The organism is Vibrio sp. 2132-1, from assembly GCF_033344315.1.
In genome coordinates, this window is sequence record NZ_JAWPON010000016.1 from 1 (window position 1) to 57,671 (window position 57,671).

At 45.0% G+C, this 57,671-nt stretch carries 51 protein-coding genes and 1 pseudogene (1 of these 52 running past the window's edge); 22 read left to right on the forward strand and 30 right to left on the reverse strand.

The window, feature by feature from the left end; genetic code table 11:
- Positions 1–662: 662 nt before the first annotated feature.
- Positions 663–1,535 carry a Tim44 domain-containing protein gene (locus tag R8N47_RS17480; protein ID WP_005384268.1) on the reverse strand — a complete coding sequence of 291 codons (873 nt, stop codon included), beginning with the start codon at positions 1,533–1,535 and terminating at the stop codon, positions 663–665.
- Between the two features lie 392 nt (positions 1,536–1,927).
- Here R8N47_RS17480 and R8N47_RS17485 point away from each other — a divergent pair, with 392 nt between their 5' ends.
- The 3 genes from R8N47_RS17485 to R8N47_RS17495 all read left to right on the forward strand — a co-directional run bounded on the left by R8N47_RS17485 (position 1,928) and on the right by R8N47_RS17495 (position 5,450).
- On the forward strand, positions 1,928–2,518 hold the full coding sequence (locus R8N47_RS17485; RefSeq protein ID WP_005382308.1) for a TetR/AcrR family transcriptional regulator: 591 nt from the start codon (positions 1,928–1,930) through the stop codon (positions 2,516–2,518).
- 13 nt (positions 2,519–2,531) lie between these two features.
- Positions 2,532–4,406: an MFS transporter gene (locus R8N47_RS17490; protein WP_005384269.1), complete on the forward strand. Its 1,875-nt coding sequence runs from the start codon at positions 2,532–2,534 to the stop codon at positions 4,404–4,406.
- 114 nt (positions 4,407–4,520) lie between these two features.
- A complete protein-coding gene (locus tag R8N47_RS17495; protein ID WP_141135613.1) occupies positions 4,521–5,450 on the forward strand; it encodes a YeiH family protein in 930 nt (309 codons plus the stop codon).
- On the opposite strand, the gene R8N47_RS17500 is transcribed toward R8N47_RS17495, so the two are convergent.
- The 7 genes from R8N47_RS17500 to R8N47_RS17530 form a co-directional block, all read right to left on the reverse strand.
- On the reverse strand, positions 5,447–5,635 hold the full coding sequence (locus R8N47_RS17500; RefSeq protein WP_017634658.1) for a hypothetical protein: 189 nt from the start codon (positions 5,633–5,635) through the stop codon (positions 5,447–5,449). The two genes, R8N47_RS17495 and R8N47_RS17500, sit on opposite strands and share 4 nt — an antisense overlap.
- A 100-nt stretch (positions 5,636–5,735) precedes the next feature.
- Positions 5,736–7,163: an o-succinylbenzoate--CoA ligase gene (gene menE / locus R8N47_RS17505; RefSeq protein ID WP_064353727.1), complete on the reverse strand. Its 1,428-nt coding sequence runs from the start codon at positions 7,161–7,163 to the stop codon at positions 5,736–5,738.
- A complete protein-coding gene (menC, locus tag R8N47_RS17510) occupies positions 7,148–8,137 on the reverse strand; it encodes an o-succinylbenzoate synthase (protein ID WP_042524032.1) in 990 nt (329 codons plus the stop codon). Before menC ends, menE begins: the two co-directional genes overlap by 16 nt.
- Before the next feature lie 125 nt (positions 8,138–8,262).
- Positions 8,263–9,129, reverse strand: a complete 867-nt coding sequence (gene menB, locus R8N47_RS17515) for a 1,4-dihydroxy-2-naphthoyl-CoA synthase (protein ID WP_005382318.1) — start codon at positions 9,127–9,129, stop codon at positions 8,263–8,265.
- Positions 9,122–9,949: a 2-succinyl-6-hydroxy-2,4-cyclohexadiene-1-carboxylate synthase gene (gene menH / locus R8N47_RS17520; protein ID WP_042524030.1), complete on the reverse strand. Its 828-nt coding sequence runs from the start codon at positions 9,947–9,949 to the stop codon at positions 9,122–9,124. The genes menB and menH overlap by 8 nt, the downstream gene beginning before the upstream one ends.
- Positions 9,936–11,654, reverse strand: a complete 1,719-nt coding sequence (gene menD, locus R8N47_RS17525) for a 2-succinyl-5-enolpyruvyl-6-hydroxy-3-cyclohexene-1-carboxylic-acid synthase (protein ID WP_064353726.1) — start codon at positions 11,652–11,654, stop codon at positions 9,936–9,938. The genes menH and menD overlap by 14 nt, the downstream gene beginning before the upstream one ends.
- Positions 11,651–12,958, reverse strand: coding sequence for an isochorismate synthase MenF (locus tag R8N47_RS17530; RefSeq protein ID WP_064353725.1), 1,308 nt, complete (start codon positions 12,956–12,958; stop codon positions 11,651–11,653). The genes menD and R8N47_RS17530 overlap by 4 nt, the downstream gene beginning before the upstream one ends.
- 217 nt (positions 12,959–13,175) lie before the next feature.
- On the opposite strand from R8N47_RS17530, the gene R8N47_RS17535 reads away from it, so the two are divergent.
- The 3 genes from R8N47_RS17535 to R8N47_RS17545 all read left to right on the forward strand — a co-directional run bounded on the left by R8N47_RS17535 (position 13,176) and on the right by R8N47_RS17545 (position 16,403).
- Positions 13,176–14,390, forward strand: coding sequence for a pyridoxal phosphate-dependent aminotransferase (locus R8N47_RS17535; RefSeq protein ID WP_005384283.1), 1,215 nt, complete (start codon positions 13,176–13,178; stop codon positions 14,388–14,390).
- A gap of 90 nt (positions 14,391–14,480) precedes the next feature.
- Entirely contained in the window at positions 14,481–15,065 is a 585-nt protein-coding gene (gene yfbR, locus R8N47_RS17540) for a 5'-deoxynucleotidase (RefSeq protein ID WP_062730721.1), read from the forward strand.
- A gap of 15 nt (positions 15,066–15,080) precedes the next feature.
- Positions 15,081–16,403, forward strand: coding sequence for an anti-phage deoxyguanosine triphosphatase (locus R8N47_RS17545; RefSeq protein ID WP_064353724.1), 1,323 nt, complete (start codon positions 15,081–15,083; stop codon positions 16,401–16,403).
- A gap of 6 nt (positions 16,404–16,409) precedes the next feature.
- On the opposite strand, the gene R8N47_RS17550 is transcribed toward R8N47_RS17545, so the two are convergent.
- Complete coding sequence (locus R8N47_RS17550; protein WP_054575199.1) at positions 16,410–17,024, reverse strand: tRNA-uridine aminocarboxypropyltransferase; 615 nt, start codon at positions 17,022–17,024, stop codon at positions 16,410–16,412.
- A 3-nt stretch (positions 17,025–17,027) separates the two neighbouring features.
- On the opposite strand from R8N47_RS17550, the gene rrtA reads away from it, so the two are divergent.
- The gene (gene rrtA / locus R8N47_RS17555) at positions 17,028–17,579 is read left to right on the forward strand and encodes a rhombosortase (protein WP_005382331.1); all 552 of its coding nucleotides are present in this window, start codon (positions 17,028–17,030) and stop codon (positions 17,577–17,579) included.
- A gap of 97 nt (positions 17,580–17,676) precedes the next feature.
- Here rrtA and R8N47_RS17560 read toward each other — a convergent pair whose 3' ends face one another.
- The 8 genes and pseudogenes from R8N47_RS17560 to R8N47_RS17595 all read right to left on the reverse strand — a co-directional run bounded on the left by R8N47_RS17560 (position 17,677) and on the right by R8N47_RS17595 (position 27,101).
- Positions 17,677–17,961, reverse strand: coding sequence for a ComEA family DNA-binding protein (locus R8N47_RS17560; RefSeq protein ID WP_064353730.1), 285 nt, complete (start codon positions 17,959–17,961; stop codon positions 17,677–17,679).
- Positions 17,962–18,216: 255 nt separating this feature from the next.
- The gene (gene ppiD / locus R8N47_RS17565) at positions 18,217–20,076 is read right to left on the reverse strand and encodes a peptidylprolyl isomerase (RefSeq protein WP_005382334.1); all 1,860 of its coding nucleotides are present in this window, start codon (positions 20,074–20,076) and stop codon (positions 18,217–18,219) included.
- Positions 20,077–20,277: 201 nt separating this feature from the next.
- Complete coding sequence (locus tag R8N47_RS17570; protein ID WP_005382341.1) at positions 20,278–20,550, reverse strand: HU family DNA-binding protein; 273 nt, start codon at positions 20,548–20,550, stop codon at positions 20,278–20,280.
- Positions 20,551–20,741: 191 nt separating this feature from the next.
- Positions 20,742–23,093, reverse strand: coding sequence for an endopeptidase La (gene lon / locus R8N47_RS17575; RefSeq protein ID WP_005382343.1), 2,352 nt, complete (start codon positions 23,091–23,093; stop codon positions 20,742–20,744).
- Positions 23,094–23,223: 130 nt separating this feature from the next.
- Positions 23,224–24,504, reverse strand: coding sequence for an ATP-dependent protease ATP-binding subunit ClpX (gene clpX, locus R8N47_RS17580; protein ID WP_005382345.1), 1,281 nt, complete (start codon positions 24,502–24,504; stop codon positions 23,224–23,226).
- Positions 24,505–24,574: 70 nt separating this feature from the next.
- Positions 24,575–25,201: an ATP-dependent Clp endopeptidase proteolytic subunit ClpP gene (clpP, locus tag R8N47_RS17585; protein WP_005382347.1), complete on the reverse strand. Its 627-nt coding sequence runs from the start codon at positions 25,199–25,201 to the stop codon at positions 24,575–24,577.
- Between the two features lie 105 nt (positions 25,202–25,306).
- On the reverse strand, positions 25,307–26,614 hold the full coding sequence (gene tig, locus R8N47_RS17590; protein ID WP_005382251.1) for a trigger factor: 1,308 nt from the start codon (positions 26,612–26,614) through the stop codon (positions 25,307–25,309).
- 274 nt (positions 26,615–26,888) lie between these two features.
- Positions 26,889–27,101 (reverse strand): annotated as a pseudogene (locus tag R8N47_RS17595) (hypothetical protein).
- A 40-nt stretch (positions 27,102–27,141) separates the two neighbouring features.
- Here R8N47_RS17595 and R8N47_RS17600 point away from each other — a divergent pair.
- The 3 genes from R8N47_RS17600 (at position 27,142) to R8N47_RS17610 (ending at position 30,550) form a co-directional block, all read left to right on the forward strand.
- On the forward strand, positions 27,142–28,947 hold the full coding sequence (locus R8N47_RS17600; RefSeq protein WP_318070349.1) for a sensor histidine kinase: 1,806 nt from the start codon (positions 27,142–27,144) through the stop codon (positions 28,945–28,947).
- A 4-nt stretch (positions 28,948–28,951) separates the two neighbouring features.
- Positions 28,952–30,289 carry a sigma-54-dependent transcriptional regulator gene (locus R8N47_RS17605; RefSeq protein ID WP_005390512.1) on the forward strand — a complete coding sequence of 446 codons (1,338 nt, stop codon included), beginning with the start codon at positions 28,952–28,954 and terminating at the stop codon, positions 30,287–30,289.
- 78 nt (positions 30,290–30,367) lie between these two features.
- Complete coding sequence (locus tag R8N47_RS17610; RefSeq protein WP_041853050.1) at positions 30,368–30,550, forward strand: hypothetical protein; 183 nt, start codon at positions 30,368–30,370, stop codon at positions 30,548–30,550.
- Positions 30,551–30,592: 42 nt separating this feature from the next.
- On the opposite strand, the gene R8N47_RS17615 is transcribed toward R8N47_RS17610, so the two are convergent.
- The 13 genes from R8N47_RS17615 to R8N47_RS17675 form a co-directional block, all read right to left on the reverse strand.
- Positions 30,593–31,954, reverse strand: coding sequence for a TRAP transporter large permease (locus tag R8N47_RS17615; RefSeq protein ID WP_318070348.1), 1,362 nt, complete (start codon positions 31,952–31,954; stop codon positions 30,593–30,595).
- Positions 31,955–31,957: 3 nt separating this feature from the next.
- Positions 31,958–32,632, reverse strand: a complete 675-nt coding sequence (locus R8N47_RS17620; protein ID WP_318070347.1) for a TRAP transporter small permease — start codon at positions 32,630–32,632, stop codon at positions 31,958–31,960.
- A gap of 71 nt (positions 32,633–32,703) precedes the next feature.
- The gene (locus tag R8N47_RS17625) at positions 32,704–33,702 is read right to left on the reverse strand and encodes a TRAP transporter substrate-binding protein (RefSeq protein ID WP_213964238.1); all 999 of its coding nucleotides are present in this window, start codon (positions 33,700–33,702) and stop codon (positions 32,704–32,706) included.
- A gap of 212 nt (positions 33,703–33,914) precedes the next feature.
- On the reverse strand, positions 33,915–35,384 hold the full coding sequence (locus R8N47_RS17630; protein ID WP_206970935.1) for a protein adenylyltransferase SelO: 1,470 nt from the start codon (positions 35,382–35,384) through the stop codon (positions 33,915–33,917).
- Between the two features lie 176 nt (positions 35,385–35,560).
- The gene (locus tag R8N47_RS17635; RefSeq protein ID WP_262665599.1) at positions 35,561–36,373 is read right to left on the reverse strand and encodes a sugar transporter; all 813 of its coding nucleotides are present in this window, start codon (positions 36,371–36,373) and stop codon (positions 35,561–35,563) included.
- A gap of 172 nt (positions 36,374–36,545) precedes the next feature.
- Positions 36,546–39,530, reverse strand: coding sequence for a M6 family metalloprotease domain-containing protein (locus tag R8N47_RS17640; protein ID WP_318070346.1), 2,985 nt, complete (start codon positions 39,528–39,530; stop codon positions 36,546–36,548).
- A gap of 356 nt (positions 39,531–39,886) precedes the next feature.
- Positions 39,887–41,254, reverse strand: coding sequence for a TrkH family potassium uptake protein (locus R8N47_RS17645; protein WP_318070345.1), 1,368 nt, complete (start codon positions 41,252–41,254; stop codon positions 39,887–39,889).
- Positions 41,251–41,913 carry a potassium channel family protein gene (locus R8N47_RS17650; protein WP_005388291.1) on the reverse strand — a complete coding sequence of 221 codons (663 nt, stop codon included), beginning with the start codon at positions 41,911–41,913 and terminating at the stop codon, positions 41,251–41,253. The genes R8N47_RS17645 and R8N47_RS17650 overlap by 4 nt, the downstream gene beginning before the upstream one ends.
- A 249-nt stretch (positions 41,914–42,162) precedes the next feature.
- Positions 42,163–43,371 (reverse strand): DEAD/DEAH box helicase, encoded by a 1,209-nt coding sequence (locus R8N47_RS17655; protein WP_005382264.1) that lies wholly within the window; start codon positions 43,369–43,371, stop codon positions 42,163–42,165.
- A gap of 99 nt (positions 43,372–43,470) precedes the next feature.
- Entirely contained in the window at positions 43,471–44,211 is a 741-nt protein-coding gene (locus R8N47_RS17660; protein ID WP_318070344.1) for a transglycosylase SLT domain-containing protein, read from the reverse strand.
- 210 nt (positions 44,212–44,421) lie between these two features.
- Positions 44,422–45,666, reverse strand: a complete 1,245-nt coding sequence (locus tag R8N47_RS17665) for an NAD(P)/FAD-dependent oxidoreductase (protein ID WP_054865735.1) — start codon at positions 45,664–45,666, stop codon at positions 44,422–44,424.
- 7 nt (positions 45,667–45,673) lie between these two features.
- Positions 45,674–46,741, reverse strand: coding sequence for a class I SAM-dependent methyltransferase (locus R8N47_RS17670; protein WP_053307501.1), 1,068 nt, complete (start codon positions 46,739–46,741; stop codon positions 45,674–45,676).
- A 27-nt stretch (positions 46,742–46,768) separates the two neighbouring features.
- On the reverse strand, positions 46,769–47,167 hold the full coding sequence (locus tag R8N47_RS17675; RefSeq protein ID WP_005382272.1) for a hypothetical protein: 399 nt from the start codon (positions 47,165–47,167) through the stop codon (positions 46,769–46,771).
- A gap of 76 nt (positions 47,168–47,243) precedes the next feature.
- Here R8N47_RS17675 and R8N47_RS17680 point away from each other — a divergent pair, with 76 nt between their 5' ends.
- The 12 genes in view from R8N47_RS17680 to R8N47_RS17735 are tightly spaced (at most 15 nt apart) and all read left to right on the forward strand, a layout consistent with a single transcriptional unit that may run on beyond the window.
- A complete protein-coding gene (locus R8N47_RS17680; RefSeq protein ID WP_054865733.1) occupies positions 47,244–47,972 on the forward strand; it encodes a beta-ketoacyl synthase chain length factor in 729 nt (242 codons plus the stop codon).
- Complete coding sequence (locus R8N47_RS17685) at positions 47,969–48,736, forward strand: lysophospholipid acyltransferase family protein (protein WP_064353718.1); 768 nt, start codon at positions 47,969–47,971, stop codon at positions 48,734–48,736. The genes R8N47_RS17680 and R8N47_RS17685 overlap by 4 nt, the downstream gene beginning before the upstream one ends.
- Positions 48,737–48,749: 13 nt before the next feature.
- Positions 48,750–49,010, forward strand: coding sequence for a phosphopantetheine-binding protein (locus R8N47_RS17690; protein ID WP_005382278.1), 261 nt, complete (start codon positions 48,750–48,752; stop codon positions 49,008–49,010).
- Between the two features lie 15 nt (positions 49,011–49,025).
- Entirely contained in the window at positions 49,026–49,283 is a 258-nt protein-coding gene (locus R8N47_RS17695) for an acyl carrier protein (RefSeq protein WP_005382279.1), read from the forward strand.
- Positions 49,283–49,843, forward strand: a complete 561-nt coding sequence (locus R8N47_RS17700; protein ID WP_025766967.1) for a hypothetical protein — start codon at positions 49,283–49,285, stop codon at positions 49,841–49,843. Before R8N47_RS17695 ends, R8N47_RS17700 begins: the two co-directional genes overlap by 1 nt.
- A 4-nt stretch (positions 49,844–49,847) precedes the next feature.
- On the forward strand, positions 49,848–51,248 hold the full coding sequence (locus tag R8N47_RS17705; protein WP_042523999.1) for an AMP-binding protein: 1,401 nt from the start codon (positions 49,848–49,850) through the stop codon (positions 51,246–51,248).
- A 10-nt stretch (positions 51,249–51,258) separates the two neighbouring features.
- The gene (locus tag R8N47_RS17710) at positions 51,259–51,627 is read left to right on the forward strand and encodes a 3-hydroxyacyl-ACP dehydratase (protein ID WP_017634794.1); all 369 of its coding nucleotides are present in this window, start codon (positions 51,259–51,261) and stop codon (positions 51,625–51,627) included.
- Positions 51,620–53,326: a glycosyltransferase family 2 protein gene (locus tag R8N47_RS17715; RefSeq protein WP_064353717.1), complete on the forward strand. Its 1,707-nt coding sequence runs from the start codon at positions 51,620–51,622 to the stop codon at positions 53,324–53,326. Before R8N47_RS17710 ends, R8N47_RS17715 begins: the two co-directional genes overlap by 8 nt.
- Positions 53,310–54,863: an HAL/PAL/TAL family ammonia-lyase gene (locus tag R8N47_RS17720; protein ID WP_017448720.1), complete on the forward strand. Its 1,554-nt coding sequence runs from the start codon at positions 53,310–53,312 to the stop codon at positions 54,861–54,863. The genes R8N47_RS17715 and R8N47_RS17720 overlap by 17 nt, the downstream gene beginning before the upstream one ends.
- The gene (locus R8N47_RS17725; RefSeq protein ID WP_005388315.1) at positions 54,863–55,309 is read left to right on the forward strand and encodes an acyl-CoA thioesterase; all 447 of its coding nucleotides are present in this window, start codon (positions 54,863–54,865) and stop codon (positions 55,307–55,309) included. Before R8N47_RS17720 ends, R8N47_RS17725 begins: the two co-directional genes overlap by 1 nt.
- The gene (locus R8N47_RS17730; RefSeq protein WP_064353716.1) at positions 55,309–55,929 is read left to right on the forward strand and encodes a LolA family protein; all 621 of its coding nucleotides are present in this window, start codon (positions 55,309–55,311) and stop codon (positions 55,927–55,929) included. Before R8N47_RS17725 ends, R8N47_RS17730 begins: the two co-directional genes overlap by 1 nt.
- Positions 55,901–57,671: the 5' portion of an MMPL family transporter gene (locus tag R8N47_RS17735; protein ID WP_064353715.1), read on the forward strand. 572 nt of this gene lie beyond the right edge of the window; the window shows 1,771 of its 2,343 coding nt (coding positions 1–1,771); it begins with the start codon at positions 55,901–55,903; the stop codon falls past the right edge of the window. Before R8N47_RS17730 ends, R8N47_RS17735 begins: the two co-directional genes overlap by 29 nt.

Sequence of the window (57,671 nt, forward strand, 5' to 3'; positions counted from 1 at the left end):
GAGTGGCCAAAGGGAGCAGACTGTAAATCTGCCGGCACTGCCTTCGATGGTTCGAATCCGTCCCCCTCCACCATATTGAAGAAGCCAGCTCATTGAGTTGGCTTTTTTCGTTTCAGGATCTTGATAGCATAGTCCTACTACCACGAACCTTTCACTCCTCACCGAAACTCTGCTCGATTTAATACCTATCACAGTAAATAAGTGATCAGAAATAGCGTAGGGAAAATGCTTGAGAACAAGGCGCAATTTTTCGATAAGTAGTTATTCTGCAATCAAAAATTGCAACGCAGTTATCGAGTATTTTAACAAGCTAGAATGACCAGTTATTTACTACGATTGGTATAACCTATACTCAATCTCACTAAAGCAACCAACCCCATGTGAAGCTCCACAAACAAAAGGCTGAGGAGCAGATCTTTACCCTACAAACAATGTACTAGCTATTTTGATTTTGTTAGTTCGTATGGCCTTAATATGAATGTTCAATATAACTAGGAAAACACTTGAGGACTTACTAGAAAAAGTGGGTTCGCAAAATTACCAAACGGACTCAATTAGTGATGTTTGTATAAAAACACGTACAAGAAATATAAATGATAGATACAAAAAATCCCGCAGGGGATGCGGGATTTTTACTAGTGACTAAATTGGTTTAAAGGTGACTAGCCTTGAATACCAACGATTAACCATGGCGCATTAGGCGCAGTCAAGTCACGCTCTAGGTGCCAGATATCTTCGATTTCTTCTTCAACACCTTCTACTGTGTCACGGTAACGACCGCTAAACTGCAGACTAAGCTGTGCTTTATTTGCATCGTAATCAGCACGGACGATCTCCGCATCAACGTACATTACGTCAGTATGCTGCTCACCGTCGAGCTTCGCGCGCTCTGCTTTTAGGTCTTCAAACAAGCTTGGAGAAACATATTCTTCAATAGTTTCTAGCTGGTTGTGATTCCACGCACCTTGCAGGATTCGATAGTGTTCACGAGAACCATTAATGAACGCTGCTTGGTCAAAACCCGGTGGGTAGTTATGTGGTACGTCTGTTTGAGCGCCAAAACCACCAAAGCCACCATTATTTGTGTTTGGTTGTTGCTCAAAGTTTTGCATGTTTGGTTGCTCAAACTTAGATGCGTTGCCACCAAATGCAGGCTGTTGACGATGCTGGTTCATACTGCCCTGCTTCGCACCTAGCATACCGCGCATTAGTTTAAAGATGACAAAGGCAATCAAACCAATAATTAGGATATCCATAAACTGGATACCTTCAAAAGCACCGCCAAAGAATGCAGCAAGTAGACCACCAGCAAGAAGTCCGCCTAGCAGACCACCCATAAGGCCTTTCTTACTTGAAGACTTTGTCGTCTGATCTTTGCCGACCGTATTGGTGTTTTGTTGCTGTTGTTTCGGTGCTGGTGCGGTTTTGTAGCTCTTACCGAAAGACTTACTGCCACCAAACTTCTTCGCTTCCGCGATAGGCGTTACAGCAACGGTAAACATCAACAAAGCAACAATAGAAAATAAACGTTTCATCGTTATCCTTAAAGTTAGCTATCTAAGATAGTGCCCCATTTTCAAGACGAAACAATCGTTGTTTCAAACAGTAGCACGCCAAAGATGATTTTTAAGTCATCATACTCTGTATACCGATTGATGAAAATAGCTTATAGAAGCTGACATGTATCAGAATATTGCCAAAAATGCAGACTGCTCACACTGCTTACAATTCACCTGAAGGCGCTTGATCAATGTAAAAAAAGTATGGAATAAGTTCACTAATACTCCAGATTGTTTTACTTGAATTAGAATCAGTGACACAGCTCAGAATCCTACACCTTGAGGGCACTTGGACACATTGCCTTGTTGACGGTTAATAGGTAGCTGACTATCATATTGAACGATGTTCAATAAAGTAGTTTGAGAGTATGGCGCGCAGAAACGATCACACCCGAGAAGAGTTAGTGAATTTGACCTTAACAACGGTCAAAAACTTTTTAGATGAGAATTCTTACCACGAACTCAGTCTTCGTAAAATCGCTAACATGATTGGTTACGTGCCAAGCACATTGGTAAATGTTTTTGGTAATTATAATTTGTTGTTGCTTCATGTTGTCGCTCAAACTTTAGATGAGTTATCTCAAGAAGCACGCAAAGCGACTAATGACAGCAAAGACTCCCATCAAGCGCTTTTTGAACTCGCTTATTGCTACCACGATTTTGCTCAAAAACACCCATACCGTTGGCAGTTAGTGTTCGAACACAACATGAATGGAGCAGAACTTCCGGAATGGCATGCCAAACGTATCGATGGTATGACGGGAATGCTAGAGTCACTATTGGCTCAAATCGCACCACATCGTACTGAATCCGAAGTGATTCAAGCGAGTCGAGTCCTTTGGTCTGGCGTACATGGCATTACTTTACTCAGTGTTGATGATAAGTTTTTCTCTAGTGAACCGATTGATGGCAAAGAATTGATCAGTAATCTTCTTTCTAACTACCTCACGAACTGGTAACAAAGGATTATCCATGTCATCCGACAGACAGCCGTCGTTACTTACGCAGAGAAAGTTCCTGCCCTATTTCATTACTCAATTTTTTGGCGCTTTCAACGACAATATTTTTAAAAACGTTTTGCTGTTGTTTGTCGCATTCGCTGGCTCCAGTGCACTGCCTATTTCGAGCAATTTGTTCATCAACCTTGCGGCAGGCTTGTTCATTCTACCGTTCTTTCTGTTCTCTGCTTCCGCTGGCGTATTAGCCGACAAATATGAAAAGTCATGGTTTATTCGTAAGGTCAAACTATTTGAAATAGCCATCATGCTGTTAGGTGCCATCGGATTCATAACCGAAAGTTATGGTGTGCTTTTATTGCTACTGTTTTTAATGGGCACACAGTCAGCATTTTTTGGCCCAGTTAAATATGCCCTTTTGCCTCAAAAGTTAAATGCTAAAGAGTTAGTGCCCGGCAATGCTCTTGTTGAAGCTGGTACCTTTATCGCCATCCTTATTGGCACCTTAGGCGCTGGGATTATAGCCTCTGCAGACAACGCAAAATACCTCGCCGCATTTTGTGTCGTGATCTTCGCATTGTTAGGCTACTTGTCGAGCCGCTCAATCCCCTTTGCTGCAGCCAGCGCGCCCAATCTCTCTTTTCGTTGGCAACCATACAAGCAAACCAAACACACGCTCTCTATCGCCAAATCCGATCGAGTTGTTTTTCAATGCATAATGGCAATAAGCTGGTTTTGGTTTTTAGGCGCCGCATATCTAACACAATTTCCGAATTTCACTAAGATTTACCTAAATGGCACCGAGAGTGCGGTGTCTTTCTTGCTCGCTCTATTTTCCATTGGTATCGCGCTAGGGTCGCTACTTTGCAATTGGATCTCAAACCATCGTATCGAAGTCGGTATTGTGCCAATTGGTGCCTTTGGCATTACGGTATTTGGGTACCTAATGGCCACTTCCATTCCCAATGATCTACCTACTTTCCATAACTTTGTAGACTTCTTTAGATATGAGCCTTTTTGGCCATTATTTTTCTACCTATTGATGATTGGCGCTTCGGGCGGTTTGTTTATCGTGCCTCTTTACGCATTAATGCAGCATCGAGCAAAGGAAACCGAACGTGCTCAAGTCATCGCAGGGCTCAACATTTTTAACTCTCTGTTTATGGTCGGCAGCGCTGTCTTAGGTATTGTGTGCCTAAGTGTAATCAAGATGACAATTCCTCAGCTGTTTGCATTGTTAGCCATTTTAAATTTCTTAGTCGCCGCTTACATCTTTTTGCAAATTCCTATTTTTGTAGTTCGCTTTGTCATGTGGATGCTTACGCACACCATCTATCGAGTTAAGCATAAGAATCTACACAACCTACCCGAGCATGGTGGGGCATTGATTGTATGTAATCATGTAAGCTACATGGATGCATTGCTACTTAGTGCCGTATGCCCAAGGTTGATTCGTTTTGTCATGGAGGAAGATTACGCCAACCTACCTCCATTAAGGCGCTTTTTACGTCGAACTGGGGTAATTCCAATTTCAGCGAGTAACAGAAGCTCTATCAGACGTGCATTTAACGATGTGGAAGCTGCGCTAAGCGAAGGTCATATCGTCTGTATTTTCCCTGAAGGAAGATTAACTTCAGATGGTGAAATGAATGAATTCATGCGCGGTATTGATATCATTCTACGTCGTAGCCCAGTACCCGTCATACCTGTTGCACTTAAAGGCTTATGGGGAAGCTATTTCAGCCGCGCAAAAGGTCGCGCATGCTGTGGCTTACCGACTCGATTTTGGTCAAAGCTAGAAATTGAGGCAGGACAACCGGTGCCACCAAATGAAGCAACGGCAAAAACAATGTTCGATAAAGTGCATCAACTTAGAGGCGACTGGCGATAAATACACTTGAACACATGTTTAGGATAACTGAACATGTGTTCAAATCATTAAGGCAAACTGACCACACCCAGTGCGATATACTCTCCCTTTCATTCACAACAGCGAATAAAAACCTTGAATAGAAACTACCTCCTGTTTGGATTGGCGTTACTTTTTTGTCTAACCCCTCTGGCCTCCTCTCCCATTGCTCTAGTTATCGGTTTTCTACTCGCAAGTTTTGGTTTTGTGCCTTCCGAGCTGCCCATCGCTTCTTTTACTAAAAAGCTGCTGTCTTACTCGATTATTGGCTTAGGCTTTGGCATCAACTTTGAGCAAGCACTTGCAGTCACATCGGATGGTATCGGCCTGATCATCGCCACTATTACAGGCACACTGATCATGGGCACTCTCATTGCCAGGGTAATTAAATTGGAGCGAGTAACCGCTTACTTAATCTCATCAGGTACTGCAATTTGTGGTGGTAGCGCAATTGCTGCTGTGGCACCGGCGATTAAAGCGAAAGACGAGCAGATCGGATTAGCACTGGCAACGGTATTTGTCCTGAACTCCATTGCACTCTTTGTGTTTCCTGTGATTGGACATGCTTTAGGGCTAGATCAACACACGTTTGGCACATGGGCTGCGATTGCCATTCATGACACATCTTCTGTTGTCGGGGCTGCCTCGGCCTATGGGGAAGAAGCGCTAACTACGGCAACAACATTGAAACTCGCGCGCGCTTTATGGATCATTCCTGTTGCTTTGATCAGTACCGTCATCTTTTCACGAGGCCAAAAAGAGAATGGAAAGAAAAAACTAGCTATCCCTTATTTCATTTTTTGGTACTGTGCAGCTATCGCGTTTAGCGACTTCTTTCCTCAATTTGAAATAGTCTATCACGGCATTTTCATTGGAGCAAAGCAAGCGTTGGTTGTATGTCTGTTCTTGATAGGTTGCAGCATTTCAATTTCAAAACTAAAGTCAGCTGGAGCTAAGCCGCTGTTGTTTGGTGTGACTCTGTGGGTGTTAATTTCGACCACTTCTCTAAGTTGGTTACTGTTTTAGATATTGGTGGTCTGCTTATCGCGTTGAGGGGACGGTATTTCCCGTTTGCTATTTTTGTATATAACGACCAACGCAATAGCGATCAAAAATGCCGTTAGCTCTGCAAGAGAGCGGGCTAGCCCTTCACTACTTATCGCGATACCAATTTGTAGTGCTACTGCCGCAATTAAAACTAGCTTTGCCATCCTGAACCTTATGCATTTTCTCTCCACGAAGAAGCATAATTATGATTCAGAGTTATAAGGATACAAAATTCTCTTTATGACTAATACATAGCAAAATTGACTAATGCTGAAGTGATGACAGTAGCCACTCTTTCACGGCCTTACGTGAAATTTTGATCCCACCTTCTAGTAGAGTTAGTGGCATTACATGGTATTCCACTGGCCATTTAAACTTCTCTAACTTTGATTGCAAGTGCTGGTCATACTCCGACTTGCTGCGCAATCCATTGGTCTGAATCACAGCTACTGGTCTATGACCAAACTCCGCGTCTTCGACTGGAACCACTATACTCTGCACTACACCATCAATTTGGTTCAAAGCGGCTTCAATCTCTTCACAATGGATATTCTCACCACCAGAGATAAACTGATTGTCGGCACGGCCGATTATCTTTAATTCATCACCTTGCCACTCGCCAAGATCCTTGCTGTCAAACCAGCCTTTCTCATCCAGAAATGGGGTAACATGTCCTTGATGGAAATACCCTGCCGCTAATGTCTTACCGCCAATAAAAATGCGTTGGTCAACTAATTTTATCTTACGGTGCTTCAATACATGTCCAGCATTACTGGTGCAGTCAATTCTCTTTGCGGTAACGGTAGAGGCCGCCTCCGTCATCCCATAACCTAACCATGTCTCAATGCCTTGCCCTGTTGCTCGTAGTGCCAACTCGTGATCAACGTGGCTGCCGCCCAGTAGCACATGTGTCAATGACAAATGTGCATCATCATCCAATAACCGTTTGAGCTGAGTCGCAACCAAAGAAGCGTGTGATACGCCCTGAACATCATCAACAAGTTTCCCTGAACCGACTTTTAGTGTTGCTCCGACATATAGCCAACGATAGACAATCGCTAATCCAGAGACGTGATACAGCGGAAGCGATAACAGCCAAGCATCTTGCTGAGTGAAAATGAACTCCTGCAACAAGCCCTCTGCAGACGCAAGATGCTGTCGATGTGTATGAACCACAGCTTTAGGCTCCCCTGTAGAGCCAGAAGTAAATACTACTGAAGCGAGCCGGTCATGATGATAGCTATCTTCAGTCAACGAATCACTCTCTTGCTGTGATACTGCAGGCGGTGAAAGCAATGTTGCCTTGAGTTTTTGTATATCATGTTCAGAAAAGGTCGAAGCGCACTCCTGAGAAAACCAGATAAACCGAGTTTGATCAGGCCTGTAAAGTGTAGCAAGCTTACCCTGCAACTTATCTAGTGGTTGTTCCATGGTCAGCGCAGCGAGCGCACCCAACTGTTTGGAGGCAAGATAAAACAACAGTGTTTCTACTTGGTTCTTGCCAACCAAAGTCAGCACATCCCCCCGAGTTACACCCAAGTCATTCAAATAGTTAGTGTATTGGTCAATACGCTTCGAGAGTTGTTGCCAGTTTAATACTTCTGTTGATGTCTTGAGTGCAATAGAAAAAGGGCTCGTTTGAGCCCAATATTTCCATGGTGCCTTCGCAATATTGTCTACGCAGAATGCCACACAATCTCCTGGTCTTTTAGAGGAAGAACGGGAAGTTCACACTTAGGCCAGCCCTGCTCTAGCTGAGCTTTGAATAAGCCAATCGTATCCAAACCTGGAACTTCATCAGGCAGCTGCCATTGGGCAAAGCGCGCTAATTGAGTTAAACCGAGACTGGATTCAATACTCGAGCTAATCACTGCTTTCATCCCTAGTGACTTCGCTTTCTCTATCAGTGTAATACAAAAATCCACTGAACCAATGAGTGTGGGTTTGATGATGATCGTTTTCACTCCAGTTAGATCTTCAAGACGGAAATCTTCACGACGAACCGCATCTTGCAATGTTTCATCCCAAGCGATAGCAATACCAGTATTAATCGCAAAAGAGAGACTATCGCCAGGAGAGCGGCACGGCTCTTCTAGAAACGTGATTCGTTGACGCAGAGACGGAGCAATGTACTTAGCGAACTGCTGCGCTTTTTCTGGTGTCCAAGCGCGATTGGCATCGAGTCGAAGCGTTAATTGAGGGATTGATTCAAGAAAAAGGTTCACAAGCATGCCATCGCGAATTGGCTCATAAAGTCCAACTTTCACCTTAGCGACTTTCTCACCTTCCATTTCGTTCAGCTTTGGAATGAGCTCATCTGGGTCGCCAGTGCATAGTGGCGCTGTTTGGTATTTACCTTGTTGTGGTAAGCCACCAGCTAATTCAAGCTGTGCCATCGATAAACCAAACGCAACCGACGGGTACATCTTGGCATAATCCACATCCAACTCTGCTACCCAACGCTCCGCCTGTTCTTGTAGCTGAACACCCGCATCTTCGGTGCTCTCTAAGCTAAAACCAGGAAGAGGAGCGACTTCTCCAAGCCCTGTTTTACCATCTTCGGAAAGCGCAACAACATAACCAACACGTTCGGTTAGCTTGTTGTCACGTAGGATGACACCACTATCCATGGGCAAGCTATAACGATAAATTTTCGCTTCACGCATAATTCAAGTCCTATGTAATGCCGTATATTTGAGCGTTCTGACGAGCAATCCCACCAGCCTCCCAGAGGGCGAGGCGCTCAGGAAAAAAGGAACAGAGGAGCTAACACGCTCCTCATTTAGACGGATTATGGGTTGCGAGGGAATTTATCGAAGTCTGGGCGACGCTTCTCGTTAAAGGCATTACGACCTTCTTGGCCTTCATCAGTCATGTAGAACATCATCGTTGCGTTACCCGCTAGCTCTTGCAGACCCGCTTGACCATCACAATCTGCGTTTAATGCAGCTTTCAGGCAGCGCAATGCCATTGGGCTGTGCTGTAGTACTTCACGACACCAACGAACGGTTTCTTTCTCTAGATCCGCTAGTGGTACAACTGTGTTTACTAGGCCCATGTCTACCGCTTCTTGAGCATTGTAGAAACGACATAGGAACCAAATTTCGCGAGCTTTCTTTTGGCCTACGATACGAGCCATATAAGATGCGCCCCAACCGCCGTCAAATGAACCCACTTTAGGGCCTGTTTGACCAAATTGAGCGTTGTCAGCTGCAATTGTTAGATCACACATCATATGCAGTACATGACCACCGCCAACAGCCCAACCAGCTACCGATGCGATCACTGGTTTTGGACAAGTACGAATATCGCGTTGGAAGTCCAATACGTTGAGGTGATGTGTGCCTTGGTCGTCTTTATAGCCGCCGTAGTCGCCACGGATCTTCTGGTCGCCGCCAGAACAGAATGCGTCTTCACCTAGACCTGTCAGAATGATCACGCCAACACCAGAGTCGTAACGCGCATCTGCCAACGCATCAATCATCTCTTTTACCGTTTGAGGACGAAACGCGTTACGCACTTGAGGACGCGCAATGGTGATTTTCGCGATACCATCTTCAGACTTATGGTAATGAATGTCCTCGTATTTCTCGCCGCAATCTTTCCATTGAACCGGAGCGTAAAGTTCTTCTTCAGAAATGCCTACTGTTTTAGCCATGGTGATTCCCATTGTTCTCGTTACTCTCACCAAAGTGAGACTGAATTATTTGCTTGGTATGTATCGCAAACTGTTTGGGCTGCTCTTGATGGACGTTATGACCAGCGCCTTCAACTTGTCGATACGCCAACCCGCTACGTTGTGCCAGTTGGCTAAATTTTTGGTCTTTCTCACCACACAAGTAATACACTGGTATGTTCTGCTTTTGCAGTGAGGGCAACAAATATGCCTGTTTGGCTAACGATGTCGCCATCAACATATTCGCCACCGCTGAGCCAAGATTATCACTTCGCTTCGCAATGAATGTTTGTCTTTGCTCATGGTTTAGTGAAGAAAACACCGCTTGTTGGTACCAATCGTTCAAAACACGTTCAAGTGGTTCAGTTTTGAAACGCATTGCCCAGCGAGCATCATTCTCTAATCTCACCTGTTTCTCTGACTCAGTTTGAAGCCCGAAGTTTCCCCCTTCAATAATCGCGCCTGCAATATTGAGCTCTGGAAAGCATTGATGGGCAATACCATGCATCGCAATGCGGCCGCCCATAGAGTATCCAATCAAAATAAGTGGTTGTTGTGAGGGAAATAATAAAGATAGTGTGGAACCAAGAAGTTTGCAGCAATCATTTAAATCGCAGCAAAAAATAGATTGGCTGCGTCCGTGACCAGGAAGGTCAACCGTAACACGCTCATATTCGGGTAATGCATTTAAACACGCGAGCCAATCGGCACCGCTACCGAGTAAGCCATGCAAAAACACCAAAGTGGGCAACGTTCTACTTTGGTGTTTTTCTAATACAGGGAAACGTTCAAAGTAAAGCATTCAGACTCTTATTAAATGCCTTGAGTGTCTCAGCAGCTTGGGTAGATGGGGTTTGAACCTCGACCAGCAACGTTCCTTGGCGGTGACATAAATGCTCTTTTACAGATGATTGGAATTGCTCCAGTGTAGAAACATGCAAATACGCCAAACCAAACTGCTTTGCCGCGTGTTCAAACTGATAACCATGAGGCATTTGATAATATGTCGTCCTGCGCTCTGGTGGTACTGGCAACATATCAAAAATCGCACCGCCGTCATTATTAGTAACAACAAGTACCGCCGGCAGTTTATTGTGAGAAAATAGCGCCAGAGAATTGAGATCATAAAGTGCTGCTGTGTCACCAATATACACCAGTAACGGATTACCTCTTGCCCGTTGCACGCCTGATGCCGTAGCAAACAAACCGTCAATCCCTGACGCGCCTCGATTAGTGAAAACCTCTACACCATCCAATTTTCCGTACATATCAACAAGCCGAACAAACAAGCTATTACCCAAGAAAACATCTACGTTCTTTGTGCGCTCGTTGATGTCTGCTGCCAGCGCAATTTCGTCAACGGCAGACGCTGAATCAGATAGGAAGGCTTCTTCGATACGTTGATGAACTCGCTTAACGTCATTCGCTAACCTATCAGCCCACCCAGCAAATATTGACTTCTCAGAGCTAATGCGAGAAACCCACGTTTGAGGAGGCTCAACCCAGTGCATTTGCGCCAGATGATTTTGGTTATTCCGGTCCATACAAGGTGAGACATACCAATACTGAACGTCTTTATCTTGTTGACTCTGCGAAACTTGTTTATCAATCCAATGATTCAAACGTTTTGAGATAATTCGGCTACCAAATTGGATAATAAGTTCACAAGACTCAAGCTCGTTTACGAACTCGGGAAGTTGAAGCCATACATCGTAATGCGCCCAATCCGAACTGAGACCACTTTGCGGGTCTGCAAGTACCGGCCATCCCATTTTTTGTGCAAACGCCTGCGCCGACTGCGCTTGTTCAAGCGGTAAGCTGCCAATCACAACCAACCCTTTTTTGTCTGAGCAAGACGGGATGTTCGCCTGTGACAAATGGCTAAAACGCTGAGTATAAGTGCCGCTTCCTTTTCGCCATCCGGCGACCGAATCTAAGTAGGTTTGATAATCCGCTTTTGCGCCGTTGGAATACAAAGGCTCTGGAAATGCACAATTAATATGAACAGCACTACCCTGCAATTGCTGCGTAAACATCACTTCATCAACTGAAGTAAGCAACCAGTTAAGCGACGTTGCTAAATTTGGGCTTGGTAAATTCAAACTGGCCGAAACATGATGTGAAAAAATACCCAATTGATTTATCGCTTGGTTTGCACCACAGCCGACAAGTTCTACTGGACGATCTGCTGTCAGCAGCACCAGTTTTTCACCAGTAAGTTTGGCTTCGGCAACCGACGGTAATAGGTTCGCCACTGCCGTACCAGAGGTAACGATAATTGCCACTGGCTCCTGAGTAGCTTTCGCTAAACCAAGAGCCATAAAGCCCAGTCCACGCTCATCAAAATGAGTATGAATGGAAAAGTCGGACTGTTCTGCCGCTTCTAAAGTTAAAGGAGTAGAACGAGATCCGGGAGCGATACAAACATGCTTAACGCCAAATCGCTGAAGCTCAATCAATATGGTTTCTGACCAAACTCGATTGAGCACCGCTTGGTCATGACTCATGATGCGACTCCCAATGGCGGATGATCAGAAATCAGCGTAAGTAACGTCGACATTTTCTTATCAAGCTCTGCCCACTCATGTTCTGCCACAGAACCAGGCACTATCCCTGCGCCCGCAAACAGTTGTACTTGATCACCGAGCACAAGCGCGCTTCTGATTGCGACACAAAACTCTGCTCGTTCATGGCTTATATAACCCATTGACCCCGCGTACCAGCCGCGTGCAAAGGGCTCATTATCAAGAATAAACTGCATGGACTCTTGTCGGGGTAAGCCAGCAACCGCCGCTGTTGGCTGAAGCGCCGATAACAACTGAACACCATTTATCCCCGCTCTTAGACTAGCGTGAATATTTCGCTTAAGGTGCTGCACTTTTCGTAGTCTGACCAAACTCGGTTCAGCTTCCACTTCAACAATTTCAGAATGCGGTAATAGACGATCAATGATGTCGTCCACCACATACTGGTTTTCGTTGAGGTTCTTTTGGTCTTGGGATAACCAATTCGCCAACTCCATATCTTGAGTGGCATTGTCTCCCCGACCAATCGTACCTGCTAACGCTTCGGTATGTAGCTCATGCCCTACGCGAGAATACAAACGTTCTGGCGTAGACCCCATAAAACAGTGCTTACTGTCTAAGCTCAGCATGAAATGGAAGCTATGATGGTTATTTAAGTAACTTGCTTTAAGTAGCTGTGCAGCACTTAATGTGTTATCAAGCTGCACGGTAGAACGACGCGCTAAAACCACTTTCTTAAAATCATCATTCTCTATACCAGTCAGAACCTTATGAACTAACTCATTCCATTGAGGCTGACTTGGCGTGTGAACAATAGAGCGGATGTGAGACGAAATTGGAGCTAAGGCCGCGACCTCACAAACCAGTTTATTCAACCCAGCTAGAGTTCGCGCTTTGTCTTCTGAAATATTAACTGCGAGAGACCACTGTTGGTCAAAACGAATTAACTCAATTTGAGGCAAAAAGAAAAAAGAAGGCATACAGCGACGATTCTTCTCATGCTGTCCATCAAAAGAGCGCCCGCCCCAGACTCTTTGCCCTTCACCTAGAATGGTATAAGCAGGACCTGGCTCAACAAAAGCGTGCAATTGCCCTAGTGCAACGACCTCTTCACGTGTATCGCGGGACTGCCAATAAAACTTAGGGAAAAGTGGTTGTGCATCAAGCCAATCAATAAATGAGAAATTAGGTTTCTCGCTAAGGGGCTCGACCAGACGTGTTTGATTGCCTTCCGATTGCTGAACTCGCTCGATAATTCTCTTTACGGCTTGATGGAACTGTGACAAATCAACCTCGTTGTATGTGAGGATAAATGGTAACTGACGGCTACTCTAAGTTTAGACCCAAAGCAAATCAAGGTCGTATGCGATCTTTTGCGAAATCCTGTGATAGCAAGCGAGCAAAACTTAACCAGCAGACAGATTATTTACAGATATATATTCTAATAAAAAACAAATTATTGTATTTTAATAAAGAAATTAACGAATTTTTAGGAATTAAACAATGCAAAATATTGGGATGTCGTCAAAACTCGACAATGTCTGCTACGACATTAGGGGTCCTGTACTCAAACATGCTAAGCGCATGGAGGAAGAAGGGCATAAAATCCTAAAGCTAAACATTGGTAACCCTGCCCCATTTGGTTTTGACGCCCCTGATGAGATTTTAGTCGACGTGATTCGTAATCTGCCGACTTCTCAAGGCTATTGTGATTCCAAAGGTATTTACTCTGCTCGTAAAGCTGTGGTCCAACACTATCAGCGTAAAGGTATACGCTCGCTAGATGTCGAAGATGTGTATGTAGGTAACGGCGTGTCTGAGTTGATCGTAATGGCCATGCAAGCGCTATTAAACAATGGCGACGAAATGCTGATCCCAGCACCAGACTATCCGTTATGGACAGCTTCAGTTGCACTATCTGGTGGTAAGCCGGTTCATTATCTATGTGATGAAGAGGCTGACTGGTACCCAGACCTTGAAGACATCAAAAAGAAAATCACACCAAAGACACGTGGCATTGTTCTGATCAACCCGAACAACCCGACAGGTGCGGTATACAGCCGTGACTTCCTACTTGAAGTCATTGAGATAGCACGCCAGCACAAACTGATCATTTTCGCAGATGAGATCTACGACAAAGTGTTGTACGACGGTGCAACACATACCTCAGTCGCCACACTCACTGAAGACGTGCTAGTCATGACATTCAATGGCCTTTCAAAAGCCTACCGTGTTTGTGGTTTCCGTGGTGGCTGGATGTTCCTAACGGGGCCTAAACATCTGGCTCAAGGGTACGTGAATGGCTTGGAGCTGCTTTCATCGATGCGTTTATGTGCAAACGTACCAATGCAACATGCCATTCAAACCGCGTTAGGTGGGTACCAGAGTATCAATGAACTGATTTTACCTGGCGGACGCTTATTAGAGCAGCGCAACCGAGCGTATGAACTGATCAATCAAATTCCTGGTGTTTCTTGTGTCAAACCTAAGGGTGCGATGTACCTCTTCCCGAAAATCGACACTAAAATGTACAACATCAAGAACGATCAGCAGATGGTTTTAGATTTCTTAAAACAAGAGAAGGTCTTACTGGTGCAAGGTTCTGGTTTTAACTGGCCAAAACCAGACCACTTCCGCATCGTGACACTACCGCACGTTGAAGATCTAGAAATCGCCATTGGACGTTTTGAAAGATTCCTATCAACCTACAGCCAGTAATGAATCACTGGTAGTAATTAGTGCTGATCTCTCATATGCTTAGAGGAACTCCTAGTGAGTTCCTTTTTTACACCAGAAACGGAGAAAGCCATGAAAGAAAGCCATTTTTTCGCCCACCTGGCTCGAATGAAGCTGATCCAACGCTGGCCTTTAATGCGGTCCGTCTCACCAGAAAACGTTTCAGAGCATAGCTTACAAGTTGCTTTTGTCGCTCATGCCCTTGCCCTAATTAAAAACAAAAAGTTCGGCGGTAACCTTAATCCAGAGCGCATCGCGATTCTTGCCATGTACCATGACTCCAGTGAAGTATTAACGGGTGATCTTCCGACTCCAGTGAAGTATTACAACCCTGAAATTGCCAAAGAATATAAGAAGATAGAATCAGCAGCGGAGCAAAAATTACTCTCAATGTTACCGGAAGAGTTCCAAGATGATTTTGCTCCCTATCTTCTTTCTCACTCTGCACACGAAGAGGACGCAAAAATCGTTAAGCAAGCCGATTCCATCTGTGCCTATTTAAAATGTCTTGAAGAACTAAGCGCCGGTAACCATGAGTTCGCTCTGGCAAAAAAACGCTTAGACGTCACTTTGCAAGAACGCAAAACGCCTGAAATGGATTACTTTCTCAATACCTTTGCCCCAAGTTTCGAATTATCGTTAGATGAAATCAGTTAGCTTACGGAGATAATCGTGTCGTTTGAATTACACCCGCAATGGCAAGAGCGCCATGATGATGAGCATAAAATCCGTCGAGACGACCATCGGAGCCCGTACCAACGAGACCGAGCACGCATTCTTCACTCGGCTGCATTTCGACGCCTACAAGCAAAAACCCAAGTACACGGCAATAGCTTGGAAGACTTTCACCGCAGTCGGTTAACACACTCCTTAGAAGCGTCGCAACTCGGGACCGGTATCGTCGCCCAGTTAAAGAAAAAACAACCAGAGTTCCGTGAACTATTACCATCAGACAGCTTAATTGATTCATTATGTTTGGCTCACGACATCGGGCATCCTCCATACGGTCATGGGGGAGAAGTCGCTCTAAACTACGTAATGCGCGAACATGGCGGCTTCGAGGGGAACGCCCAAACCTTTCGTATCGTCACTAAGTTAGAGCCTTATACCGAGCATTTCGGAATGAATTTATCACGCCGCACGCTGTTTGGTTTGATTAAGTACCCTGCCCTCATTAGTCAAACACGCTCCGTCAAGTTGCCTCAACCAGCCAAGCATCAACGTAAACTAAAAGCAAAAGATTGGAGCCCAGCTAAAGGCATTTATGATTGTGATAAAGACTTATTTGATTGGGTAATTGCACCGCTTTCTGACAACGACAAGGCATTGCTTAGTCTGATGCGTTCAACGCCAGAATCGGAGTTTGAGCACAGTAAAACGCGTTTTAAATCAATCGACTGCTCAATCATGGAGCTAGCAGATGATATCGCCTACGGTGTTCATGATTTAGAAGATGCAATCGTACTTGGTATGGTGACACGTCAGCAATGGCAAGAAGGCGCAGCAAGTCAATTAGCGGACTGTGGCGACCCGTGGTTTGAAGCTCATATCGATTCCATCGGACAGATGCTATTTAGCGGTAAGCACCATGAGCGGAAAGATGCCATCGGTGGTATGGTTAACGCGCTACTGACCAGCATTTCAATCAAAACGGTGGATGAGCCGTTTAATAACCCTTTACTTTCTTGGAATGCGTGTTTAGAACCACAGATGGCACGTGCACTTGACGTACTCAAGCACTTTGTCAGCACCTTCGTTATCCAAGTCCCGCAGGTCCAGATCGTTGAGTATAAGGGTCAGCAAATTATTATGGATATTTTTGAAGCGTTAACAGCAGACCCAGAGCGCTTACTACCCGTTCATACAAAAGAGCTGTGGTGTCAGGCGAAGAGCGAAAGCAATAAGATGAGGGTCATCGCCGATTACATTTCTGCAATGACCGATGGTCACGCACAAAAGCTACACCGCCAACTTTTCTCTTCCATCGTTCTTTAGTAACACTCAACCTTTCAAATAATTCTTTTCAAAAACGCCCGGAGGCATCTGGGCGATTTGGAATTCGATCATATTTTCAAAGGCATGCATAAGCGGTGTAAAGTCTCGCTCGGGTTCAAGCAAGCGAAGCGAATGATAACCTGCCTCGACTGTCGATAAGCTATTCTCAGAGGGCGCCTTACGAATGGTGTAGTGCCCTTGTAGTTGCTTAGGCAACTGCACGGTTGGGAGTGGATGTAAGTTGCTTGAGAGTTGCCACATTTTGTACGCTTTTTTCCACGTACCATCGAGCAAAATCAAACGTATTTTCTTAGATACACTATGACTCGCTTGAGTGATTTCAGAAATGCATCGTGACCCTTCTGATGGGTAAAGAACAAAATGTTGATATGACTCATCCGCTAATAAGTGATTTAAGACATCATCACAAGAAAAGTCCTCTCCTATCAAACAAATACAGTTATCTAAACTCAAATTGAGAATCCGTGCCGTACCAAGCGGACGATGTTCTTCACTCGTGTGCTGAAGAATGATAAGTTCTACCTCGCTTGCCAGCGGTACAATCCATTGGCAAATACACGCTTTTTGCGATTTTCCACAACGAGAACAATAACGAGACATAGAGTGAACCTTTATACCTTGCTGAGTATTATCAGCGTGATCTGTTTGATACTTCAATTTGAACCAATGGCAAGCCTAACCGAGTGGCACAGCTACAATATACGCCATGGTGAATGGTGGCGAATCGTAACAGGAAATCTCACACATACCAACTTTGCGCACTTAGGAATGAACCTCGCCGGATTGTGGATCATTACTTTTATTTTTCGCCCAAGCACTCGTAACTTCCTTATCGTTTTTTCAATCTTATGTGCATGTGTTGGTGCGCTGAATTTGTTTACCAACATGTCGGTGTACGTGGGTTTATCCGGCGTATTACACGGATTGTTTGGATTTTGGGCGCTCAGAGAAGTCTTTGAAAGTAGAAGAAGCAGTGTGTTGTTAGTCGGAGGGCTAATCGCCAAAGTAGCATGGGAGCAGGTCTATGGCCCATCAAGCAGTACTGCTGAGCTTATCGGTGCAAACGTTGCTATTGATGCTCATATGTTTGGCGCACTCGGTGGGTTAGTAATGGCTTTACTGGAAAAAGGCCTTCGCCGTCGTTTATTCGGATAAAAATCCCGAACCACGAAAGAGGTGCTGGTTCGGGAAAGCAGTAATAGGGAAGCAGATATTGTTCTGAATTCAGACTCAATATCTGCAATACATCAAGCTACAGTAAAATGCGGTCTTCGTTTTTCTTAACTGTCGCTTCACCAATGCCTTTTACGCTCTTCAAATCTGCTGCCGTTTTAAAAGGGCCATGTTCCTCGCGGTAGTCCACTATACTCTGCGCTTTTTTCTCACCTATACCTTTCAACATGGTCGCAATTTCTTCAGCAGTGGCCGTGTTGATATTTACAGTAATTTCAATTCCTTCATATTTGTCAGTGGCTGAATCCGCAGCCATGCTAAAAGGTGCACAAACAAATAAGCACAATGTCAAAATCCATTTCATATTGAACATACAATCTCCAAAATAGTAGGCTAAAAACAGTCATCGAGAGCGAGTCACTATCAAGTTTGCAATGGAAAGCAATATGGTTATGCATTTAACAAACTGAGATGACCCGGAATTCACAACGGCCGCTATCACTTAAACGCGCACTAATTTAAGTAATGCCTATTGATGATTGAAGTTCATAAAGACAAAAATAAAACGGACCGCTTATGCGGTCCGTTTTATTCAACATACAAATTACACTAATTGTGCTTAGTTGCTCACAACAAAGTACTCAATGTCAGTATTTGCACGCAGTACGGCTAGTACAGATGATAAATCTTGCTGAGAAGATGCACGCTGCATTTGCATCGCAACTTGATCTTCTAACTCACTATCTAGCTCTGCGTTTACAGCATCAAGCTCGATGATAATGATGTTACCTTCAAGATCTTTAGACTGACCGTATACTGGTTTACCATCGACTGGTTTTGCCATCGCGAATACCGTTGTTGCTAACGGAGAACGACGATCTACTGTCTCTTGTTCACCAAAGGCAAGATTGTTTTCAGCAAGCACGTTCGTCTTACCTTCTTTCAATGCCGCAACGACTTGTGTTCCAAGTTCCATCGCTTCTTGCTCACCTTTAACACGAGATAGCTCTGCAACAACCTGATCTTTCACTTCTTCTAGTGGAAGAACTGTCTCGTCACGCGCATCTTCAACACGAACAACGATAATATGCTCAGGCGCAACTTCGATAGCTTCAGAGTTTAGGCCATCTTCTTTAACTTCAGGACTTAGGATAGCTTGCATTACCGCAGGGCTACGAAGCACTTCAGGTGCATCAACCTGAGAAATAAAGTCCGTTGTCTTCACTTCTTGGTTAACCGCTTGAGAAGCATCATACAATGAGTCTGGGTATTCAAACGCTACGCGCTCAAGCTCATTTTGCAACTCGTAGAATTGATCGATCGCTTGTTGGTCGACCATCTCTTGTTTGATTTCAGCAGCGACTTCTTCAAATGGCTTCGCCACAGAATCTTTTAGCTCTTCAAGCTTGATAATGTGATAGCCAAAGTCCGACTTTACTAGACCCGACGTATCGCCAGGATTCTTCAGTGCGAATGCCGCTTCTTCAAAAGCAGGGTCCATCACATCACGCTCAATCCAACCTAGGTCACCACCGTTTTCAGCGCTGCCAAAATCGTCAGATTTCTCTTGAGCAAGCGTCGCAAAATCTGCACCCGCGTTTAGCTCGTCTAGGATAGCTTGCGCTTTTGCTTCATCGTCCCCTTCTACAAGAATGTGAGCGACACGTCGTTGCTCTTCTGAAGAGTATTTGTTTAAGTGCTCGTCGTAGTACTTTTTCACCTCAGCATCAGAAACATTAACTTGTTCCTTTAGCGCTTCAGCTGACAGTTCGATGTAAGAGACTTTAACCTGCTCTGGGCGTGTAAAGTTGTCTGGGTTTGCTTTGTAGTACTCTTGAATTTCTTCGTCGGTCAATTCAATATTTTTCGCAAACTCCGCTAAGTCGATCTGAATCGTGCGAATATCACGAGTTTGAGTGAACAGCTTGCCTTCTGCTTGTACTTCACCCGGCAGAATAAATTCACTGTTTTGTAGCGCATTCAGCAGTTGCTCACGAACCAATTCACGACGCATGTACTCAGCAAAAGAGTCTGGCGAAAAGCCTGCACGACGCAAAGAAGCTTGATAGATCTCTTGATCAAACTGACCATTAGATTGGAACTGAGGCATGTCTAGAATCATGCTACGCACTTGAGTGTCGCTGATTCGCAGACCCAAAGCTTCAGCTTGTTGGTCAAGCAACACGTCATTGATCATTCGATCTAAAACGGATTTGCGGAAAGATTCAACATATGCAGGGTCAGCCAGCATTTGAGAGAAGTAGTCACCCAACTGAGCTTGCATACGGTTACGCTCATTTTGGTATGCCATCTCGAACTCACCACGAGGAATCTCAGTGTTACCGACTTTCGCTGCAGAGTTGTTGCTACCACCAACGATGTAGCTACCTACACCTGCAAATACGAAAGACAGGATGATAAGTCCAAGGATAATTTTGACCGCGATGCTATTCACGCCTTCGCGTAGTCGATCCATCATAATTTAACTGCTCTCCACAATTGAAGCCTACTGCTTCTATCTAATAGAAATAATGGCGCAATAATATCAGAAAAAGAAATGCGCATCAGTATGATGCGCATAATTTAAGAAAGTTCGGCTCGAAGTTTGTAAATTTTTGTTCGAAACTTATTGTTTGAGCAAAAGTTAAGCAAATGGCCGGTTACAGAAATAACGCCGTGATTAGTTACAAGCGTCTTTCAGTGCTTTACCAGCTTTGAAAGCTGGTACTTTTGCTTCTGCGATTTGGATTTCTTCACCAGTTTTTGGGTTACGACCAGTACGTGCAGCACGAGTACGAACGCTGAATGTACCAAAGCCAACTAGAGCGACTTGATCACCAGATTGAAGAGTTCCGCTTACTGCTTCGATGAATGCATCTAGAGCACGACCCGCTGACGCTTTAGAAATATCTGCATTTTCTGCGATTTGTTCTACTAACTGAGTTTTATTCACTGTAATTTCCCCTTTGTGTCATCTGTGATTATTTTTGTGATGACTTTCGTTCCATTGTTAAGAAAATATGCTCCACCCCTTATTCATCAAGGGCTGGCAGCTATCGAAACTAACTTAGCGCCCAAAAAAAACGCTGACAAGCCTTTTTGGGCTTATCAGCGTAAACTTTTACTTATTTTTGCTACACATCACTATTTTTGAGACTCAAACTCAACGCCCGTCGGGTCTCGCTCTAGTGCGACTTTCAGTACTTCATCAATCCACTGTACAGGGATAACTTCCAGATCCGCGATAACATTATCAGGAATCTCTTCCAAATCACGCTCGTTATCTTTTGGAATTAGCACTGTCTTAATGCCACCACGGTGTGCCGCAAGTAACTTCTCTTTTAGGCCGCCGATAGGTAGAACCTCACCACGCAGTGTGATTTCACCCGTCATCGCTACTTCTGCTTTCACAGGGTTGCCTGTTAGAGAAGAAACCAATGCTGTACACATTGCTGTACCCGCACTTGGGCCATCTTTTGGTGTCGCGCCTTCCGGGACGTGTACGTGAATATCTTTCTTCTCGTAGAAGTCAGTATTGATACCTAGCTTTTCTGCACGAGAGCGAACCACTGTCATTGCTGCTTGGATAGACTCTTGCATCACATCACCAAGAGAACCCGTTTGTGTCAGCTTACCTTTACCTGGCATTGATTGAGTTTCAATCGTTAATAGATCGCCACCCACTTCGGTCCAAGCTAGGCCAGTTACTTGACCAATTCGGTTACTTTCATCCGCTTTACCGTAATCGAAACGTTGAACACCTAAGTACTCTTTTAGGTTGTCCATCGTTACCGTTACTGACTTGATGTCCTTATCCAGCAAGATGTTCTTCACCGCTTTACGGCAGATCTTAGAAATCTCACGCTCTAAGTTACGGACACCCGCTTCACGCGTGTAGTAACGAATGATGCCAATAATCGCAGAATCTTCAATGACGATCTCATCCGCTTTCAAGCCATTACGCTTCACTTGTTTATCAACAAGGTGACGTTTTGCAATGTTCAGCTTCTCGTCTTCGGTGTAACCAGATAAACGAATAACTTCCATACGGTCTAACAATGGACCCGGGATGTTCATCGAGTTCGATGTCGCAACAAACATAACGTCAGAGAGATCGTAATCCACTTCTAGGTAGTGATCGTTGAACGAGTTATTCTGTTCAGGATCAAGTACTTCTAGTAGAGCCGATGCCGGATCACCACGCATATCGGAAGACATTTTGTCGATTTCGTCCAATAAGAACAGCGGGTTCTTCACACCAACCTTCGACATCTTCTGGATCAATTTGCCTGGTAATGAGCCGATATAAGTACGACGGTGACCACGAATTTCCGCTTCATCACGCACACCACCCAACGCCATACGAACATACTTACGGCCTGTAGCTGAAGCAATTGAACGACCAAGAGATGTTTTACCGACACCAGGAGGACCAACAAGACAAAGGATAGGACCTTTTAGCTTGTTGATACGGTTTTGAACCGCCAAGTATTCAAGGATACGTTCTTTGACGCGTTCTAGACCGTAGTGATCTTCATTAAGAACCTCTTCTGCTTTCGCTAAGTTTTTCTTAACTTTTGAGCGCTTAGCCCAAGGAACGCTGACCATCCAATCGATGTAGCTACGAACCACTGTTGCTTCAGCAGACATTGGAGACATCATCTTAAGCTTTTGCAGCTCTTGCTCTGTCTTTTCACGTGCCTCTTGAGGCATTTTTGATTCGTCAATCTTCTTCTGTAGCGTTTCGAACTCGTCTGGTGCGTCTTCCATCTCACCAAGTTCTTTCTGAATCGCTTTCATTTGCTCATTCAGATAGTACTCACGCTGAGATTTTTCCATTTGCTTTTTAACGCGACCACGAATTCGTTTTTCAACTTGCAGCAAGTCGATCTCTGATTCCATCTGGCCCATCAGGAATTCCAGACGCTCAGTGACGTCAACAATTTCAAGCACTTGCTGCTTATCCACCAACTTTAACGGCATATGAGCCGCAATGGTATCCGCTAAGCGTGCGGCTTCGTCGATACCATTAAGTGACGTTAGCACTTCTGGTGGAATCTTCTTGTTTAGCTTAATGAACCCTTCAAACTGATTAATCGCGCTGCGAACAATCACTTCTTGCTCACGCTCATCCAATTCTGGCGTAACAACAAATTCAGCTTCCGCTAGGAAAAAGTCACTCTCTTTAAAGTGATTGATTTTTGCTCGCTGCTGGCCTTCGACCAATACTTTTACTGTGCCATCCGGAAGCTTCAAGAGCTGGAGAATGGTGGCTACCGTACCTACGTCAAATAGGTCGTCAACCGTAGGCTCGTCAGTATCCGCTTGCTTTTGTGCCACAAGAAGAACTTGTTTGTTGGTTTCCATCGCCGTTTCTAGACAGCTAATCGATTTCTCACGACCAACAAACAATGGAATAACCATGTGTGGGTAGACCACTACGTCACGTAGAGGTAGTACCGGGATCTCGATACGCTCGGAACGTTCCAAGTTCATATAATTCTCTCTTCCGCTTTCACGTTTAACGTATTACTTAAGGCAGTATATGGGGGCTAATTGTTTGGATTCAATAAGAGAAATAAAAAAAGGAGGTAATTACTTACCTCCTTTTTCATTATGGCTGAATTTACTCTGCTCCAGCTGCCTGATTGTCTGCGTTACTGTAAATAAGCAGTGGCTCTGACTCGCCATTAATGACGGACTCATCAATCACGACTTTACTAACGTCTGTTGCAGATGGTAATTCGTACATGGTTTCAAGTAGCACGCCTTCAAGAATCGAGCGTAAGCCACGAGCACCTGTTTTACGCTCCATTGCTTTTTTCGCGATAGCGCGCAGCGCATCTTCACGGAATTCAAGTTCAGCGTTTTCTAGCTCAAACAATGCTGCATATTGCTTGGTCAGTGCGTTCTTCGGTTCACATAGGATCTGAATCAACGCTTCTTCATCAAGCTCAGTCAGTGTTGTTGTTACAGGTAGACGACCAATGAATTCTGGAATGAGGCCGTACTTCACTAAGTCTTCAGGTTCAACTTGAGTAAATAGCTCACCTACCGTCTTCGATTCATTCTTCGAACGAACTTCAGCACCAAAACCAATACCTGTACCTGTTGCAACACGCTGCTCAATCACTTTGTCTAAGCCAGCAAAAGCACCACCACAGATGAACAGGATCTTAGATGTGTCCACTTGTAGGAATTCTTGCTGAGGATGCTTACGACCACCTTGAGGTGGAACCGATGCAACCGTACCTTCGATAAGTTTTAGTAGCGCCTGCTGAACACCTTCACCAGATACGTCACGCGTAATAGATGGGTTTTCAGCTTTGCGTGAAATCTTATCAATTTCATCAATGTAAACGATGCCGCGTTCCGCTTTAGCTACATCGTAATCACATTTTTGCAGAAGCTTTTGGATGATGTTTTCAACGTCTTCACCTACGTAACCGGCTTCGGTTAGTGTCGTCGCGTCTGCCATTGTAAATGGCACATCCAAGAATCGAGCTAATGTCTCCGCAAGTAGTGTTTTACCACTACCTGTAGGACCAATTAGAAGGATGTTACTCTTACCAAGCTCCACACCTTCGCTCGTTGTATCACCATTGCGTAAACGCTTGTAGTGGTTATATACCGCAACTGCGAGCACTTTTTTCGCGTAATCTTGCCCGATCACATAGTCATCAAGGTGTTCACGGATCTGTTTTGGCGTTGGTAACGCTTCAGATTCTTTCTTAGGGAGAACATCCTTGATTTCTTCGCGAATAATATCGTTACATAAGTCGACACACTCGTCGCAAATGTACACTGACGGACCTGCGATTAGCTTGCGAACTTCGTGCTGACTTTTGCCGCAGAAAGAACAGTACAGCAATTTACCGCTGCCACTTTCTTTGCTTTTATCTGTCATTCGCTAACCTCTTAGCCTTTACTCTTCATGAATGAGTGTATATCAATTTTTGCCAAAATGCGCTGGCTAATTACTCGCCACGGTGGCTTAACACTGCATCCACGATACCGTATTCCACAGCCTGCTCTGATGACATGAAGTTATCACGATCAGTATCGCGCTCAATGACTTCAAGAGGTTGGCCTGTATGTTCTGCTAACAACTTGTTTAGCTTCTGTTTAATCGTCAGGATTTCCTGAGCATGGATTTGGATATCAGAAGCTTGACCCTGGAAACCACCCAATGGTTGGTGGATCATTACACGAGAGTTAGGCAGTACGTAACGCTTACCTGGCGCACCACCTGCAAGCAGGAAGGCACCCATTGAACATGCTTGACCCATACACACAGTGCTGACATTTGGCTTAATGAACTGCATGGTATCGTAAATAGACATACCAGCTGTTACGCTGCCGCCTGGCGAGTTGATGTATAGGAAAATATCTTTATCTGGATTTTCAGATTCTAGGAAAAGTAGCTGAGCCACGACAAGGTTTGCCATGTGGTCTTCCACTTGACCCGTTAAAAAAATCACGCGCTCTTTCAGCAGACGTGAGTAGATGTCGTAAGAACGTTCGCCTCGGGAAGTTTGTTCAACCACCATTGGTACTAGCGCGTCCATAATTGGCGACATTGCATTTTTTTCTTGGTAGCTCATATTCTTATGTCCCTAAAATAAATGGCCCGGATGATGACTATCATACGGACCATTGTTAGCAGAATAGTTAACGTTAAGTCAACCTTCTACGCAAGATATTGCTTATTAAGCAGCAGGTTGTTGTTGGTTAAGTAGCTCGTTGAAGCCTACTTCTTTCTCAGAAACCTGTGCTTTAGCGATGATCGCGTCGATTGCTTGCTCTTCTAGAGCTACGTTGCGCATGTTGTTCATCATTTCTTCGTTTTGCTCGTAGTAAGCAATAACTTCTGATGGATCTTCGTATGCAGTAGCCATTTCTTCGATTAGCGCTTTAACTTTCTCGTCGTCCGCTTTTAGCTCTTCAGATTTGATTACTTCACCTAGTAGAAGACCAACAACTACGCGACGTTTAGCTTGTTCTTCGAACAGTTCACGTGGAAGCTGAGCAGCAGCTTCTGGGTTACCACCGAAGCGTTGTGCAGCTTGTTGACGTAGAACTTGGATTTCTTGCTCGATAAGCGCTGATGGTACGTTGATGTCGTTTTGCTCAACTAGACCGTCAATCGCTTGCTCTTTGATGCGGTTCTTAACAGCTTGCTTAAGTTCGCGTTCCATGTTCTTACGAACTTCAGCTTTAAGTGCTTCAACACCACCTTCAACAACACCGAACTTAGCAACGAACTCGTCGTTTAGTTCTGGAAGTTCACGAGCTTCAACTTTGTTCACTTTGATTGCGAACTTAGCTGCTTTACCTTTTAGGTTTTCAGCGTGGTAATCTTCTGGGAAAGTCACGTCGATGTCGAATTCCATACCAGCAGTTTTACCTGCGATACCGTCTTCGAAACCAGGGATCATGCGACCAGCACCCATTTCTAGAGGGAAGTTCTCAGCTTTACCGCCTTCGAACTCTTCACCGTCGATAGAACCAACGAAGTCGATGCTTACACGTTTGCCATCTTCTGCTGCTTCTTCAACTTCAACCCAAGTTGCTTGTTGCTTACGTAGAGTATCGATCATCTCTTCTACGTCTGCATCTTTAACTTCTGTTAGTGGTTTTTCAACAGTGATGCTCTCTAGGCCTTTAAGCTCAACTTCTGGGTAAACTTCAAAAGTTGCAGTGAAAACTAGGTCTGAACCTTCTTTGTTCTCTACAGGAGCGAAAGTTGGAGCGCCAGCTGGGTTGATTTTCTCTTTAACGATAGCTTCGATGAAGTGGCGTTGCATTACTTCACCAAGAACGTCTTGACGTACTGCTTTGCCGTACATCTTAGCAACCATTTTTAGAGGCACTTTACCCTTACGGAAACCATCGAAACGACGGTTTTTAGCGATGTTGCGTAGTTCAGCTGTTACAGCGTCTTCGATGTTTGCAGCTGGAACAGTAATGTTTAGACGGCGCTCTAGGCCCTCTAGCGTTTCAACAGTAACTTGCATTATATATAAACCTCTAAAGTGGCTCGGTTTTCCGAGCGTATGAGCGAAACTCAGAGGAGCTTACGCTTCATCCTTGTGTAGTGTTCTGTCCGAACACCTAATTTAAAATCGAGTATCGATACTGGTTGTCAGTACCGGACTAATCAGTGATATCTTCGATAAAATAACCAAAGGTATCTCCTATTAGCCTCAGGACAGAATTTTTAGACGCGACATTCTAGCGATCTGTCGCAACCCTGTCGAGCCAATAGCCACTATGTGGACATTGTCTGCGCTAAATTCTCGAATGCTGACCCATTTTTTCTTCAAAAATGCGATTCAAACACCGTCTAAGTATCGTCAGCATATCTAGAATGGGGACAATAGCGACTTTTTCAAGAGAATCGACCGGTTTTTTTATCGAAAAGCCTAAAAAGAGATCTTGCTCTTGTTTTACTCCACAGAGTTGAAAACTAAATCCCTAATCCTCCCTACAAACTATTAACATTTTCTTACGTGACCAAAGGAAAGGTTTAAGGAGTGTAAGGATGTCGCAAAAAAACCGGATTCTGCTGACTTTTTTTGCCTTCTATTTCCTTTGCGCAATCATAGGTGGTCATTGGGTTTGGCAGACTAGTTATCAATCATTACTTGATAAACACCAGTCACAACTTGAGCAATTTTCTAGTCATATTAAAAACAAACTCGACAAATACGCCCATATCCCTAACCTTCTGGCCAAAGATGACCCTCTCCATCAAGCGTTACTGCATCCAAATAACAGTGCCCAACTGGAACTCACCAATCGGTATTTAGAATCCGTTAATGACGTGATTGAAGCGGCAGATACCTATTTAATCGATCAATGGGGTACGACGATCGCGGCCAGCAACTGGCGTAAAGAGCGATCTTTTCTTGGACGAAATTTTGCGTTCCGCCCTTATTTCAAACAAGCAATCGTTGGGGAACGAAGCCAATACTACGCGCTGGGTTCGACTTCGGGTAAGCGTGGCTACTACTATTCTTATCCGATCATATACGCGGGCGGCGTCCTTGGTGTGGTCGTGGTTAAGATGGACTTGAGTAAGATAGAAGACAACTGGCAGCAGCCAAATAGTGTGTTCGTCGCGAGCGATCCGCACGGGATTGTTTTCATGAGCAGCCGAAGTGATTGGCTACTCAAAAGCTTACAACCACTGACTGAGAATGAAAGAAAACAAGTTTGGGCAAGCCGACAATACCTTGATGAGCCAATTGAAACTCTAGGATTGGTGGGCAATGTGGAGGAAACGCATTCTGAGCTTAAACAAGGTTACCCATATAACAACGGGACCTTGGTGGTCTCTTCGTTGCCCCTACCAGAGCTCAAGCTGACCATCCGTGTACTATCTCCCAAGCAGTCTATCGTCTGGCTCACTATGGGTTACATTTTTGTACTTACTCTTGCATTCACCGTATTGTTTTTAATTGGCCAGCTCATCTATCACCGTCAACAACGCCACTTACAACTTGAGAGAATTCAACAAGAGGCCAATCAAAAACTTGAATATCAAGTCATGGCTCGCACCGCAGAATTGCAAGCAGAAATCGCCCAGAGAATAGAAACCGAACAAACACTTCGCCTAACGCAAGACGAACTCGTTCAAGCTGCGAAACTAGCAGTATTGGGGCAAATGTCAGCCAGTATCAGTCATGAACTGAATAATCCACTTGCGGCCATTCGCAGCTTTGCTGAAAACGGCAAGCTGTTCCTCCAAAAAGAAAAATATGAGCGAGTGGAAGATAATCTAACTCGCATCTCAGCCCTCACTGATCGTATGGCAAACATCAGTCAGCAGCTTCGTTCTTTCGCTAAAAAAACCAGTGGAAACGAGCTGGCTCAATCTCGTTTGTTTCCAGTAATTGCCTCAGTCAAAGAGCTGATGAAACCCGCACTTAAATCTGCACGTGTCACGCTAGAAACGCAGGTACCAGAGCACGATGTTGAAGTTCAGATCAATATCATTCAACTTGAACAAGTGTTGGTTAATTTGCTGACCAATGCGATAGAGGCTCTCAAAGAGCAACAAGACAAACAAGTACAGTTATCCGTAGAGCAAGACGAACATGCCGGTTTGATTTGGATTCATGTAGATGACAATGGTCCAGGGCTTGGAGATTTCTCACTTTCGGACTTATGTGAGCCTTTCCTAACTACCAAACAAAATGGGTTAGGTTTAGGGCTCTCTATCTCGCAACAAATCTTAGCCAGTATGAACGGAAGATTATGTGCCCAAAATCGAGAACAAGGCGGAGCTCGATTTTCATTGTGTTTACCTATCGCTCCTAACAACACAGAACAATCAAAAGGATGAGATCATGTGTCAGGTGTTTTTTATTGATGATGAAGCCGATCTTAGACTGGCAATAGAACAAACGTTTGAATTGGCAGATATCGATGCCACATTCTTTCCAGACGCTGAATCTGCCTTACTCGCCATTAAGCAGGGAGCCGAGCCAGGTGTGGTGATTACCGATATTTGCTTACCCGGTATTTCAGGGATGGATTTACTGAATACCCTTGTACGAAAAGACACCCATCTTCCCGTGATTATGATTACTGGTCATGGCGATATATCAATGGCGGTTAATGCGTTACACCAAGGAGCGTATGATTTTATCGAAAAACCATTCCCACCTGAGCACCTAGTTGAAACCGTCAAGCGCGCCATTGAGAAGCGCCAATTAACCGTTGAAAACGAGAAGTTACGCCTGTCTCTCAAGGCAAGTAAAACGCTCGGACCTCGTGTTATCGGAGAAACGTCTAGCATTCAAATGTTACGCGAAACCATTGCTCACATCGCCGATACTGATGCAGATATCTTATTGTTTGGCGAGACTGGTACAGGTAAAGAGTTAATCGCCCGCTCTTTGCATGAGCAAAGCTCTCGACGGAACCAAAACTTTGTCGCAGTAAATTGTGGTGCAGTACCAGAGAATTTGATTGAGAGCGAACTCTACGGGCATGAAAAAGGCGCATTTACTGGCGCAGAAAGCCGCCGTATCGGTAAATTTGAATTTGCTCAAGGCGGTACACTTTTCTTGGATGAAATCGAGTCAATGCCAATCCAAGCCCAAATCCGTTTACTGAGAGTACTGCAAGAGCGTGTGATTGAGCGTGTCGGCTCGAATGAACTCTTGCCCTTAGATATTCGAGTGATTGCCGCCACCAAAGTCGATTTGAAACGCGCTGCTGAAGAGGGAACCTTTCGCCAAGATCTTTACTATCGACTGAATGTGGTTACCTTAGATCTCCCGCCACTGCGTGAACGGAAAGAAGACATCCCTGCCCTCTTCCATCATTTCCTATTGGTAGCAGCTTCACGTTACGGTAAAAGCTCTCCTAGCTTGTCATCCCACGACCTCGCCCAACTGATGAACCATGACTGGCCAGGCAATGTTCGCGAGCTAAGAAATGCAGCAGAGCGTTTCGTGCTATTGGGTAAATTAATTCAGTTAGGAGAATCGACTCCGGTTGCCAAGCCTTCTTCAAGTCTTGCAGAACAAGTAGCAGAGTTCGAGAGAGCAGCCATTGAAGGCGCATTACTGGAAAATAACGGCAGCATTAAACAGACAATGGCACAATTGAATGTGCCTCGAAAAACTCTGTATGACAAAATGCAACGCTATCAAATAGATAAAGAGCTCTATAAATAAAACGATTCTCAAGGATTGGTATTATATCCAACTTGAATCATAATTTTTAATAATTGATTCATCATGGTTGTTACGGATATGAACGAGAAAGTTAGAATACCGATCATTACAGATACCGTGATGGTAGACGGGCAATATCAAGAAGAGAGACGTTCAGGCGAGGAGCGGCGCAAGAATAAAAAGAAGTGGCGAAGCTACGAGCGGCGAGTCCACCCAGACCCTCGTAGGCCTAGCTACAAACCCATAGACGAAGAGGTGTGAATCATCACACCTCTTTTGTTTTTCTTCAAATATCTGGTGCCATTATTTAGTGATGATTTCTGGCCCCATCAAGGTCGTTGGTAACCAAGTCGACACCCATGGCACGTACGTTACAATAATGAGGAATAGGAACATCACCGCCACCCATGGCAGTGCGGCTTTTACGACATTCATCATCGACATTTTGGCGACACCTGCAGTAACAAACAAGTTAAGCCCAACAGGTGGTGTTATCATACCTATCTCCATATTCACCACCATCATAATACCTAAGTGAATTGGGTCGATCCCCAGTGCTATCGCAATCGGGAACACCAGTGGTGCAACAATGATCAATAAGCCTGATGGCTCCATAAACTGACCACCAATCAACAGCAATACGTTCACCACAATCAAGAAGGTGATTGGTCCTAGACCAGCTGACATCATCGACTCTGTGATCATTTGCGGGATGCGTTCTTCCGTGAGAACGTGCTTCAAGATTAACGCATTGGCAATAATGAAAAGCAGCATGATGGTGAGTTTACCCGCTTCATACAGCGTGTGTTTGGTGTCTTTATGAACGAAGGTTTGGAAGATTTTAACGAGCGCAGGTTTAGTGTTTTTCTTGTCTGCAAATGGCCCCATGTCCTGGTATACAAAGTTGGCAATAAAGAACGAGTACACAGCAGCAACTGCAGCGGCTTCTGTTGGGGTGAAAATACCGCCATAAATACCACCGAGAATGATCACCACCAGCAACAAGCCCCAGCTTGCATCCTTAGCTGCATCAAACGTCTCTTTCCAACCGACAAATGGTTGTTTTGGCAGGTTCTTAATACGGGCCGCAATATAGATCGCTATCATCAACATGACACCCGCTAGCAAACCGGGAATCACACCACCGAGGAACATACGTCCAACTGATACATCGGTCGCGGCAGCGTAAACCACCATAACGATAGACGGCGGAATCAAAATCCCTAGCGTACCTGCGTTACAAATTACGCCGGCCGCAAACTCTTTTGAGTAACCGTTTTTGATCATACCTGCGATAACAATACTACCTATGGCAACAACCGTTGCAGGTGAGGAACCTGACAACGCGGCAAACATCATACACGCTACAACCGAAGCCATCGCCAAACCGCCGCGGAACCAGCCTACAATGGCAATGGCGAAACGAATGATACGCTTTGCTACGCCACCCGTCGACATAAAGCTTGAAGCCAATATAAAGAATGGAATAGCCAATAGCGTGTAGTGGCCCGCGAATGCATTAAACAGCGTTTGAGCAACTGACGCTAAAGAGGCATCCGAATGCATTAAAAGGAAAAGAACACTGGAAAGGCCCAGCGAAATAGCAATTGGCACGCCAACCAGCATAAAGCCAATTACCATCAAAAATAGAAATAAGATATCCATGGCTTATTGCTCCTTGTTTTTAGCGTCTTGCGAGGCCTTTGGAGCCATTACGTCTTCAGCGTCGCTCATCTCAGCTTTAAGAGATTCGAGCTCTTCCTCCGCTTCATGTCCTGCAATCAAGCGATCGAGCTTACCAGTAGCGATTTGCCACGTGACTTGAACAAATCTAGACGTTAGTAGCGCCATTCCAAGTGGCAAAGCGAAGTAAGGAATAAAACGTGGCAGCTTTTCATAACGCTCTCCCTCATTTAACCAATCGGCCATGAACTGGAGTATTTCAGGCATCGGAATATCGTCCGTTTCATACCACGCTCGGTCAGTAGCGAACGGATACCAGTAGTTCCAAGCGCCAATTAACAGCAAAATAGAGAAGGCTAAGCAACACATTGCTGCAAAAAGCGCCAGGGCTTTTCGTTTACCTTCCGGAACGATGTTAATAATGACATCGACACCAATATGAAAGTGTTTTTTCACACCATAAGATGCGCCAACCAACACCATCCATGCGAACATGAAAACGGTGAGCTCAAGCGCCCAAAGAATATTGTCGTTAAAGACATAACGAAAGATGACATTGGCAAAGGTCAGCAAGGTCATGGCACCCAAGAAGAAAGCAATCAAAGTCTCTTCAATGGCATCGGTGATTCGTCCAGCCTTGGCAAAAAAAGTCTGTTCCATAATTACATCACGTCGTCTGTAGGGGGGAAAGAGCCCCCTCTGTTTGAGAGGGCTAAATGTGCTAGGTGTTATTATTTTTGGTTAGACGCCAAAGCGGCTTCGATTAGGTCAGAACCAATGTCTTTTTCGAACTTCTTCCATACTGGTTGAAGTGCAGTGATCCATTCTTGACGCTGTTCTGGCGTTAGAGTACGAACCACACCACCTGCTTCGATGATATTGTTCTTATTCGCAAGGTTTACTTTGGTTGACTCAGCATTACGCTGCGCAGTTACCTCTTGAATAATGGTATTTAACTGCTCGCGCTGATCATCTGGTAGGTTTTCCCAGAAGTCGTTTGACGTCACAACTAAGTAATCCAGAATTCCGTGGTTCGTTTCCGTAATGCCATCTTGAACTTCGAAGAATTTTTTGCCGTAAATGTTTGACCAAGTATTTTCTTGACCATCAATAACCTTGGTTTGCAAGCCGCCGTAAACTTCTTTGAACGACATTTTTTGTGGGTTAGCACCTAGCTGCTCAAACTGAGCAACGAGTACATCAGAGGCTTGAACACGGAACTTAAGTCCTTCAGCATCAGTTGGAGAAATGAGCGGCTTGTTGGCTGACATTTGCTTCATGCCGTTATGCCAAAACGCAATGCCTTGTAGGCCACGACGTTTCATTGAATTTTTCAGCTTTTCACCCGCTTCCGAGTTTTGGAAACGGTCAACCGCGTCGACATCATCGAACAAGAAAGGAAGATCGAAAAGGCGGTACTTCTTGGTGAATTTCTCAAACTTAGAAAGAGAAGGAGCAGCGAGTTGAACATCACCATTCAGTAGCGCTTCCAACACTTTGTCATCATCATAAAGAGTTGAGTTAGGAAACACCTGCATACAGACTTTACCGTTCATCTCTTCGTTGACGCGCTTTTCAAGTAACGAAGCCGCGATGCCTTTAGGGTGTTTGTCCGCATTCGTTACATGGCTAAACTTGATGACCGTTTCACCCGGGTCACAATTTGCGGCAGCATTAAAACTGGTAACAGCAAGTGCAGAGACAGATAGTAGAGTTAGAGGCTTAAACATTATTATTCTCCTTGTTGAATCACATCCCATCCCGTCAATGAGTAACTAGGTGTTAGGCGATGGGTACGGATGTTCAACAAAGAGCAATTAATGGACCATGTTAAAATTTATATGTATTTCAATAAATTAACATAGCCCATTAACATGAATCCGAAGTGTAACGAGTGAATTCCACCCAAGAAAAAGATACAAATGGGTGGGAAATGACCCATTTATGAAGAACAGCTTATCTCCATTTTCTTCCCCCATTCCGGCGGCAATTTCGCGTAATCATCAAACTCGGGTTGCTCATCAAATGGGCGTTTTAACAGTTCGGCCAATCGGTGTAATTCGCTAAAGTCCCCTTCTTCCGCTTTATCAATCGCCAACTGAGCCAAGTAGTTACGCAAGATGTATTTGGGATTGGCTTGACGCATCTGTTTGCAACGCTGTTCGGTTGAAATCAGGCCCCCTAGTTCATCAACCTCTAGCTCACACCGAGCTAAGTACAGATCAAGCCAAGCTCGCGCAGCTTCTCGGTCGAGAAATAAATCGATTACGGCTTGGGAAGGCGCATTATCAAGGTTTGAGAGTGTTCTGAAGAAGCGAGTGTAGTCCGTTTTGTTCTGGTGAAGAAGCTCAAACATAGCTTCAAACAAACGCCCGTCTTCCGCTATCTTAGTTTTTAAGCCCAACTTCTCACGCATGAGGCGGCTGAACTGCTGGCTTAAATGAACTTCAAATTGACTCAACGACGATTCTAAATCTTCTCGTTCAACGAGTGGCGATAACGCATGCGCCAGTGCTGACAGGTTCCAAAGCGCAATTCTAGGCTGTTGATCAAATGCGTAACGACCCTGGTAGTCTGAATGATTACAAATGTATCCCGGCTCATAATCATCAAGAAAGCCAAACGGACCATAATCAAAAGTTTGCCCAAGAATTGACATGTTATCGGTATTCATCACGCCATGCGCAAAACCAAAAGCTTGCCAATATGCGATCATCTCGGCTGTTTTAGTCACGATGGCGTCAAACATCGCGGCATATGGTTTCTCCGCCGATGCACAATCAGCAAAGTGCCACTCAATCACCTTATCCGCCAACAGCTTCTGCTCTGCTAACTGGTTGGTGTAAAAGAAATGCTCAAAGTGACCGAATCGAACATGGGTTTCAGCCATTCGAAGTAACAAAGCGCCCGATTCCGTTTTTTCTCGATAAACAGGTGTATCACTGACCATCATACCGAGAGCACGTGTCGTGGGAACCCCAAGGCCCGCCATGGCTTCACTGCACAGGTACTCACGGATAGTCGAGCGTAATACCGCTCGCCCATCCCCCATTCGCGAGTAAGGCGTTAGCCCTGCACCTTTGAGGTGAAGATCAAACCAAGTACCATCCTGATGCTCAATTTCTGCCAACAGTAATCCACGTCCATCGCCCAAATCTGGGTTGTAAACGCCAAACTGATGGCCTGCATATTTCATCGCAAGAGGACGAAATTGTTCGAATTCACTTAGCCCAGAAAAAACCGCCAATAACTCATCGTTTTGCTCTGCTGGTAAACCAAACTGCTGTGCAAACTCACCATTCCAAGCGACCCAGCGAGTGTTGTCCAAGGGTTGTGGCTCGACCAACGTATAGAACGCTGACGGTAATTGACTAAAGCGATGGGTGAAATTAACCCGTTGCCAAATGGACATGTAGGGTTCCTTAATAAAAAGAAGTACTGTTGTGAGTATACGTGTGAATGTCCCTGTCATTCAGCCATGAAATGGACATGGGTATTTTGCGTGAATAACGCGAAGGCGGCAGGAAGGTATCAACCTGCCGCAGACCATCTCCTAAACGGAGGTATCATGTAAAAACGATCAAAGGGTTAAGCGGAAAATTCTTCACCCGTTTTTGGTGGCTGTGATGGCGTATCAAAACGAGCGCGTTCGATATCCACTACCGTTTTATAGCTCAACGATAACAATGCCAGCTGGTACGCGCCAAAAATACCATAGGCCACACCGACGAGGCTCAACATAAAGAGATTCGTAAAGTGGCTAAAGATCAGCTGACTGAGCAAGCCCGCACCCAATGGAATTAGTCCCATCAAAATGAATACTTGTTTGTTGTATGGTCTGCTCTGGTTCCACGAACGAAGCAAGCTTCGCGGCTGATGATCCATTGCTGTCGCTGGCAACACAAATGACCATCGCGCCATTACCCAATAGCCAGGAATGCTTGCAATCGTTGTGATAATAGCCATAGCAACAAAGTCGGCTTCACCACTTTCTGCAATGTAGATAAACGACAACACAAAGATCGGGATACCAATAACGAGCATCATCATCAGTCCAAACAGTATCCACCAGCCTATGAAACGGAATTCTCGAGCTGACAAACGACATACATCCAACGCCGAGTGCATGTAATCGCCGACTAAATAAATTCGATGCACACGCACAGCCGCCATAGCGGCAACAAGTGAGTACAAAATAATTGTGACGAAATAAAATCCTGAGACATTGCCTTCTTGAACGTTCGCTTGATCTTGCCCCGTCATTTCAGGATACATAAAAGCAAAAATTGAGTGCACGATAATCAACGGAATACAAGCAATAACAATTGCGAGTAGATTCCTTCTGACCATCACTGCCGCTTCTCGGCATATTTCCGAAACAGAAAAGCCCTCGGTAGACATATAACATCCTTAGTTCATAAAAATCGGCCCCTAGGGTAACCGCAGAGTAGAAAAATCGCTTTAAAAATAATGAGAAACACATCTCATAAGATAATGAGAACGAAACCAAAATAAATCAGATAAAAAATAAGCCACTCAATGTGAGTGGCTTATACCGCAATTCAATACCGTTTTAGACGCGACGTCGCCAGCCTAATGTTGCAAGTAACATCAAAGCCCAATAAGAAACACTGCCGCTACCTTCAGAGTTCTTGAATGTCGTTGTCTTCAAAGAAGCAACAACCGTCACGATAACTTCACCCGTAGCAGTGGCACCATGACCGTCTGAAACCGTATATTGCAGCTTGATGCCGTCAGTAGGGCTATCCGGTGCTTGAAAACGGATTTTGCCATTCTCTACACTCGCACTTCCCACACCCGTTACGTTCTGTACACTTTCTACAACCAGTTTATCGCCGTTCACATCCGAATCATTGCTCGCTACATCAATCAGAATACTTTCACCAACGGCAACGGTCGCCGTATCTGCAAGCGTAAGTGGCGCTGCGTTTTTCATGGTTAAATCGACGGTAGCACTGGACGTTTCATTACTAGGATCAGTCACGGTTAAACGGAATGTCAGAACCTCACCAGCTTTTGCACCTTGAGGCACCGTAAAGCTTGTGCTAACACTGGTGGCATTGCCAAGAGAAACTGAAGTGCCAGCCAACTGCTCCCATTTATAACTCAACACATCACCATCAGCATCCGTACTATTTAACGCAGACAACGTGACTCGCTGCCCAACCGTCATGTCTTTATTATCAACATCAATCACAGCCACTGGCGCTTCGTTGCTGCCAAGCACTTCCACCTGCACATTCACGATTGAAGATGAGTACGCACCATCAACCGACAACAAACGATATTGGAAAGTGTCCAGACCAACGAAGTTAGCTTCAGGTTGGTACTGGTTGCCAGAGATGGTGCCGTGCTCAGGCTTCTGCACAATGTCCACATTGAACTGATACCCTACCGCCATGAAATCATTGTCCATCAGGTTCAGTTTGATTGGCGTATTTTTATTGGTTTGTAACGAATCAGATTTCGCTTCAACCAAGTTGCTCGCATCCACATTTAATAATGCTGCAAACGGAATATAAGAGAACCCGGCTTTTTCTAGACCAAACGTGCCAATCTCACTGTAATCACCAGTCCACATTACAGGTAGGGAGGCTTTTTCAGTTTTTAGCAAGCGACCGAAATCAAAGTTTGCATCAAATTGACCGCCTTCCAATTCAACGACCAATAAATGCTGACCCGCACTCAATTGGCTTGGTTGGGGGAATAAAATTCGAGATGACTTTTGGAAGTTACCTTGCTGTAAAAGCTCAGCGTTGTTTTGATTCAATATTAATCGATAGCCAATGTTTCCAGAAAATGGGAATCGCCAAACTCGATAAGTCATGTCACTTTGAGCGCTATCTCTTTGCGCGTAAAGTTGAAGACCATCAAGCTCTGTATCACTATTCAAGTCCAGTGACACCGCCAGAGTGTTACTCCCACTCGCGTACACATAACCTTGATGAAGAGAGTTCAGCCATGCTGATTTATTTGGTTCGTTTGTATGCTCAAGAGAAAAGCTACCGCCGTTGGTGTTGCTGGCAATGTTGGAAATACGAACCCCAGTATCAAACCCTGTGATCGCTCTCAGACCCGGGGTCGATGTATCTGAAATGACATCGCCACCATTAGGGTATAAATCGTCAGCGTCACTCCTACCATCATTTTCTAACTCATTCAGACCATCAGCCTGCATGATTTGAACCTGCATCGCGCCAACATCATTAAAGCGGTTCTGGACATTGACCGACGTCGCTAGGATACCTTCAGCCGCCAATGCTCGGTCGTAACCGCTAAAGGTGCGATTTTCCAAGTAAATACGTGGACCAAACTCTTTCAAGTACGGGTCGAGATACACCAGCTTGACATCGTCGTTGTTCACAGAAATAGGCGCTGGACTTTCATGAGTTACCGTTGGTACAACAAAACCAGCAGCGTGTTTGCTCCATGCACTCATGTTCACCGGAGTGTCACCAGCGTATGAATCTCCCGGTTTCTGCGCCCATGAACCGCCACCCATCACGCCCCAAGAGCCGATCGAGGCATCACTGTTCCTTGCGTACAAATCCGGTAAGCCAAGCATTAAGTGGCCAAGCTCATGTACGATCACGCCCAAGGTCGCTTGATGATCAACTTGATAGTCAGCGAACACACAATAGTCTGTGATCTTTTTACCATCTAGTGTGACATCATCGTGAGAGAATTTGTGCGGCCAAATAGCAGGACGGTTGAGAACCCCTGTTGAACGATCGCCCCCCGCAAAAATAAACATGACAGAGAGTTCTGACGGTTCTACGGTACCATTTTGATTGCTGTCGTAGGCCGAAAGATTAAAGTATGGATCCAGTTTTTGATAAGCCTCGGTGAAAACCGCATTCAACTTGGCGGTGCATGTCTTATCAGTAGAACTAGAGTGACAGTTAGGGTGGCTTTGTGCCACAGTCACATCTATCACACCGTCATTGGCGGTGCCGTAACTCTCAAGTGCAGGAACAACTTTGAATTTACCTTGAGAGTTTTTATCAAAGTAATCCACAACGCTTTGACCATTGGTATTAAATACGCGTTGCTCAAAATCATGCACCATTGCTTGGTCATCAAACGAAACTTGCACAACCAATAGGGGCTGCTGCTTCACCGTTGAACTGCTCATCGCCTGGTAACCTTGCGCCGAACGCAGTAGGTTTTTTCGTGCCATCGGCTCAATGGTTTTTAGAGAAGATAATTGCGGTTTAACTTGTAAATCCGGGCGAAACCTCGCCGACTCAGGTGGCTCACTCGACTGCGTTTTCACCACACCTGTCGAGATCAATATTGGCGTGTCTGACTCGCGCTGAATCTGCGCGAAAAACCAAACGCCGTCTTCCTGAAGTAAGGCATTGCCCTGCTTATCTTCAAACCAGTGGAAATCTGCCGTTCCACGTAGAATTGCCTCACTGGAGCTACCATCGCTCAACGCAATAGTATGCCAGACCGGTGATGGCGGAGTAGTTGCCATGCTCTTCCCTGCAAGAAGCGCAGTTAGCATAGCCATGGCGAGTGTGTTGAATTTCAAAGTACGGCTCCATCTTTTCGATTCGTTTAATACCAAGCACAGCCAGTACACAATAGCCCATAAACATAGAATGAAGTTGAGTGGCTAACGACTAAGGCTGGTATCAATTCGCTCAGATAACACAATATTATTTAGCATCACGTTACAAAAGCGTCGGATGCCCAAATACTTTTGTAAGTGTGGCTTCCGAGGGTATAAATTGAGTGAATGAATAGTATCGAAACAAAAGGAAGAAGGAATAAACTTCTGCGACTTTGTAGATAAAATTGGGCAACGTCCCACATATTTTATAAATGTACGAGCACTGCTATTAATCAGTGCTCGTTATGGTCGGTGGGGTGCAGATAAACGCTACTTTAACCTGTAAGAACGGCGTCTTCTGGGTACTTGATTAAGGTAGGTTCAGGGCGGGCTAACATGTAGGCAAGCGTGAGTGGCCCGATACGACCAATGATCATCACCACGATCATAATGTACTTGCCAGGTTCAGAAAGCTCTGCCGTCAAACCAGCGGTAAGTCCTACCGTCGCAAATGCGGAAATGGTTTCAAACATGACCTGATCAAAGCTTGCCTTCTCTGTGAGCATCAATAAAAACATCGCGCTCGTCAGAATGGCGCCGCTCACAACGATAATTGCCAATGACTTAGTCACAGTTTGCCAATTTATGGTTCGCTTAAACATAACCACATGTTTCTTTTGGCGTAAAAAGGTCCACGTAGCCATAAACGCAACAGCAAATGTGGAAACTTTAATACCGCCCCCCGTTGAGGTGGAACCCGCTCCAATTAACATCAGAACAATCATGACCAGTAAGGCCGGCTGGGTAAACAACGCCAAGTCAACACTATTAAACCCTGCCGTTCGCGCACTCGCAGATTGAAAGAATGCCGCCAACCATTGCCCTGTTGCAGGTAAAGACGCCATTGTGTTTGGGTTGCTTCGCTCAAGTAACCAAAACATCATCGTTCCGACTAAGAGCAATATCGGTGTCGCAATCAGCATGATTTTGGTGTGAAGATGCAAAAAGTGGAAACCTTTGCGCCAGTTTAGCCAGATGTCACCCACAACAGTAAAGCCAAGCCCGCCAAAAATGAATAGCCCCGCCAGTGTAAAGATAACCAACGGATCATTCACAAAGCTCATCATACTGTCAGAAAACAGCGCGAACCCAGCGTTGTTAAATGCAGAAATTGCATGAAACAAGGCGTAAAACATACCAGTCTTCCAGCCCATTTCAGGGACCCAGCGGATAGAGAGAAAAATAAACCCGATCGTTTCTGCAACAAGCGCGAAAACAACAATCCGCTTTACTAGTCGGTTTAGATTGACTTGCCGATCTTGCCCTAATGCTTCTTTCGCCAGCGCTTGTTGACGCAAACTCAAACGCACGCCGAACATATAGAGTAAGACCGCCGACAACGTCATCTGCCCCAACCCACCGATTTGCATTAAAAACATCAGCAAGATTTTACCCGCAAGCGTAAAGTGTTGCCCAGTATCGACAACACCAAGCCCTGTCACACTAATAGCGGACGTTGCGGTAAACAAAGCATCCGTTATCGACAGGCCCGTGACAGAAAAAACTGGCAAGGTTAGCAATACCGCAGAAGGCAGTAAAACACCGAGAAAACTGAGCAATATAATTCGCGGTTCGTTGCCTTTCGCTTTCTCTTGTTTACCATCTGGTGCGTAAAAAACACCTTTCTGATGAAAATACGTCATAGCGATTTTAATTTATTTGCTAGCGCATCTTGAGGGCCGACCACAATAATTAGGTCACCAATTTCTAGTGTGGTATTAAGGTCAGGTGCCTTGGTAATTTCTGGGCCCCGTTTAAACCCTAGCACTTGCACGCCATCGACTTTGCACAGAGCCAAATCACTTAGTGTCTTACCCATCCAACGAGAGCCAATCACAAACTCCGTCATAGCTAAGCCACTGCCTAATGGGTGGAACTCAAGAACCCGTTTATCGAGCATTTTACGCGCGACACGTATTCCCATGTCACGCTCAGGCATGATAATGTGGTCTGCGCCAATTTTTTGCAGAACACGAGCTTGGAAGCGGTCGTTGGCTTTAACCCATACTGACTTTACTCCCGCCTCTTTAGCAATCAATGTCGCAAGAATACTGGCATTGACATCCGCTCCGATGGCAATCATCACCATGTCGTAATCATCAAGTTTGAGCTCAGCAACCGTCTCTTCGTGAGTACAGTTAGCCACAACCGCCTGACTAACAAAACTGGCGGCTTCTTTAACTCTGTCTTCGTTGATGTCAACGGCTAAAACTTGAGCGCCTGAATCTTGTAACTCTTTACACACTGCCAAACCAAATCGGCCAAGACCAATAACGGCGAATTGCTTATCACCTGTTTTCATTTGTGCCCCATCTTATGCATTCATTAGCAAGCAAAAAAGTTTGCGCCCATTCCTTACCTTGTGCAAACCTGCGGACAGATAATTGACAAAAGCTTAACGCACCTTGATTCACTTTACGTGTTAAGCGTATGACACTGATTAACTTTTTCCTCATTACCGAATAGAAACCGTCGCGATGGCTACATAATTGGATGCCTTAAAACGCAAAAAGCCGCAAGAATGCGGCTTTTAGATCATGGGATAAACTGGCTATTTTGATTCGCGCTTATCGTGCGGTTTACGTTTATTCTTAGGCACGTAATTTAAAATTGAAATTGGTACTGGCTTTCTTGGCGCAAAACCTTCAATTTCCACTCGCTCTAGCAAGTGCCCTAAACGACTTTCAATCATGCAGAGGTTCTTAAAGTCGTCTTTTGAAACCAGTGATATCGCCTCACCTTTCGCGCCAGCACGACCTGTACGACCAATACGATGTACATACTCATCCGCTGGGTAAGGTAAATCGTAGTTGATGACAACTGGCAGATTATCAATATCAATACCGCGCGCAGCAACGCCGGTTGCGACTAAGTACTGGATTTCACCCGCTTTAAACTTTTCTATTAATTCCTGGCGAACACGCTGATTACGGCCACTGTGGAATGCTTCTGCCACAATGCCACGTTTCTCAAGTTGGCTTACCAGTTTGGCTGCGCCGTGTTTAGTTTCAATAAATACCAGTACTTGCGACCAGTCATTTTCTTTAAGCAAGTGACTTAACAGCGACGACTTCATGTCTTTATCGACGGTCGTGATCCACTGTTTAATATTTGATTTTGAGGCACTGTGCTTTGCAATCGTGATCTCTTCAGGATCAATAATCGCATTTTTCGCCAAGTCACGAACAGGGTTAGATAACGTCGCTGAGAACAGCAAACTTTGCACATGTTCTGGCATACAGTCGACGATTTTGTCGATCGCATCGATGAATCCCATATCCAACATTTTGTCGGCTTCATCAAGCACTAGCATTTCCACTTCATCAAAGTGAATCGCGCGTTGACCGTACAGATCAATCAAGCGCCCAGGCGTGCTTACCACAATATCGACACCCTCGATCAAGGCTTGTTTTTGTGGTGCATAATCCACACCACCAAACATCGCCATTGAGCGTAATGGTAAGTTTTTACCATAAGCTTCAATACTTTGATGAACCTGAAGCGCAAGTTCGCGTGTTGGCGTTAGGATAATCGCACGAGCGCGTTTTTTACGTTGCGTTTCGCCTCGACTAAGCTTTTCTAAGATTGGCAGAACAAAACTGGCCGTTTTACCTGTGCCCGTTTGCGCTGCTGCAATTAAATTGCGGCCACGCAATACGATTGGAATGGCTTTTTGTTGGATAGAAGTGGGTTTTTCATAACCTAGCGCTTTTACTGCATCAGCAATCGATGCGCTTAAACCAAGCTTAGAAAATGGCATAGAAAGGTCTCAACAGAGGAAATGGGCGCGTAGTGTATCAGAATCCCCGTGAAGTAACAGGAGGATTCATGCACGAAAAACTAGGAACATGACACAATCTTAGCCCATGAAATTGGGCTGCAAACCTTTTTCTAATTTTTGCCTCACTTTGTAGGAAACATCATTAAGCGTGATTTTCCCCGTGTTGTGGCGATCGATACCTGCATTCTGTCGATAGGCAATTGAGCCTTGTCTGAACAAAACGAAAGACGGCGGTTTACCAATCGCAACAGGGTAGAGAATGGCCATGTAAGCATCTTCTAAGCTATTAATTTTATTTCGATAGGGCCAATAGTACGCTTTCACATAGTCAAGTTGTTCAAGCGCGCTCATTCTCGCAAGAGTCTTTGTGTTCACTCCTAATGATTCTGCGGTAGAGGGCATAAATTGAATTAACCCTGTAGCCCCGCTTCCGGAGCCATTTTTGATGCTTGGACTGAAAGTTTCAGCAGTTTCAAATGCCATGCACGCCATAAGATGATTAGGATTGATCTTTAGCTCTTTACTAATACGGATGACTTTAGATTTGAACTCTGGAGAAACTTTGCCTCCCCACGCTACCGCGTTCTCGGGATCTGCAATCGAAGAGACCGTTGATGCGTCATGTTCTTCGACAATTTTAGAAAGTAGAGGAAGCGTTTGGCGTAGTCGATGGCTCGAACTCACCAAGCGAATTGATTTGGTAAGAAACTTGTCTTTTTTTTGGTGTAGTTTTTGGAACTTTACTAACTTATACAGTTGCTTATAAACCGTTTTCACAACGAAGCCGGATGTAGGGAACACTCCCAGAATGTAATCCATTTCCTACAAATTTAATATAAATATCAGCAACAGGAATTCTAGATGTGATCAATGTCACCATAAAAATTCTCAAATTCGATACACACCGATGTAAGTGGTCAATGTGTCTCCAACACGCTAGAAGTAAAAGTAAAGAGGCATTAAAAAGGTCTTACTAATTTTTTGGTAAGACCTAGGTTTACTGATTCTCGGATAAGCGAATGTATATTCTTACAGTTCAGCTTCCCGAACCAGTTCTGCAAGCGTCGACAAACGCTGCTCACTTTGTTTTACGTAAGGATTATTCGTATCCCAAGCATATCCAGCCAAAATCGCACTAATCATCTGTTTAATACGTGGGTTCGGGTTTTGATAGAAAATCACATCTTGCAACGTGCCGTTGTACCAGCCTTCCACATAAGTGCGGAATGTGTTCACTCCCACCATTAAGCGTTGCGAGTACTCTTCTTGCCAATCAACCTTTTCACCATTCAGCTGACGAACCACGCAGTCCGCTGCAAACTCTGCCGATTTCATGGCGATAGTGACACCCGATGAAAATACAGGATCAAGAAACTCACCAGCATTACCAAGCAACGCGTAGTGCTCTGTCGCTAAACGTTTGACGTTAGCAGAATAGCCACCCAACTCGCCTGCTGGATTCGGGTAATTCGCATTTCGCAATAAAGCAGCCAAACCCGGCTCTTCATTGGCTAACTGCTGCAACGCTGCAATCTTATCTTCTGGGTATTGTTCGAAAAATTCTGGCTCACCCACCACACCAAACGAACAAGTACCATTAGAGAATGGGATTAGCCAGTACCATACGTCGTGATTTTCAGGATGAACTGAAATTAAAATTTTGTTGCGATCGTATTCCGGCTCTTGGGGAGAGATATGATCTTCGATATGGGTAAAGATCGCTTTTCTAGGCGGAAGACAAGAAGGTTCTTCTAGCTCCAACAAGCGTGGCAAAACACGCCCAAAGCCACTTGCATCCAGCACAAAATCTGCTTCGATTTGATAAGCCTTCTTATTTGAGTCGAGCACTTCTAATCGAGACTTTTTCCCTTCAAACGCTAGGTTGAGCAGTTCATGCTGATAGCGAATCTCTACGCCTTGCTCTTCAGCGCTATCTGCCAATACTTTATCAAAGTTGGCACGTTGAACCTGAAACGTCGTGCCCGGTCCTGGCGTGTATTTGTTTGTAAAGTCGAACTGGGTGTATACACCATGACGACGAAATGCAGCACCATCTTTATACTGGAAGCCAAACTGCTTTACTGCATTGGTCATTCCTGCTTGTTCAACAACTTCCATACATGCAGGGAGTAGGCTTTCTCCTATGGAAAAACGTGGAAAAGTCGCTTTTTCTAAGACAACAACATCTATGCCACGCGATTTTAATAACGCAGAAACGGTTGAACCTGATGGCCCCGCTCCTACGACAACAACTTGCTTGAGCTCTGTTTTCATTCTGAATTTAGTTTGCTTGTAGTTTTAATAAGGTATGACCAAGGCCAATATTGTCGGTTCTTTCAACGACAGATAAACCTGCCGCTTCGACAATTTCTAAGAAATCATCACTGCGATAAAAGCGACTATTACCGTTAGCTAAACAGGTAAAATAAAGAGAAGTGGCATTAAGGCTATAGGAAGCTCCCGCGTATTTTTGAGCATCCCAAAACAGCTCCAATACGTAAATAGTATCTCCCTTCGTTAACTGGGCTTTAACTTTTTTAAGGATATTGAGGATCTCAATTGGGGAAAAGCAATCCAAGAACTGGCTCATCCACCAAACGTCAGCATGCTCCGGCAATGTTTGTGCTTTATCAAGCATGTTTGCAGGGTATGGACGTACACGCTCGACGAACTGGTTTTCTGAAACATTCTTCATCGCTACTTCTAATTGCTGCGGTAAATCAACAATCGTCACTTGAACGTCAGGGTCATGTTTACAACACTGAATCGCCCATTTTCCCGTATTTCCGCCAATATCCACAAGATGCTTTGGCTTGCTTGCAAATACCTCTTTAAGCAGAAGTGGGAACGAGCGATCCGAATAGAAATGATCGAACTTAAACCAGCTCTGTTTGGCTTGTTCTGGTAACGTCGATAGACCTTGATAGATGGTCTCCCAATTGCCCAACTCTTTCAAACCTGACGGTTTACCTTCTTGAATTGCTTCCGTCAAATGCATCATCGCGGCGTAACAAACATCTGCCGTAAAATCCATATTTGCATTCGTCATACCATCATGAAGAAGGTAAAAACCAAGGTTTGCAAGCGAATAGTTAGGTCGTTCCCATAAAACAATATGCGCACTAATCGCCATATCCAACAGTACTTTAACACCATATTCTGATACTCCCGTTTTCTCGGCAATATCTGTGGCACTCATGCCTTGTGCGCCAGCGCTGTCTAAAGCGGCTAAAATACCTAAATCTCGAAGCGTTTTGGCGGTCTGGAACACGATTGGTGCAAAAGATAACTTCTGAGCTTCTGTCTTCGCTTCAAAAGCATTAAAAGGGTCATTATTTTGATTTAACACGGAAAAACCTAACTGCAATTAATAGTTTTATTGTTGAGATTGATTGCCCAACAATGCAATAGCTCGCTGAATATCAACATTCAAGTTGTTTACCCAACGATTGTAATTGCGGTGGATTTTGCCATCACTTGCTTTGAGATTTACTGAGTTGAGATAAATAATTGAGTAATATTTATTATTGTATGGGATTTTTACTTCTGCAGAGTGTTTACGAACGTGGATTTTTGCAATAAGAACACCAGGGCTTACTTCTTCGATCGTCCAGCCTCGGTTAGTTGCTGATTGCACTATGGCCATTTTTACTTGTTTATTTTGAAGATCATAAGCAACTGGAGTATCCTCCACATTCATTACAGGTTGTACTCGTCCACAACCAACAAGAAGCAAAGTTAATAATAACGAGACATACAGCTTAAAACGCGACATGATAATTTCCTTTTTATTGTGAATTTGGGTCAACCCCAATTTGTATCGAGCTGTAAAATAAACAATTTAACCCAATATGCCAAACTCGAAGATCAACATTTCGTTCAATATTGATGCGTGGACAGCGAATTCATTCGGTTTATCCGAATCCAATGAATGGAAACAATGGGCAACAGAGATAAAATGGCCAGAAGATGGCAAAATCAATGTTGCAAATATTCCTGCGATGATGCGCAGAAGAATGAGCCCACTCAGTAAACTGGCGGTACAAACTGCAATCGAAATGCTTAATCAACATCAAGTTGATTACCTTGTATTTTCAAGCCGTCATGGTGAACTGCATCGCAGCGTCGCACTAGTTGAAGATATAATTAATGGAGAAGAGGCGTCTCCGATGGCTTTTTCTCAATCGGTGCACAATACCGCCGCAGGGCTTGCCACTATCGCAACTAAACAACCCATTCCCCTAACTTCTATCGCTGCGGCAGAAAACACATTCCAAAGCGCAATATTAGAAGCATGGCTGTTTTTGTCCGACAATCCTGACAAAAAAGTACTGCTTGTTGATTTTGATGAGCCTATGCCTGACTCTTATTTAGAATATGAAAACCAACAATACCAAGGGTTTGGACTTGGCTTAATACTTTCTCATGGAGACAATTTCGCGATACAAAGCTCCATAAACGCAGAACGTTCCGGTCATCCTCTTCCTCAAGGTTTAGTATTTTTGCAACAATACTTGTTAGATAAAAGCCAGTGGACTATTTTCGCTCCGCATCAAGCTTGGGAATGGCACAAAAAATGATTCACTTAAATCAGTATTGGCGTGTGCTAGCAACAGGCTTTTGTTTTTCAGTATTTGGGTTAGGTGGTTTAGTACTGAGCTTCATTGTTATTCCGACCATTCGTATTTTTGTTTCAGACCAAACGGAACGCGAATATAAAGTTCAGGGTGCGATTCGATATTCATTCAACACATTTTGTAAATTGATGAAGTTGAGTGGCGCAATCGATTATCAAATTATTGGTGCCGATATTCTTCAACAAGATCGTAATTGTTTAATTGTTGCCAACCACCCTAGTTTAATCGATTACGTTCTCATTGCTTCACAATTAAATCGCTGCGACTGTTTAGTAAAATCGGCAATATGGTCGAATCCTTTTATGAAGCACATCGTAAAAGCAGCCGGATATATTCCCAATGAAGCACCGGATGATTTATTAGCACTTTGTGATGAACGATTTAACAAAGGCAACGTGTTGCTTATATTTCCTGAAGGAACAAGAACAACACCAGGTGTAGAGCCGAAATTACAACGCGGTGCAGCACAAATTGCGGTAAGAACAGAACGAGATTTAAGAGTTGTCCATATTACGGTAACGCCAAGTTTCCTCACAAAAGAGAAAAAATGGTATCAAGTACCGGCAACAAAGCCCTTTTTCAGGGTTGAAGTTAAGGATAAAGTTGAGATTACCCCCTTTATAAAGCAAACTACGTCGCCGACAATAGCGGCGCGACGCTTACAACAGCACCTAGCTGAAAACATTTTTCCAGAAAACTTTTATTAATAAGCAGGTCCCAGTGGAACAGTTACACAACGACATTAAGCAACTTATTATTGATGCTTTAAACCTTGAAGATTTAACCGTAGATGATATTGAAACGGATGCACCACTTTTTGGTGATGGACTTGGCTTAGATTCTATCGACGCGCTTGAGCTTGGACTCGCAATAAAAAAACAATACAACATCGTTATTGATGCCGACGACTCAAATACGCGCGAACACTTTGCGTCTGTAGCAAATCTAGCGAAATACGTTTCTTCTCAAACTAATGAATAAGTTGTAGGTATATTCATGACTGATGTAAATAAAGATCAAGTATTTGAACAAGTTAAAGATGCGCTTGTTGAGCTGTTCGAAATTGACGCAGCCGACATTCAATCAGATGCGCACTTATACCAAGATCTCGATCTTGATAGCATTGACGCCGTTGATTTGGTCGTACACCTACAGAATGTCACTGGCAAAAAAATCAAGCCAGCAGAGTTTAGTGCAGTAAGAACCGTTGACGATGTGGTTAACGCTGTCACTGAATTATTGAAGGAAAGTTAATGCGCCAATTGCTGACTGGTCTGTCTGCAATTGTACTGTTTGCCTACCCCTTCGCCGTCTATTTCGGTATAGATAAATTTGGCTTGAACTTAGTTGGGGGCTTGTTAATTGCTGCGTTACTTTTGCGTGTTTTCGTCGCAAATAAGACCCCACTAAAAGAGTTTAAGTTCTTGGCGCTCGTTACGGGCGCTGTTGGCATTGTCCTAATTACGCTTGGCATGGTGTTTAAACAACATGGGTGGCTTCAGTTTTACCCTGTCGTTGTCAATGTATGTATGCTGTGTGTGTTTGGACTGAGCTTAAAACAGCCGCAATCGATCATAGAGAGGCTTGCTCGCTTGCAAGAACCCGACCTTCCGGCTAGTGGCGTGGCTTACACTCGCAAAGTGACGATGGTTTGGTGCGCCTTTTTTACGCTCAACGCTGCCGTTGCACTCTATACCTGTTTCCTACCAGTAAAAATATGGACGCTTTATAACGGCCTCATCAGCTACTTACTTGCTGGTGGCTTGTTCGCTGGAGAATGGATCGTGCGTCAATTTGTTCGAAAGGAACACTAATCGTATGAATACAACGTATTCGAGCTTTACCTCCCTAGCGACCTTGTTCATCGCGGAGAGGTCTGAGCAATCCCCAGTCTCTTACGATCGCGATACGGTTATCACGTGGGGTGATTTCCAACAGCACGTCGCAACACTTACTCAACAGCTAGAAACCCAACCAACGCAAAACATTGCGTTGTGTTTTGGCAACAGCTACCTGTTTGCCGTTGGCTTTTTTGCTTGTTGTTATGCAGGAAAATCCATTGTATTACCTGGTAATTACCAACCAGAAGCACTCAAAGAGCTCAGTGAGCACTACGATTTGTTGCTGCATGATGCCGATGTCTCGGCTCCAGAACTCGTGAGCTCGCTTTTGATCGAAGCTCAATCATTGCTAGAAACCACCGTGATTAGCGAGCCAGAGGCCAAACAACCTTATTTTTGGCGTGAATTAAACCTGGCAGAAATACCAGTAACGCTATTTACTTCGGGTTCAAGCGGCACACCAAAAGCCATTGCAAAAACGCTGAAACAGCTCGATATCGAAGTTGCTATTCTAGATAACCTGTGGGGCGACACGGTTGCCAGCACACGCGTTGAAAGCACCGTTTCTCATCAACACATTTACGGCTTGCTGTTCCGCGTATTGTGGCCTTTGTGCTCCGCACGTCCATTTTCAGCACACAACCTTGAGTTCCCAGAGCAAATTGTCCATCACGCTGATGCTGACACCACGCTAGTAAGCAGCCCTGCGTTACTAAAACGACTCAGTGAAGAGCACAATCCGGTTGCGATTCGGTGCGTATTTTCTTCTGGTGGTCCCTTGCCAAACCAAGCCGCGCAGCACAGCCAGTTGTTGTTTGGGTCACTTCCTATTGAAGTTTTTGGCAGCACAGAAACCGGCGGCATCGCTTACCGTCAGCAGCACGAAGCCAGTACTCCCTGGACGTTATTCCCTGGTATTGAAGCCGAGCTTAACCATGAAAATTGTTTAAAGCTCCGCTCGCCACACATTGATGAAAACACTTGGTACCAAACTGCGGATGAATGCTATTTCCATGATAGTATTTCTTTTGAATTGCGTGGACGCACTGACCGAATCGTCAAAGTCGAAGAAAAGCGTATTTCCCTTGTCGAAGTGGAAAAACGTTTAGAGCAATTGCCGTGGGTTCAAGAAAGCGTGGTGATCCCAATGGAAGAATCTGGTCGCCTCACGTTAGTCTCGATCATCGTACTTAACGATCAAGGCAGCGATGTGCTTAATGAACTTGGTAAAGGCAAATTTTGGCTTGAGCTTCGCAAGGCACTGCGCAATTGGCTAGAACCGATCGCTATCCCGAGAAAATTCCGAGTGGTCGACGAAATTCCATTGAACAGCCAAGGCAAACGCCAAGTTGCTGAAATTGAAAAACTATTCCAATAAAGCTAGTAACATGGAAAAAAGAAAACCAACTATTCAGAATATTGAAGTGAGTGACCATACCGCGGAGCTGTCGCTGCGTGTGGATGCTGACATCTTAGATTTCCAAGGTCATTTCAATCACTTCCCTCTTTTACCCGGCGTCACTCAAATTGATTGGGCGCTGTTCTACGCCGTTCAATATTTGAATACTCCCAAGGTATTTAAAGGAATGGAAGTCATCAAATTTCAAGAGCCGATTCTGCCAAACGCCGACGTTTGCCTCTCACTATCTTGGGACAATGAGCGCGAGAAATTGACCTTTAAGTACACATCGACAAACGGTGAAACCTTGGTGACTCACTCGTCAGGAAAAATGAAACTGGGTGAGTCACGTGAGTGATTATCGCCCCTGCTTTTTAATTCCTTGCTACAACCACGGCAGCACAATTGCAGACGTGGTTGCGTCGTTATCCTCTTTCGCTTTGCCAGTGCTGGCCGTTGACGACGGCAGCAATGAAGACACCAAACAAGCGCTTTCTGCTTTGAGCAAGCAAGGACTGATAAAACTGATTAGTTTGAGAGAAAACCAAGGCAAAGGTGGCGCTGTGATGGCAGGCCTACATCAAGCTCACCAACTTGGTTTTACGCACGCCATTCAAATCGACGCAGACGGTCAACACGACCTAGAAGCATTGCCGAAATTGCTCAGCGCCAGCGAAACAAAACCAGATAACCTGATTTCGGGCCAACCGATATACGACGAGAGCGTACCTAAATCCCGTTTGTATGGTCGCTACGCTACGCACGTGTGGGTGTGGATAGAAACCTTGTCACTATCTATCAAAGACAGCATGTGCGGTTTTCGCGCCTACCCAGTGGCGAAAACGGTCGCCGTGTTGAACAAGTACAGCATCGGCAAACGCATGGATTTTGATATCGAAATTCTAGTGCGAATGTATTGGGAAGGCGTCGACATTGATTTTGTTCCAACGCGCGTGATCTACCCTGAAGGTGGCATTTCCCACTTCGACGCATTGTGGGACAACGTCAAGATAAGCTGGATGCACACTCGCCTATTTTTTGGCATGTTGCCGCGCATTCCTTCGCTACTCGCCAGAAAGCGCCAAAACACAGATGACAGTAATGCCCACTGGTCGAAACGAAAAGAACAAGGCACGATTTTAGGCATCAAAACCTTACTCGCGGTTTACCGCTTGTTCGGCAGAAAAGCGTTTGACCTGATTTTAAAATTAGTCATGCGCTACTACCACTTCACGGGTAAATCTGCCCGTGAAGCGTCTGAGGTTTACCTGCAAAACTTGCAGTACTACGCAACGCAGCAGAGCGTCGCACTACCAAAACAGTTGGACAGCTATCATCATCTGCTTTCTTTTGGGCGAACCATGCTCGACAAACTGGCTGCCTGGCAAGGTGACTTTAACGTCGATAACCTAACCATTCACGGCCAGCATCATTTCGAAGAGATGGCGCAGAAAAAACAAGGCGTGCTCATTTTAGGCTCGCACCTTGGCAATATCGAACTCTGCCGCGCGCTTGGTCGTCGACACTCTCATGTCAAAATCAACGCCTTGGTATTTACCCAACACGCTGAACAATTTAATGCGGTAATGAAGGCGGTAAACCCAAACTCGGAACTGAATTTGATTCAAGTCAGCTCAATGGGACCAGACACCGCGATTCTGCTTCAACAAAAAATCGAGCAAGGCGAATGGGTGGTGATCGTTGGCGATCGCACTTCTACCAGCAAAGAAAATCGTGTCGTTTGGGCAGATTTTCTTGGTAAACCAGCGCCATTTCCGCAAGGCCCATTCATGCTGGCCTCGGTATTAAAAGCGCCGGTTTATCTACTCTTCGGCCTACGCGACGATGAAGCAAACACTCCGCATTTTAATGTGTACTTTGAACACTTTAGTGACCAAATCACGCTACCGCGCAAGGAGCGTCAGCAGGCACTAGAACACGTTGTTCAACAGTACGCCCACAGATTAGAACACCACACACTGCAAGCGCCGTTACAGTGGTACAACTTTTTTAACTTCTGGACTTTAAGTAATCAGCCACATGACAAACAACAATAATCACAACATCACTTTTGGTGCCCAATCTTTAACCATCGAAGATGTCGTTGCCATTGCTCAAGGTGCAAAGGCAAACATGAACACCTCGCCAGAATTTACCGCGAAAATTGATCGTGGCGTGGCGTTTCTGGAACGATTACTGAAAGAAGAAGGCGTTATTTACGGCGTGACTACCGGTTACGGCGATTCATGTACTGTGGCGATTCCACCCGCTCTTGTGGATGAACTTCCGTTGCACCTTACACGCTTCCATGGTTGTGGCTTAGGTCAAATCCTTTCTCATGAGCAAGCTCGCGCGGTGCTGGCAACCCGTTTGTGTTCATTGTCGCAAGGCGTATCTGGCGTGTCTCACGATCTGTTGAACCAAATCGTTACGCTTATCAACCACGACATTGCGCCGCGTATTCCACAAGAAGGCTCGGTGGGCGCAAGTGGCGATTTAACGCCTCTGTCTTACCTAGCGGCGACCTTAATTGGCGAGCGTGAAGTGCTTTACAAAGGCGATGTGCGACCAACACAAGAAGTGTTTGCAGAGCTGGGCATTGAGCCAATTCGCCTAAAACCAAAAGAAGGTTTGGCGTTAATGAACGGTACATCCGTGATGACTGCTCTCGCCTGTCTTGCCTACAAACGCGCAGAATACCTAGCGCAGCTGTGCACCAAGATTACCGCAATGGTCTCTGTGGGTATGCAAGGTAACGATTTCCACTTTGATGAAGCGTTGTTTGCGGTAAAACCTCACCCTGGTCAACAGCAAGTTGCGGCTTGGCTGCGTGATGATCTCAATGCTGAACGTCCGCCACGCAATAGCGACCGACTGCAAGATCGTTACTCGCTGCGTTGTGCGCCACACGTAATTGGCATGGTGCAAGACTCACTGCCTTGGCTACGTCAATTGATTGAGAATGAACTAAATAGTGCCAACGACAATCCAATTATCGATGGCGACAACGAGCGCGTTCTCCACGGCGGTCACTTCTACGGTGGTCATATCGCAATGGCGATGGATACGTTGAAAGTGAACATTGCCAACTTGGCTGATTTGCTGGACCGTCAGATGGCGCAACTGATGGATTACAAGTTCAATAACGGCCTGCCGTTTAACTTAACCGGTGCAGAAGGCGAGCGTAAACCGATCAACCACGGCTTTAAAGCGGTTCAGATTGGTATCTCAGCTTGGACGGCAGAAGCGTTGAAAAACACCATGCCAGCGAGCGTTTTTTCTCGCTCAACCGAATGTCACAACCAAGACAAAGTGAGCATGGGCACCATTGCGGCTCGTGACTGCCTACGCGTACTTGAGTTAACAGAGCAAGTTGCTGCGGCTTCACTCCTAGCAAGCGTTCAAGCGGTTGAGATTCGTCGTCGTCATAACGAATTGGACGAACACCACATGAGTCAGAGTTTGCGAGTAATTCGTGACGCCGTGCTGAGCGAGTTTGAGTTTGTGATTGAAGATCGCCCATTGGAACAAGATTTGCGTCATTTCATTGAACGCATTCAGCAACGTCATTGGCCACTCTACGCGGAGGTATAATGCAAGAGCAGGTTCTCTACCCATTAGAAGCAGAGGTGACTATGGTCACCTCATTCCAAGATGCTGACCCGATGGGCGTGATTTATCACGGCAACTTCTTTCGGTATTTTGAAGAAGCGCGTCGTGTGCTGATGGAGAAGATCCAATACAGCTATCGCGATATGCAAGACTCTGGGTATATGTGGCCGATCATCGACACGCGCGTTAAATACGTCAAGGCGATTCCGTTTAATCACACCATTCGCATTACCGCGCAACTCACGGAGTGGGAAAACCGCTTGCGTGTGGATTACGTGATTTACGACGCCGAAACGAATCAACGTATGTGCAAAGCGCATACAACGCAAGTCGCCGTATCCATTGAAAAGCAAGAGATGTGCTTTGTTTCTCCAGCAGTCTTTTTAGATAAAGTAGAGCAATGGCACAACCATGGGAGCCTGAACTAATGCAAAAGTGGTTACTCTCTTTTTTGCTGATATTTTCTGTTTCAGCACTAGCCACACCGACAGCAAACGTAACGGATTTGGCATCGCTTCAACAGCAGTTGTCTCAGCATGAAATCGTGCGCGGAGATTTTACGCAGCAGCGTCATCTGGAAATGTTCAGTCAACCTCTAACCTCTAAAGGTCAGTTCACACTAAGCAAAACACATGGCTTGTTGTGGCAACAAACAGAACCTTTCGCAGTCAATTTGGTATTGACGGAAAACAAACTTCGTCAGACTTTTGCCGACCAAGCACCGAAAACGATCTCTGCTGAAGAAAACCCAATGGCGTTCTACTTTAGTCATGTGTTTTTATCCGTGTTCCACGGGGATACTTCTGCACTGCAAGAACAATTCACACTCGATTTTTCAGTTGAGAACACTCAGTGGAAGCTCGTTTTAGTGCCCAAACAGTCGCCATTAAATGCGGTGTTTAAAGCCATCACCCTTTCCGGTAAAACGCACATTGATCGCCTAACCCTGCAAGAGCTGCGCGGCGATAAGACCGAAATCACGTTTACGAACCAGACCTCTCTACCTCAGGAACTCACGGATGCCGAAGACGCTCAATTCCGTTTCTAAACTCAGTCTTGGCACTCACACCTTTGCTCTGGTTTGGCTCAATCTCGTTGTTTTAGCGGGCGCGTTGCTACTCAAACAATGGGTTTGGAGTGCAGAATCTCCGATTGAGACCAACATTTTAAAACTGCTGCCTAAGAACCAACAAAACCCGGTGGCTGAGCAAGCCTTTGAGTCGGTCTCGGCAAGTATGAGCGACAAAGTCATTTTCGTGATCACAGCGCCGGACAAAAATGCCCTTTTTGCAGCGGCCGCTGAATTTGATAAGGGGTTACGCCAAAGTAATCATTTTCGCGATGTGGTGGGGAAAATCTCACCTCAAGAACAGCAAGCTTGGGCGAGTTACTACTTTAAGCACCGCTTCCAATTGCTGACGCCTGAACAACGAGAGCGTTTAAGCCAAAATCCAGAACAGCAAGTGCAGCATGTGATTCAGTCGCTGTACAACCCGTTTTCTGGAGTGACCGGGCAAGAGTTACAAAATGACCCTTTCTTGCTATTTCGTGATTATTTAAGTCAAGTTACCCAGCAATCGTCCTCTTTCCGATTGGATAACGGCTATCTATCCGTCGAAAAAGACGGTGCTCAATACTTGCTTATTACTGCCGAGCTAAAAGACTCGCCTTATAGCCTAACTGGGCAGCTTGCAGTCCCTGATATTCAAGCGCTAGAACAAAGCGTCGCGCAGAAATATGGCGCTGAAGTCGCACATACTGGCGTTCTATTTTACGCCGACTTTGGTACGCAAAGTGCAAAATCGGAGATCAGCACCATCGGTTTGTTCTCTCTGCTCGGTATCATTACATTGTTCGTATTGGTCTTTCGTAGTGTGGTGCCACTGTCTCTCGCACTGCTTTCCATCACCATTGGTTTGCTAGTTGCGTTGTCAGTGACAACGTGGATTTTTGGAAAAGTCCATCTGTTCAGCTTAGTGTTTGGCGCAAGTTTGATCGGCGTGTCTATCGACTACGCATTCCACTACCTAACCGAACGCCTTGCGGCGGGAAATGAATGGGATAGCGAGCAAGGGTTAAAGCATATTTTCATAGCGATCACACTTGGCTTAATCACCAGTTTGATCGGCTATTTGGGCATGTTAGTGGCGCCGTTTCCTGGTTTGCAGCAGCTTGCGCTGTTTTCATCCATTGGTCTGATTGCCGCTTACATCACAGTAGTGGCTTGGTATCCGATACTGGCTCGTAACCCATCGCGCACCATTTCGAATTTACCGGGACAATCACTGTTGGCGAAATGGTTAACACTTTGGAATCAACCTCGAATTAAAGTCGGATTACCGATGTTATGTGTGGTTGCGAGTGGTTTTTTCTTGCTGCAATTGAACTACGATGACGACATTCGTCTGCTGCAAACGATGCCGAACGATCTCAAGCAGCAAGAAACCTTGATTACGACGCTCAGTGGCATGCAATCTTCGCAGCAAATGTTGGTCGTTACCGCCGACGATGACGAAAACCTAATGAAAAAGCTGGAGTCTTTGACACCAACTTTAGAAGCGTGGAAAGCGGACAGCACCATCGAAAGCTACCAGAGCCTGAGCCGCTACTTGAGCTCAGTGGAACGTCAGCAACAAGACTATCAATTGATTCGCGATCTTTACGCGACACAATCCAGCCCACTTACTTCCGGGCTGGGCTTAAGTAAAAAGCCCAAAATGGACGCCGACTTTATCCCTGTTACGGTTGAACAGTACTTGCAAAACCCGGTATCAGCGCCTGTACGTTTTC

Excerpts from the sequence above, each read along its gene's own strand:
- R8N47_RS17480 (WP_005384268.1), bottom strand. The coding sequence starts at position 1,535 with ATGAAACGTTTATTTTCTATTGTTGCTTTGTTGATGTTTACCGTTGCT.
- R8N47_RS17485 (WP_005382308.1), top strand. The coding sequence starts at position 1,928 with ATGGCGCGCAGAAACGATCACACCCGAGAAGAGTTAGTGAATTTGACC.
- R8N47_RS17490 (WP_005384269.1), top strand. The coding sequence starts at position 2,532 with ATGTCATCCGACAGACAGCCGTCGTTACTTACGCAGAGAAAGTTCCTG.
- R8N47_RS17500 (WP_017634658.1), bottom strand. The coding sequence starts at position 5,635 with ATGGCAAAGCTAGTTTTAATTGCGGCAGTAGCACTACAAATTGGTATC.
- menC (WP_042524032.1), bottom strand. The coding sequence starts at position 8,137 with ATGCGTGAAGCGAAAATTTATCGTTATAGCTTGCCCATGGATAGTGGT.
- menB (WP_005382318.1), bottom strand. The coding sequence starts at position 9,129 with ATGGCTAAAACAGTAGGCATTTCTGAAGAAGAACTTTACGCTCCGGTT.
- menH (WP_042524030.1), bottom strand. The coding sequence starts at position 9,949 with ATGCTTTACTTTGAACGTTTCCCTGTATTAGAAAAACACCAAAGTAGA.
- menD (WP_064353726.1), bottom strand. The coding sequence starts at position 11,654 with ATGAGTCATGACCAAGCGGTGCTCAATCGAGTTTGGTCAGAAACCATA.
- R8N47_RS17535 (WP_005384283.1), top strand. The coding sequence starts at position 13,176 with ATGCAAAATATTGGGATGTCGTCAAAACTCGACAATGTCTGCTACGAC.
- yfbR (WP_062730721.1), top strand. The coding sequence starts at position 14,481 with ATGAAAGAAAGCCATTTTTTCGCCCACCTGGCTCGAATGAAGCTGATC.
- R8N47_RS17550 (WP_054575199.1), bottom strand. The coding sequence starts at position 17,024 with ATGTCTCGTTATTGTTCTCGTTGTGGAAAATCGCAAAAAGCGTGTATT.
- R8N47_RS17560 (WP_064353730.1), bottom strand. The coding sequence starts at position 17,961 with ATGAAATGGATTTTGACATTGTGCTTATTTGTTTGTGCACCTTTTAGC.
- ppiD (WP_005382334.1), bottom strand. The coding sequence starts at position 20,076 with ATGATGGATCGACTACGCGAAGGCGTGAATAGCATCGCGGTCAAAATT.
- lon (WP_005382343.1), bottom strand. The coding sequence starts at position 23,093 with ATGAACTTGGAACGTTCCGAGCGTATCGAGATCCCGGTACTACCTCTA.
- clpX (WP_005382345.1), bottom strand. The coding sequence starts at position 24,504 with ATGACAGATAAAAGCAAAGAAAGTGGCAGCGGTAAATTGCTGTACTGT.
- clpP (WP_005382347.1), bottom strand. The coding sequence starts at position 25,201 with ATGAGCTACCAAGAAAAAAATGCAATGTCGCCAATTATGGACGCGCTA.
- tig (WP_005382251.1), bottom strand. The coding sequence starts at position 26,614 with ATGCAAGTTACTGTTGAAACGCTAGAGGGCCTAGAGCGCCGTCTAAAC.
- R8N47_RS17600 (WP_318070349.1), top strand. The coding sequence starts at position 27,142 with ATGTCGCAAAAAAACCGGATTCTGCTGACTTTTTTTGCCTTCTATTTC.
- R8N47_RS17605 (WP_005390512.1), top strand. The coding sequence starts at position 28,952 with ATGTGTCAGGTGTTTTTTATTGATGATGAAGCCGATCTTAGACTGGCA.
- R8N47_RS17610 (WP_041853050.1), top strand. The coding sequence starts at position 30,368 with ATGAACGAGAAAGTTAGAATACCGATCATTACAGATACCGTGATGGTA.
- R8N47_RS17615 (WP_318070348.1), bottom strand. The coding sequence starts at position 31,954 with ATGGATATCTTATTTCTATTTTTGATGGTAATTGGCTTTATGCTGGTT.
- R8N47_RS17620 (WP_318070347.1), bottom strand. The coding sequence starts at position 32,632 with ATGGAACAGACTTTTTTTGCCAAGGCTGGACGAATCACCGATGCCATT.
- R8N47_RS17625 (WP_213964238.1), bottom strand. The coding sequence starts at position 33,702 with ATGTTTAAGCCTCTAACTCTACTATCTGTCTCTGCACTTGCTGTTACC.
- R8N47_RS17630 (WP_206970935.1), bottom strand. The coding sequence starts at position 35,384 with ATGTCCATTTGGCAACGGGTTAATTTCACCCATCGCTTTAGTCAATTA.
- R8N47_RS17635 (WP_262665599.1), bottom strand. The coding sequence starts at position 36,373 with ATGTCTACCGAGGGCTTTTCTGTTTCGGAAATATGCCGAGAAGCGGCA.
- R8N47_RS17645 (WP_318070345.1), bottom strand. The coding sequence starts at position 41,254 with ATGACGTATTTTCATCAGAAAGGTGTTTTTTACGCACCAGATGGTAAA.
- R8N47_RS17650 (WP_005388291.1), bottom strand. The coding sequence starts at position 41,913 with ATGAAAACAGGTGATAAGCAATTCGCCGTTATTGGTCTTGGCCGATTT.
- R8N47_RS17655 (WP_005382264.1), bottom strand. The coding sequence starts at position 43,371 with ATGCCATTTTCTAAGCTTGGTTTAAGCGCATCGATTGCTGATGCAGTA.
- R8N47_RS17660 (WP_318070344.1), bottom strand. The coding sequence starts at position 44,211 with ATGGATTACATTCTGGGAGTGTTCCCTACATCCGGCTTCGTTGTGAAA.
- R8N47_RS17665 (WP_054865735.1), bottom strand. The coding sequence starts at position 45,666 with ATGAAAACAGAGCTCAAGCAAGTTGTTGTCGTAGGAGCGGGGCCATCA.
- R8N47_RS17675 (WP_005382272.1), bottom strand. The coding sequence starts at position 47,167 with ATGTCGCGTTTTAAGCTGTATGTCTCGTTATTATTAACTTTGCTTCTT.
- R8N47_RS17680 (WP_054865733.1), top strand. The coding sequence starts at position 47,244 with ATGCCAAACTCGAAGATCAACATTTCGTTCAATATTGATGCGTGGACA.
- R8N47_RS17685 (WP_064353718.1), top strand. The coding sequence starts at position 47,969 with ATGATTCACTTAAATCAGTATTGGCGTGTGCTAGCAACAGGCTTTTGT.
- R8N47_RS17695 (WP_005382279.1), top strand. The coding sequence starts at position 49,026 with ATGACTGATGTAAATAAAGATCAAGTATTTGAACAAGTTAAAGATGCG.
- R8N47_RS17700 (WP_025766967.1), top strand. The coding sequence starts at position 49,283 with ATGCGCCAATTGCTGACTGGTCTGTCTGCAATTGTACTGTTTGCCTAC.
- R8N47_RS17705 (WP_042523999.1), top strand. The coding sequence starts at position 49,848 with ATGAATACAACGTATTCGAGCTTTACCTCCCTAGCGACCTTGTTCATC.
- R8N47_RS17710 (WP_017634794.1), top strand. The coding sequence starts at position 51,259 with ATGGAAAAAAGAAAACCAACTATTCAGAATATTGAAGTGAGTGACCAT.
- R8N47_RS17720 (WP_017448720.1), top strand. The coding sequence starts at position 53,310 with ATGACAAACAACAATAATCACAACATCACTTTTGGTGCCCAATCTTTA.
- R8N47_RS17725 (WP_005388315.1), top strand. The coding sequence starts at position 54,863 with ATGCAAGAGCAGGTTCTCTACCCATTAGAAGCAGAGGTGACTATGGTC.
- R8N47_RS17730 (WP_064353716.1), top strand. The coding sequence starts at position 55,309 with ATGCAAAAGTGGTTACTCTCTTTTTTGCTGATATTTTCTGTTTCAGCA.